We start from the raw sequence: 57,671 nt of genomic DNA, 5'->3' as shown, positions 1-57,671 counted from the left end.
CCCCAAGGCAAGGCCGATGGAAACGGTAGTCTTGCCGATTCCGGCTTTTGTGGCGGTGATAGCGGTGACGAGTATCAGATTGCTTTGTTTCACTTTCTCCTCATCAATCAGCTGTTCGGGGATTTTGGCGATGTAGCGGCCGTAGTTCTCCACCTCTTCACGAGGGATGCTGATGCTTTCTGCAACTTGTTTTATTTTCTTAAGCTCCGTACTGCGGGCTATTTCTATGTCTGATTTCATACGGGGTTGTTATTAGTTACTTTTAAAGGCTGCAAAATTAACAATTAACTTTGGATAAAAGTTGCATAGGTATAAAAAATGAAACAGGCTTTCATTTTTCTTCGGGTTTGCCGGGAAAGGAAATTTCTTCCATGAATGGATTATCGGCAAATATTTTCTATCTTTGCGTTTATAAAACCTACGGATATGAAAAAGCTGATATTGTCTCTTTCCCTGCTGCTGGCAACGGTTGCAGTGTCCGCACAATCGGAACTGCCGTCGGACAGCATACCGCGCTCTCCCAGTGAAAACTACAAGGAGTTCGGTGGCTTTTTGCTTGATATGGGCTTGATGAGTGTCATGCCCCCTCAATTGCCAAAAATGAATTTCGATATATCCGATGCCGGTAAAGACTACAACCGATTGTTCCGGCTTCATCCGGATGTAACTTATTCTCAAGGATTGTCGGACGTGTTTTCACCTTCTTATTCCGGATTCGGATGGTCGGGTTTCGGTTCGTCACAAAACCTGCAAATGGGCTCGTTCAAGTTGAAAAACGGTATGCGTATCAATACATACGGAGAATACAATGCAGACGGATACAAAGTGCCTGACCGCAGCGCGCTGCCGTGGGAGAAAAATACGTTTAAAGGCGCTTTCGAACTGAAATCGGCCAATGGTGCCTTTGGCATCCGCATTGAAGTGCAACAGGGAAGAAATCCCTATTATCCTTAAAAACAAGAAGTAATGAATATATTGATTATTGGCGCCAATGGCTTTACAGGACGCCGGATGCTGGATGACTTGGTATCGTGTGGAAAATACAACATGACCGCCAGTTCACTGCGCGATGACATAGCGCCGGGAGACGGTTATCGGTTTATTCGTGCGGATATACGCCGTGCGGCAGAAGTGCAGGCTCTTTTTAAGGAAATTTGCCCGGATGTGGTTATCAATACCTCCGCCTTGTCTGTGCCCGATTTCTGTGAAACGCATCACAGTGAGGCCCGTGCAACCAATGTCATAGCCGTAGAGCATCTGGCGCATGCCTGCGAGCAATACGGCAGCCGGTTCATCCATCTTTCTACCGATTTTGTTTTTGACGGTAGAAGCGAATGCCTGTATACCGAAGAGGACGCCCCTAATCCGGTCAATTATTATGGTGTCACCAAGCTGGAAGGTGAGCAACGCGTGAGTGAATATTGCAGTAACTATGCCATCGTCCGCGTAGTAGTGGTGTATGGAAAAGCGTTGCCCGGACAGCACGGTAACATCCTGCAATTGGTGGCCGATAAACTTCGCAACGGTGAAACGGTTCGTGTTGTTTCCGACCAGTGGCGTACTCCTACTTTTGTCGGTGACATATCCGAAGGAGTGGAACGTCTGATGCACCATCCCCGCAACGGCATATATCACATTTGCGGAAGCGATTGCGTTTCCATTGCCGAAATCGCTTATCGGGTGGCGGATGTATTAGGACTGGACAGGTCTCTTATTCAGCCTGTCACCACGGAGGAAATGCAAGAGGCCACTCCCCGGCCCCGTTTCAGCGGATTGGACATAGCGAAAGCCAAACGTGAAATAAACTACCTCCCGCATACTTTGGAAGAGGGAATCAAGGAGATGTTCTCATAAACGGCCATTGTAAGCTCAAGGGCAGAGCAGATGTTCCATTTGTCCGATGATATGTGATTTCCAGGTTTGAAGCATTTCATAGAAATCTTCATCGCCATTGAGAAAGACCGAAGTGCTTAGTTTTTTTGCCAGGAAAGGAAATACCAGAAGCCCGTAGAAGGTATAAAATACAAAATGTATGGGAACCTGTTTCAGTTTTCCGGAATCCATTTCTTTTTGCAGCTTGACGCCTATCTCATGAAAATAGCGTTCCAGTTCCAATGCACGAGCCGTACTGATCAAATGTGGCATATCCCGTTCTATTTCCCTTACTATGAATATCGGGAGGGAAGGATTATCGGTAAATATTTTGAAATAGGCATCGACTACCCTGCCTATCCGTTCGGATATGGGTTTGTCCTGCACCATAATCCCTTGAATTTCGGGAGCCAAAGAAAGTATGATGTTTCCAAAAACGGCTTGGAACATTTTATCTTTTGTCCGGAAATAATAATGCAATGTAGGGCGGTTTATACCTACGGCTGCTGCAATATCACTCATGTTGGTGTCTGTAAACCCGTTTTTCACAAATAATTGCTGGGCTGTTTCTATTATCTTGTTTTCTATGTTATTGTCATTTGTAGCCATATCCATTATTTTTTTAGATTATCCATAAACAGGAGCATTCGGTTCACTATATTGACTTCGCTGACTCCACTGTCAAAGTCCAAAGATAAGAAATTAATATCCGGATAAAAATTTCTAACACGTTTTTCTATTCCTTTTGCAACAATATGGTTTGCAATACAGCCAAATGGCTGAAGGCTGACCACATTATTTACTCCTTCACGGGCAAATGCAACAATTTCGGCAGGAAGAAGCCAGCCTTCTCCAAATTGTGCATGCAGTGAAACCAGCTTCTTTGTTTCTTCAGCTTCTTCGAATATATCACCGAACGGAACGAAATAACGGAATCGGGCTGCTATCGCATTGATCTTGTTTATCTGCTTTCTTGCTATCCTGTATCCCCCATTCAGAACCAGATCCGATAGCTGCCTGTTCTCCACATGTGCCTCTACATTGACCTTGCGATTGACAAAACTCTGCATGAAGAAGTTTGATAAAATCGGAGGAACCACTTCTACGCCTTTTTCTATCAGCCAATCGATCAGGTTCTTTTGGGCGAAAGGATTAAACTTCAAAAAGATTTCTCCTACCACTCCTATTTTAGGTGCGTCGCAGTCCATGCATGCGGCATTGAATTCATCGGCAGCAGACTGTAACAGCAGAAGCAGTTGCTTCGTGTCCCTTCTGCCGATAGCTTCGGCTGCAAGCTCCAGATATTGATCCCGCAATCTGGCTGAAATGCCTTTTTCTTTTTCACGGACTACCGATCCGTAATAGAATTTGGCGATGCAGTCGCTATACAAGATTGAATAGAAAGCCACCGGAAGTATTTTCAGCCAGTTAACACTAAATCCCGGTTGATTGTTCTCTATCCCACCGCCGAAAGAGATGGAGATAACCGGTACATCCGTATATCCGGCATCAATCAATGCTTTCTTTATCAGAGAAATATAATTGCTGGCACGACATTGCCCGCCTGTTTGAGTGATGGCGACAGCCGTCTTTGCCGGATCGTATTTCTTACTCTTGAATGCCTTTATAATATCACCGACTATTAATGTAGCCGGATAACAGACTTCATTATTGGCGTATTTCAATCCCCACTCGCATGATTCACTGTTACTCAAAGGCAGGTTTTCTACATCATATCCGGCCACTTTCAGAATGGAAGGAATCAAAGGCGACATAAAGGGTGTAAAGAATGGTACCAATATCTTACGGTTGCGATAAGTCTGATCGTATATCGGGACAGTCACAAAGTCTTTGATATCCGGTGTTTCGGCAGGGTGCTCGTCTATCAGCTTCAAGCTTTCGATCATAGACCTTACCCGCAATTTCATGGAACCGATGTTGCTTATATCGTCCAGCTTCAGTAAAGTCAGTGATTTATTGTGCCGCATCAACACTTCACGCACTTCGTCGACAAGGAAAGCATCCGGCCCGCAACCGAACGAAGTCATTTCAATGAATTGTATCTCTTTGCCTTGGGTAGCACACCATTTGGCGGCTTTCAAAATACGATTGGTATATGCCCATTGCGCAACGAAATGGATGTCGTCGATCCCGACCTCTTTGTCTCTTACCAGATCATCGGTTATGACATGGACTCCCATCTCCGAGATCATGTCGGATATTTTGTGCTGTATCAGTGGGTCGCTGTGATAAGGGCGACCGGCAAGCATCACGGTCAATGTTTTATTTTTCCCGATGTCTTGCAATACTTTTTCGTTATAGGAAACGACTTCCTTCTCAAAAGCGGCTTGTTCGTATTCTGCTTTCTTGAAAGCCGTCCGGATGGTATTTATATCTACGTTCAGGCCGATAAGGAAATCTCTGCATTGCTTGAAGAGCAACTTTCTGTCCTTGAAAGTGATAACCGGAGAGTCTATCGGCACACATCCGGAATCCACGCTTTTGATTACTTCGGAATATCCCGATACGATGGGACAATTATAGCTGTTCTGTTCTTTATCTTTCTTCTCGAACACGACAAAAGGCATGAATATCCTGTCCACTTTCTTCTGCAGCAAGTTATTGATGTGGCTATGTACCAACTTGGCAGGAAAGCAGATGTTATCCGACATGACCATGCGTGCACTGTTTTCATAACTTAAAAAGTTAGAAACATCAGACAAACAGACTTGGATATCACAGGCGGTAAAAAGGGTGTGCCAGAATGGATATTCTTCATACATATTCAGGCACCGGGGAATGCCGATGGTCATTCGGGGATGGATGATCTCCGTATTGCGGTTAAACAGAAGTTCATTTTTCTGATGGTACACGTTTTCACCTTTGCAGCCATTGTTTTCACCATTGGTAAATACCTTCTCACACCTGTTTCCGGAATAATACTTCTTTCCGTTGCCAAACTGATAACAGGTGACAAGACATTGATTATCACAACCTTTGCAACGCAGAAAACGCGACGTGTATTGCGCTTTCGCTATAATCTCATCCAGACGGATTGAAACACCCTGATGCTGCATGGCGTATAATGCACACCCGAAGGCGCCCATCAATTCCGGTTTGTCGCATCTCGACACTTCTGCACCGGCGAGTATTTCCAGGGCACGGACAATGGCATCGTTGCGCATGGTTCCTCCCTGTACCACGATATTTTTACCTAAAGTAGATATATCCTTTAGTTTTAATACCTTGTAAAGACAGTTCTTGACTACCGAATAGGCCAATCCGGCAGCTATATCATTGACGGTAGCTCCATCGCGCAACTCCTGTTTTACCTTCGAGTTCATGAACACTGTACATCTCGTCCCTAAATTGGAGGGAACGGATGAACGGCAGGCAGCCAAAGAGAAATCACTTACCGTATATCCTAATGACTTGGCAAAGGTCTCGATAAATGATCCGCAACCGGACGAGCATGCTTCATTGATTTCTATCCGGTCGATAACTCCCTTGTTCACGAAAATAGCTTTCATATCCTGTCCGCCGATGTCGAGAATAAAAGAGACTTGCTTATCCAGATACTGCGCCGCCATATAATGTGCAATGGTTTCAATAATACCCGAATGGAGTTGGAAGGCGGATTTTATTAAATCTTCACCATAACCGGTAGAGCAACTTCCCTTTATATGGAGTATTGCACCGCGTTTCCGGCATGTTTCATACAATTCGTTCAATCCCTCCTCGACTGTTTTAATCGCATTGCCGCCGTTATTATTATAATATGAATACAGAAGCCGTGAATCGGTATCTATCACAACGATCTTGGTAGTGGTAGATCCGGAGTCGATGCCTATAAACACGTCTTGTTCGCCGGCTTTCATTTCTGCCTTTTTTATCTTGTTGCCTGCCATTCTGTTTTTCCAGGCAGTATATTCCGTTTCATTCTCGAAAATTGCTTTCAGATCGGTGGATGCATGAGAGGAGGTGCCCAGGCTCTTATCGATTTTCTCCAGTAAATGAGACAATTTATAGCATTCGTCTTGATCCGTATTGGACAGCGCCGTGCCTAAGGCCGGTAACAAAGTTCCATGATCCGGCAGAATCACATCCTTCTCATCCAAAGACAGATAATTGATAAAGGCCTTGCGTAACGCAGGGATAAAAGTCAAGGGGCCGCCACAGAACAAAACCGGTACTTTTATGTCATAGCCATGAGCCAATGTTATTACCGTCTGCACCGCCACGGCATGGAATATAGAAGCTGCAATGTTCTCACGGCTCACGTTCTTGGCAATGAGATTCTGAATATCCGTTTTGCAGAAAACCCCGCAACGCGATGCGATCGGATATACCTGATCTGCATGCATCGCCAGAGCATTCAGCTCATTGACATCCACTCCTAAAATGATTGCCATCTGATCGATGAAAGCTCCCGTCCCTCCGGCGCAATTCCCGTTCATTCTTAAATCGGTGGGCTCACCGTCTTTAAAAAAGACGACCTTAGCATCTTCACCGCCAATATCTATCATGGAAGCCATGGCAGGATGATCCTTCTGTATTGCTTTTGCTGCTGCTACCACCTCTTGTACAAAAGAGATAGCACATTTTTCAGAAACTCCCATACCGATAGAACCGGTGATTCTTATGGATATTTCTTCGTCCCCAACCTGAGACAATAATTCCTTTAAGAAGGAAATGACTGTTTCTTTTACTTTTGCATTATGTCTTTCATATTTTGAGAAAACAATATTGCCGTTCTCATCGAGTACAACCATCTTTGCAGTTGTAGAGCCAATATCAAAGCCAATTCTAAACATTTTATTCAAATATAATGTAATCAGACATCTAAGTTTGACATAGTAGTCAGACGCAAATCTATGAATAAAAAATGGAATATTCCTCTCTATATACCCGTTTATTTAACCAACTTTCACGCTAAATAAAGGGCCTTAAGGAAGGAGAACTCACCGGAATATGAATTTCTGTAATTCAGGTTGATTTTTCTGTAATTCATCTACGGCAAATTAGCATATAACAAGCTATTTTTGTACCGTAAATAAATAAAAAGAGTTATGGCAAAAAGAATTCTGATAATATCGTCCAGTCCGCGTCGGAAAGGAAACTCCGATACACTGTGTGATGAGTTTATGCGTGGTGCTATTGAAGCAGGCCACGAAGTGGAAAAGATTTTTTTACGCGACAAAAGAATTGAGTATTGCACCGGTTGCGGCACATGCAGTGTTCATAACAAGCCTTGTCCGCAGAAAGATGATGCTACCGGAGTAATAGACAAAATGGTGGCTGCAGATGCCATTGTTATGGCCACTCCGGTTTATTTCTACACGATGAGTGCACAGATGAAGACACTGATAGACCGCTGTTGTAGTCTTTACACGAAGATGAGCAATAAAGATTTCTATTTTATAGCCACTGCTGCCGAAGAAGACAAAAAACTGATGGAACGTACGATCGATACATTCCAGGGATTTCTTGATTGTTTGGAAAATCCGACGATAAAAGGAGTAGTATTATGTGCGGGGGCATGGCATGTAGGTGAGGTAAAAGACAATCCGGCCATGGCAGAAGCCTATGAGATGGGAAAAGGTATACGGTAGTTGGGTATAAAGGTATGCGGCAGTTGGATATAAAGGTATAAGGTAATTGGATATAAATGAGTTATTAAGGGCAAAGCCATCGATGGATACTTTGATTTTAATAACTCATTATTTTTCTTTGAGGGTGTGTCGAAACTCCCATAAACTAAAAATCACCTTCGCTACAGTCTGAACTGTACCCCAAAAGTTGGACATAAAACTTTAGGAGTGCAGCTCAAGCAGTTGTAGCGAGGGTGATTTCGATAAAAGGGGAGTTTTGACACGTCCCCGTACAGTTTCTACGTTAATCTATTTTTCTCCATAAACGTAATAATGCCCAAAAGGGGTTGATGACGAACTCTTTACGTTCAATATGTCTTTCTTCATAAACCGGTTTCACTGTTTTGTCGCCGGTATTCGTTCGGTGTACACCCTACCCTTTTTTTAAACAACCGGCTGAGATGCTGCGGATACTGGAATCCCAACGCGTATGAAATTTCACTCACTGTATTATCGGTTCCGATTATACGTTCCTTAGCCAATTCTATGATTTTTTCCTGGATATGTTCTTGCGGTGTTTTGCCGGTATCCTTTTTAATCATATCGCCAAAGTAATTGGGAGAAAGATGAATCTTGTCTGCAAAATATTTCACAGACGGCAAACCGTCTTGCATAGGTAGCTGACTTTCAAAGTAATCGTCCAATAGCTGTTCGAATTTTGTGAGAGCATCTTTATTTACGTTGTTGCGGGTAATGAACTGGCGTTCATAAAAGCGCATGCAGTAGTTGAGCAATAGCTCGATATTCATTGCGATCAGTTCTTTGCTGTGTTTATCGATGGCATGTTCCAATTCTATCTGTATCTTTTTCAAACAGTCCATTACAATCTCTTTTTCCTGTTCGGACAGGTGCAACGCCTCACTAACGGCATAAGAAAAATACGTGTATTTTTTTATACTCTTTCCCAAGGAAGTGCCACGAATCAGATCGGGATGGAAAACAATACCGAATACTTGTGGTTGGATTTCGTCTTCGAGCATTTCTACGCTGGCGGATTGACCGGGAGCAAAGCAGACAATCGTTCCTTCCTGATAATCATAATACTGACGCCCATATTTGATATCACAACTTTTTGTTTCTTTCAAAAAGAGTGCGTAAAGGCCATAATTCATTTGAATGTGATTGATCGACTTTGTTGCTTTTGTCAAGTCTACAACACTTACCAACGGGTGCAGGGTTTCAAGTCCGTACAGACTGTTGTATTGATCGACACTTTCCAGTTTGATTATCTTATTCATAAGCAGTGTTTTTTATTAAAACCGTACCAAAGATACAAATTAAAAATATACTTTGTGCAGGGTGATGAAGTGAATCGGTAATCCGGGTTATCATATCCGTAATTTGTATACAAAAGACGTCTCCTTCCCTCTTGCAATTTTGTGGTATGGCAAAATGATAAAAGCAGGAGAAGTATGAATAAAGAACTACCCTGTTTTTATTCATGCGGTCAAAATCAGTAATTTGGGTAGTAATAATAGTAATTTGTCTACAAGTGGAAAGAAAAAAAGTCTCTATTTTTGCGAAGTGGAAGGTTTGGATTGAAAAACCGAATAGTAATCTTCCGGAATTTTATTCTCTTAGAGCCTGTTTAAATCGTGCTCAGTATTATTTTGAGAGTTATTTTGAGGATATTTCTTCATTTTTATGGGGAGGATAACGGTAAGCCTGACGAATGAAAATGGGAAAATAGACCGAAAACAAGCTCAAAATAAGCTGATGAAAACCTCAGAAAGGAAAATTTAGACAGATTCTTAATATTACCAGAAACACCAGAACTATTTACAATGGAAAGAAAGAAAAAGGAATCAGTCACCTTATTGGCTTGCATGTTTTTAGGTTCGTCCCTGTCTGTTTATTCACAAAATGACACCATCCATACAACTAAAAATTATAGAATAGACGAGGTGGTTGTGACGGGAACACGCAGCGAGACGGATATTCGTCATTTGCCGATGACAGTTTCTGTTGTTGGCCGTAAACAGATAGAAGACAGCTATCAACCCTCTTTATTGCCGACATTGGTTCAACAAGTACCGGGATTATTCATTACCGGCAGAGGTGTAATGGGATACGGTGTATCAGACGGTGCGGCCGGAAGCATGAACTTGCGTGGAATCGGAGGAGCGGCAGGTATGCTGATTCTTATCGACGGACATCCGCAATACATGGGATTAATGGGGCATCCGATCGCTGATGCTTATCAGTCGATGCTGGCCGAACGGGTGGAAGTATTACGTGGCCCGGCTTCTGTCCTTTATGGTTCAAATGCGATGGGTGGTGTTGTCAACATTGTTACCCGAAAGATACAACAGGACGGAGTGAAAACCGGTGCCCGGATAGGTTACGGCTCTTACAACACGCTTCAGAGTGAATTTTCGAATTTTGTGAAAAAAGGGCGTTTCAGCAGCGTGGTCACAGGATCGTATAACCGGACAGACGGGCATCGGGATAATATGGAATTCGAGCAATATGGCGGTTATGCCAAATTAGGTTATGAATTCAATGATTTCTGGAATATATATGGCGATGTAAACATCACCCATTTCAATGCCTCCAATCCGGGGAAAACAAACGAACCGATGTTTGATAATGATTCCCGCATTACACGAGGAATGACTTCGTTTGCTTTACAAAACAAATATGAAAATACATCCGGAGCATTGAGTTTCTTCTACAACTGGGGACGGCATAAAATAAACGATGGATATGGTACGGGAGAAGAGCCGATTGATGACCGTTTTAATTCTAAGGACCGGATGATGGGGCTGTCATGGTATCAAAGTGCTACCCTCTTCACAGGAAACCGATTGACTCTCGGTTTTGACTATCTTCATTTTGGCGGTCATGCATGGAGTCATTATTTGAGCGATGGCCACAATGAAGACATTGCCAATAAAAATATGGATGAACTGGCCGGCTATATTGACTTTCGCCAAGCTATTGGTAATTGGTTGACCCTGGATGCCGGTATACGTGTGGATCATCATACACAAGTAGGTACAGAATGGGTACCACAAGGCGGTTTGTCTTTTCATCTGCCCGAAAATGCAGTATTGAAAGCAATGGTCGGTAAAGGTTATCGTAATCCTACTATACGCGAAATGTTTATATTTCCTCCCCAAAATCCGGACTTAAAGCCGGAAAAGTTGGTAAACTACGAATTATCATATTCACAGCATTTATGGAACGGTGCATTGGCTTACGGTGCAAACTTTTATTATATTAATGGGGATAATGTGATTATTACCGACCGCTCCACCCGTCCACCCCGTAACATCAACTCTGGCGAAATAGAGAATTGGGGGATAGAAGCGAATATTGCTTACCGGATAAACTCTTTGTGGAGCGTTTCTGCCAATTATAGCTGGCTGCATATGGAGCATCCGGTACTTGCCGCTCCTGAGCATAAACTTTATGCCGGCATCAGTTTCTCAAAAGGCAGATGGGGAATTTCTACTGATTTACAGTACATAAAAGGACTCTATACCTCAGTCGATACCGGAAGTGAGAAACAGGAGAATTTTGTATTGTGGAATCTGACCGGCAGTTACAAACTTTGTAAATTTGCCAGTCTGTTCGCTAAGGGAGAAAACCTGCTGGCACAGCGATACCAGATAAATGACGGATTCCCTATGCCGAAAGCGACTTTTATGGGTGGTGTGAATATTAATTTCTAAAAATGTCACCATAAATGCGGAAAAGGGAAAAAAGAGACCGTTTGAATAGGGAAAATTATCAACAGTTAAGCCTGTTTGTAAATTATTGATTATCAAAATATTGTGTAAGCAGTTATTTTGCCGTAGAGAATCGAGCCGTTGCTCTACGAGGAACGACTCAAAACTCTACGACAAATGGGGCGAAACTCTACGAGAAACGAATTGAATATTCATAAGATATGACAATTGGCATAAATACAAACAGAAATATTTATTCATTGTAGCAATAAAGAAAAAGCTCTGTAATTCATGAATTACAGAGCTTTTTCTTTATTTCGCTTTCTTCGAAAGCGGTCCGGACGGGACTCGAACCCGCGACCCCATGCGTGACAGGCATGTATTCTAACCAACTGAACTACCGAACCAATATCTATTTTAATTAGTCATCTCTCTCGATTGCGGATGCAAAGGTAGATATTTTTTTTATATTTGCAATAGTTTGAAAGAAAAAAAGAGAATAATTTTGTTCGGGATAACTCTCGAAAGAAAAAGATTCTACAGATAAATTAATTCTTTATCTTTGTAGCACAGAAACATATTATATATAAAAGGAAAGGCATGAAAAATACACCTATCGAACGACATTTGATCGATGAAACGATTGAAGAATTTCAAATTGCGGATTTCTCTAAAGCTACCATTCGCGAAGTTAAGGCTATTGCCGCTAAAGCGGAAGCAGAATCCGGAGTCGAATTTATTAAAATGGAAATGGGAGTACCCGGTCTCCCCCCCTCGACTGTCGGTGTAAAGGCAGAAGTAGAAGCGCTACAAAAAGGAATAGCAAGTTTGTATCCGGATATCAATGGACTTCCGGAACTAAAACAGGAAGCTTCACGCTTTATCAAAGCATTTATTAATGTAGACCTGAAGCCGGAAGGATGTGTCCCCGTGACGGGTTCCATGCAGGGCACTTTTGCTTCATTCCTTACTTGCAGCCAGTGTAATGAAGAAAAAGATACGATACTCTTCATCGATCCGGGATTTCCGGTACAAAAACAGCAGCTTGTGGTGATGGGACAAAAATATGAAACATTCGATGTATATGATTTCCGTGGAGACAAACTAAAAGAGAAACTGGAAAGTTACTTGGAAAAAGGAAATATATCTGCCATCATTTATTCTAACCCTAACAATCCAAGCTGGATTTGCCTAAGCGATAAAGAACTCAGAATTATAGGCGAGCTGGCAACCCGGTATGACGTCATTGTTTTAGAAGATCTGGCATATTTCGCAATGGATTTCCGCAAAGATCTCAGCACTCCGTTTCAAGCACCTTATCAGCCGTCTGTAGCTCACTATACCGATAATTATATATTGTTGATTTCCGGTTCCAAGGCATTCAGTTATGCAGGACAGCGTATTGGCGTCAGTTGCATTTCTGATAAATTATATCACCGCAGTTATCCCGGATTGACGAAGCGTTACGGTGGCGGTACATTCGGTACGGTATTTATTCATCGTGTTCTTTATGCCTTGTCTTCCGGTACCAGCCATTCGGCACAGTTTGCTATGGCTGCAATGCTGAAAGCGGCTAATGAAGGAAAATATAATTTCCTTGATGAAGTAAAGATATATGGAGAACGGGCGCGAAAGCTGAAAGAGATTTTCCTGCGTCATGGTTTTCATCTTGTCTATGATAAAGATTTAGGTGAACCTATTGCCGACGGTTTCTATTTTACGATTGGCTATCCGGGCATGACAAGTGGCGAGTTGGCAAAAGAATTGATGTATTATGGGGTAAGCGCGATTTCGCTTGTCACTACGGGAAGCCATCAGCAAGGATTACGGGCATGCACTTCTTTCATAAAAGATCATCAATATGTACAATTGGATGAAAGAATGAAAATTTTTAAGGAAAACCATCCCATATCATAAAAAGTACACGGAAAAGTAAAAAAAAAGAGAAGATAGTTTGTTCCTGTGAAAAAAATATTTATATTTATCGCATGAACAATATCAATGCCGACATATTCAAGATACAATCGAATAATGTATTGCCGTCACGGGGAAAGATTCTGATCTCGGAACCCTTTCTCTGTGATGCTACATTCGGTCGTTCGGTAGTACTGCTTGTCGATCATACCAGCGAAGGCAGCATGGGTCTGATAATGAACAAACAACTCCCGTTGTTAGTTAATGATGTCGTTAAAGAGTTTAAGTATCTGGAAGACATCCCTTTATATAAAGGCGGGCCGATAGGGACCGATACCCTGTTCTATCTGCACACTTTATCCCAACTTCCCGGAGCGCTTCCGGTAAGTAACGGATTATATCTGAATGGAGATTTTGATGCACTGAAAAAGCACATTTTACAAGGTAATGAGATCAACGGGAAAGTAAGATTCTTTTTGGGATATTCCGGTTGGGAATGTGAACAGTTGATACAGGAGATCAAAGAAAACACTTGGATTATAGCTAAGGAAGATCCTTCTTATTTGCTTGATGGAGAAGTAAAAGATATGTGGAAAAACGCATTGGGCAAGTTAGGCAGTAAATATGAAACCTGGTCACGTTTTCCACAAGTACCTTCACTAAATTAATTCAACACTTATTTGGATAACAGCAGTTATTTGCCGCTTTCATTCAGCGTTATTTTTATGCGTTGCATCAGAGCGGCATCTTTATATCCTTCCGATGTCGAAAGCCAATCTTTCAGCAGTCCGCATTGCGCAAAACCACAGGATGCAAATAATTTCATACTGGCTTCATTCTCCGTGGCTACATGGGCATAAAGCTGATGGATTTGTAAAAAATCAAAAGCATAATCGCATAACAGGTTTAGTGCATCGGAAGCGTATCCGGCACCACGACAATCTGCATGTAAGGCTATTCCTACAGCGCCACGCGAATGTAAAGGAACAAAATCGGTTATATCGATCGTGCCGATCGTCCGGTTGTCCTCCCGGCGGATAATCATAAGGCGCAACTGCTTATCGGCGAACATATCGCTTTGAGAGCCCTCAATGTACTGGCGCAGCACATAACGGGAATACGGTACGGTGAAACTACTGATATCCCACATGGACGGATCGTTTTCCATTTCATACATTACGTCGATATCTTCCGGTTCGACTGCGCGAAGGTAAATACGGTCGTTTATTAAATAAGATTGTTTCATGTTGTCTACTTATACATAGTTTCTTTCAGGAGTTACCAATACGCGGCTTTTCGGATTATAAATACCTAACAAAAGCTTTTCCTCCTGACTTTGGGATAGTAAAGAGAGTATTGCAGAATAAGAAAAGACGCTGCTATCATACACCACATGTGTGAAACCGTCAAAATTCTCTTTCTGCAAAAGATTATGGCCTGCAACAGTCGATCTTTCATTTGAAATCACATAATGATGGGATTCGTTTAATTGATTCGATTGACAAATAGTGCGGATGCTGTACATGTTTTTTTCACTGGAAAATATAAGAAAGCGGGGTTCACATTTTCCTCTATCGGCGTATAAAGCCGGTACATGCTTTTTTATGAAAACGATGCTTAGCTTCAGCCAAGTTTGCAGTTTAATACCTGCCCGTACCATCCAACGGTATAATAATGGATAATGTGTACCATGTTTGCAGAAAAATATATCCATCGCTCCGTAGAATACGCGTACATACCGATAAGACTCTTTCGATGTACTCTCTCCCTTGTAATGTAAAATAGGATACGGCAGATAATAGTTTTTGTACCCAGCTTCGGTTATGCGACAGGATAAATCAATGTCTTCACCGTACATGAAGAAATCCTCATCGAGTAAACCGGAACTGTTTAGAGCTTTTCTGCGAAGCATCATATAGGCTCCGGCCAATACGGGGACCGAATGAACGGCGTTCTCGTCCAGACGGGAAAGATAATACCCGTCAAAACGAGGGTTATCAGGAAATATGCGATGCATGCCCGTAAGTTTCCAAAAAGAAGTTGCCGGAGACGGATATCCCCTTTTTGATTCCGGCAAGAAATGTCCATCCGGTGCAAGCATTTTCACGCCACAGGCACCTGCGTCGGGGTGGGTATCCATAAACTCAAGCACTTCAGCGATATTTGTTTCCGGAAGCAGCGTATCGGGATTTAATAACAGTACATATTCTCCCCGGGCTTTCTCCATAGCTTGATTATTGGCACAGGCAAAGCCTACATTCCTTTTATTGTAGATATAGGTCAGCTGGGGAAAACGTTCGGCGATGTATTCCGGAGAACCGTCGGTAGAAGCGTTGTCTACCACTATTACTTCTGTCGGGATGTTTTCTACGGCCCGGTAAAGAGATAGAAGACATTGCTCCAGATAATACTTTACGTTATAATTAACAATGACAACTGTGAGCTTCATTCTTCTTTATTTATATGGAGTTCATTACGGAGTCGTTTTTCACTGGGCAGACAAAAAAACGAAGCGGTCAGAGCGCATAAAGCGCAAAGGGCACCGGTACTGTTTAGTGTCATATAATAACACAGAAGATTATAGACAACTACGATAGCAAGCAGTCCCAAACGTATGTGACTCCACACTGCATAACGACTGAGAGCCACCGGAAAAGTAAGATTGTCAATCTTGCGTGTCAATACGAGAGAAAATAATTTCATGGAAAAGGGAATATTGATCGCAGTAAGCAAAATCCCTATCGTCTCAAGATAATAGGAGGTTCGCACATCATCGGCAAAAAGGCCGACAGGCAAGAGTTCTGTTTCACCGCCAACTACCAGTAATATGGCAACTGCCCAGAAAATGACATAAACGATTCTCTGGCTTTTCGCAATGTGTTTTATTTGTTCTTCCATCTAAATGATTTTCTTAGCTTAATTATACGGTTCCGGTAAATACCGTCCGGTTAACAATACTCCTGCCCAATGTCACCTCGTCGGTGTACTCCAATTCATCGCCTATGGAGACACCACGGGCCAAGACACTGAGTTTGACACCCATCTTCTCCAGCTTGCGATAAATGTAAAAGTTGGTCGTATCTCCTTCCATCGTGGTACTCAAAGCCAATATCACCTCTTTTATTCCACCTTCCGCTACCCGTTGCACCAGACTGTCTATCTGCAGGTCGCTCGGCCCTACCCCATCCATCGGAGAAATGACGCCGCCCAACACATGATACAGTCCGCGAAATTGCTGGGTGCCTTCTACTGCCATTACATCGCGGATGTTTTCTACTACGCAAACCGTGGAAGCGTCACGGGCGGGATTCGCACAGATCTGACAGGTGTCGGTATCGGATATATTATGACATACGCGGCAATATTTCACTTCGTGTTTCAGGGTGATAATGGAATTTCCAAAAGCTTCGACCGTGGCATTATCTTGCCGTAACAGATGCAGTACCAGCCGCATAGCGGTTTTTCGTCCGATTCCGGGAAGTTTGGAGAATTCTCCGACAGCCTTTTCAAGCAGGACGGATGGATATTGTTGGTTCATATATATTTCTAACTCGGTTCTATAATTCTGCGCAAATATACTCATTGATTTACAGATAGAAAATAAATTGCAAAATAAATCGTACCTTTGCGCCCGTTATGAGGATACTGGTCACTATTATCTGCTATTTTGCAGTACTGCTTTTGATTGCCCGGCTCACCGGAAAAGGAAAGAAAAGCAGTTCGGATGCTGCATTCTTCCGTGGAGAGAACCGGTCGCCATGGTACATCGTTTCCTTCGGAATGATTGGCGCCAGCATATCGGGAGTGACATTTGTTTCCGTGCCGGGGATGGTGCGAAGTATGGATATGACATATATGCAAACTGTCTTCGGATTCTTTTTCGGTTATCTGGTGGTGGCGCACGTGCTGCTTCCGATGTACTACCGGCTCAATCTGACAAGTATTTACAGTTATCTCGGCACTCGGATCGGTGTGCAGACTTACCGTACAGGCGCTTTCTTTTTTCTGCTTTCGCGAATGCTCGGTACGGCTGCCAAACTCTATTTGGTTTGCCTTATTCTCCACACGTATGTATTCGGGCATATGGGTATACCTTTCTGGGCTATTGCTGCCGGTTCGGTGGCGCTGGTATGGGTTTATACACACAAGAGTGGTATCAAAACCATTGTCTGGACAGACACGTTGCAGACATTCTGCCTGATAGCGGCATTGATTTCCATTATTTATTTTACGATACAGAAGCTGGATACGGGAGATGGAGGAATAATGACGATGATCGGTAATAGCCCGCACAGCCGCATATTCGTATTTGATGACTGGATGTCGCGGCAGAATTTCTTCAAGCAATTTCTAAGCGGTATTTTCATCGTGATCGTGATGGACGGGACTGGATCAGGATATGATGCAGAAGAATCTCTCTTGCAAGAATCTACGCGAGGCACAGAAGAACATGTATTGCTACGGATTCTCTTTCATCCCGCTAAATCTTCTGTTTCTATGCTTGGGCATACTGTTGCTGACGCTGGCCGGACAAATGAATTTAGCGCTTCCCGAGGTGAACGATGATATCCTTCCCTTGTTCGCCACTCAAGGCTATTTAGGGCAAACCGTACTTGTATTATTTACCATCGGCATCATTGCGGCGGCATTCAGTAATTCCGATTCTGCACTGACGGCTATGACCACCAGCGTATGTGTGGATTTACTCAGAACGGATAGGGATGTCGAAGAGGTCGCGCTCCGCCGTCGCGGAAAAGTACATATCACCTTATCCGTCATACTCGTTTTTTTCATCTGTCTGGTAGAAGCACTGAACAGTAAAAGTGTGATCGATGCTATCTATATAATTGCTTCCTACACTTACGGCCCGTTGTTGGGGATGTTTGCTTTCGGGCTGTTCACCCGGCGTAGGACGCGGGATCGCTGGGTGCCTTTTATTGCGGTGGCTTCTCCGATACTATGTTATGCGCTCGACCGCTTCGCAATGCAGAGTTATGGATATAAGTTCGGCTATGAGTTGCTTATGCTAAACGGAATGCTTACTTTTGCAGGGATGTACGCTTTATCTTCAAAAGAATTAAAAAACAAAGAACATGGAAATATCAAATGCTGAATTTATCATCAGTAACACGGACGTGAAGAAATGTCCGGCCGGACGCCTTCCCGAATATGCTTTTATCGGCCGTTCGAATGTGGGCAAATCCAGCCTTATCAATATGTTGACCGGCCGTAAGGGGCTTGCCATGACATCGGCTACTCCCGGGAAAACGATGCTTATCAATCATTTTCTTATCAACAACAGCTGGTACATCGTCGACCTTCCGGGTTATGGCTATGCCCGTCGCGGCATGAAAGGTCAGGATCAGATACGTACCATCATCGAAGATTATATTCTGGAACGGGAACAGATGACTAATCTTTTCCTTTTGATAGACTCCCGGCTGGAACCGCAAAAGATCGACTTGGAATTTATGGAATGGCTGGGTGAAAACGGGATACCTTTCTCTATCATATTCACAAAGGCCGACAAACTGAAAGGCGGACGATTGAAAATGAACATCAATGCCTATCTGCGGGAACTGCACAAGCAGTGGGAAGAACTCCCCCCCTATTTTGTTTCGTCGTCGGAAGACCGGACGGGGCGTGAGGAAATATTAGATTATATCGAAAGCATTAATAAGGATATTAATTCAAAATAAATTAATAAGAAACAATGAAGAAGTATGTTTTATCATTAGCAATCGTGTCGGCTTTATTGTTTGTAACAACAAACATCCAGGCGCAATCATGGGCCGATTTATTTAAAAAAGAAAACATCGAGAAAGTAGTGAATGCCGTAACCGGTAACAACGCGATAGATATGACCGGTACATGGACTTACTCGGGTTCGGCCATAGAGTTTGAATCGGACAATCTCCTGCAAAAAGCCGGTGGTGCGGCTGCCGCTTCTCTTGCCGAGAACAAATTGAACGAGCAACTTGCCAAAGTCGGCATTAAAGACGGACAGGTAAGCTTTACTTTCAATGCGGACAGCACTTTTACAAGCACCGTAGGAAAACGCACGATGAACGGAACGTATTCCTATGATACTTCCGACAAGACGGTACACCTGAAGTATTTCAGATTGTTGAACCTGAACGCTAAAGTAAACTGTACGAGTAGCAGCATGGAGTTATTGTTCAATTCGGATAAATTACTGAAATTGATATCTTTCATATCCAGTAAAAGTAGTAATACGACTCTGAATGCTATCAGCTCATTGGCTGATAGTTACGATGGAATGATGTTAGGCTTTGAATTGAAAAAATAGAAAAAAGGTCAGTAATGAAAAATGCCGGTTGCATCTGAATGAAATGCAACCGGCATTTTTTTAAGTCTTCCGGTATATCGGGATCGATTTCTTTTACATTAATATATACGGAACCGGTTTTCACAAGCACCGGGATCAGTGTCCGTAAGCACCGGTAACAACGCTCTTAAGCACCCTGCTTATATTATCTCCTTCCGGTGCTTACCCCCGGCAAGGACGCTTGTTATTTTTCGATGCCGAAACGATAGGTACAACGGCTCTTATAATTTTCGCCCGGCCGAAGTACGGTCGACGGGAACTGCGGCTTGTTAGGGCTATCCGCAAAATGCTGCGTTTCCATGCATATAGCACTTCTTTTTTGATAGGCAATGCCTTTTTTCCCCACCATTGCGCCGCGCAATCCATTAGCTGTATATATTTGTAATCCAGGCTCGTTTGTATATATTTCCATTGTACGCCCACTTTTAAAATCAATCAGGCGGGCTGCCAATTTCGTGTCATCCCCATCCGTATTCAGCACCCAATTGTGGTCATAACCTTTCACGATATTGAGTTGCATGACATCTTCATCGATCCGTTCGCCAATCACATGCGGTGTGGTAAAATCAAACGGGGTTCCGGCTACCGGTAAGATCTCTCCGGTCACGCATTTCAGCGAATCATAGGGCGTATACATATCCGCATTGATATAAAGCGACTGGTCCTCTACTGTCGTATTGAAGTCACCGGAAATATTAAAGAAGGAATGATGAGACAAATTGATGACAGTCGGCTTATCCGTTTCAGCTTCATAATGAATATCCAGTTCATTGTCTTTTGTCAATACAAAAATAACGTGTACTCTCAGGTTTCCGGGGAAGCCGTTTTCTCCATCGGGAGAGAAAAGGGACAATTTCAATGCATTTTCATCCAATTGTTCCGCCTGCCATATTTTGGAAGCAAACCCCGGATCCCCACCGTGGGCACAATGTGTATCCGTATTCGGCATCAGATGATAAGTAACCGAATCCAGCGTAAACGTTGAATTCACTATCCTGCCGATATATCGCCCGATAGTCGCCCCGAAATTCTGTTTTGTTGCCAGATAATCGGCAATCGTAGGATAACCACACACGATATCCTCCATTTTCCCATTTCTGTCCGGAACCATCAGTGAGACCACACGTCCACCGTAGTTCGTAATACAGGCTTCCATCCCGTTCTCATTTCTAAGTACATACAAGTCTGTCAATTGCCCGTCCACTTCTGTCTGAAAATCGCGTATGTTCAGTCCGGAAAGTGTCATTTCTTTTTCCTTTTTACAGGAAACGCATACCAATAATGCGAAAGCCGTTAAAATGATATCCCTTACGTTCATTGTTATTGTTTGTCTCTTTTTTAATACTATTTCGCAAAGATACAGTATTATTTCTAAAAAAAAGCTTTACCTTTGTCTTTCGTAAACAATAAAAAGGAAATAAGTATGAAAAAGATATTATTTTTCGCAGTAATGTTAGTGATGGGGATAAGCTATGCGTCTGCGCAGTCGGCCCAAATCAAGTTTGACAAAACGACCCATGACTTCGGGACATTCTCTGAAAACAGTCCGGTGGTAACTTGTGTATTTACTTTCACTAATATCGGTGACGCTCCTTTGGTGATTCATCAGGCAGTAGCATCCTGCGGATGTACGGTGCCCGATTATACAAAAGAACCGATTCTTCCCGGAAAGACAGGTACTATTAAGGTAACTTACAACGGGACAGGTAAATATCCGGGACACTTCAAAAAATCAATAACCCTTCGCACGAATGCCAAAACGGAAATGATGCGTTTGTATATCGAAGGCAATATGACAGCCAAAGATGCCAAATAATAAGAAATAGATAACAAGAGTTAAGGAGAATCTTTCGATTCTCCTTTTTTTTTGCTTTCTTTGATGCTTATTTACAAAGAACACAATAACACATTAAAATTTTATATGTAAGGTATGAAACAAGAAGAAGACAAATTCACCGGCTTGCCCGAAAACGCGTTCAGGGAATTGAAGCCGGGCGAAGTGTACAACCCACTGATGAGTCCCGGAAAGAATTATCCGGAAGTAAACGTATGGTCGGTAACCTGGGGTATCGCCATGGCCATCCTCTTTTCGGCGGCGGCCGCCTATTTGGGATTGAAAGTCGGCCAGGTATTCGAAGCCGCCATTCCTATTGCCATTATAGCGGTAGGTGTTTCGGGAGCGGCCAAACGCAAGAATGCATTGGGAGAAAATGTGATCATCCAGTCCATCGGAGCCTGTTCGGGAGTAATCGTGGCCGGAGCTATCTTTACCCTTCCTGCCCTGTACATCCTGCAGGCGAAATATCCGGAGATGACCGTTACCTTTATGCAAGTATTCATCAGTTCTCTTTTAGGAGGTGTCTTAGGTATTCTGTTTCTTATACCTTTCCGTAAATATTTCGTAAGCGATATGCACGGTAAATATCCCTTTCCGGAGGCTACGGCAACAACACAGGTGCTTATATCCGGAGAGAAAGGCGGCAGTCAGGCAAAGCCGTTGCTTATGGCCGGCATTATCGGTGGTTTGTATGACTTTGTTGTTGCCACTTTCGGTTGGTGGAACGAGAACTTTACCACCCGTGTATGCAGTGCCGGCGAGATGCTGGCAGAAAAAGCCAAATTGGTATTTAAAGTAAATACAGGGGCTGCCGTACTGGGTTTGGGGTATATTGTCGGATTGAAATATGCTTCCATCATTTGTGCCGGTTCGTTGGCGGTATGGTGGATTATCGTTCCGGGGATGTCTATGTTCTGGGGAGACAGTGTGCTGAATGCATGGAATCCCGAAATCACGAGTACTGTGGGGATGATGAGTCCTGAAGAGATCTTCAAATATTATGCGAAAAGTATCGGTATCGGTGGTATCGCGATGGCCGGTGTGATCGGGATTATCAAGTCATGGAGCATCATCAAGAGTGCCGTAGGATTGGCTGCCAAAGAGATGGGCGGCAAAGGAAACGTAGAGAAAAATATGCTCCGCACGCAGCGTGACTTATCCATGAAAATTATCGCTATCGGTTCCATCATCACGCTGGTTCTGATATTCTTATTCTTCTATTTTGATGTAATGCAGGGCAACCTGATACATACATTGGTAGCTATCGTTCTGGTGGCGGGCATTTCGTTCCTTTTTACTACAGTGGCTGCCAATGCCATTGCTATTGTCGGCACCAATCCGGTATCGGGCATGACGCTGATGACGTTGATTTTAGCTTCCGTCGTGATGGTAGCTGTCGGGCTGAAAGGCCCTTCGGGCATGGTAGCGGCTTTGGTTATGGGTGGCGTGGTCTGTACGGCATTATCCATGGCCGGCGGTTTTATCACCGACTTGAAAATTGGTTACTGGTTAGGTAGTACTCCTGCCAAACAGGAAACGTGGAAATTCCTCGGAACAATCGTTTCTGCCGCTACCGTAGGCGGAGTAATGATTATCCTCAACAAAACATATGGCTTCACCAGTGGAGCACTGGCTGCACCGCAGGCAAATGCAATGGCAGCCGTTATCGAACCGTTGATGAGCGGTGTAGGTGCGCCGTGGCTGCTTTATGGTATCGGCGCTATACTGGCCATTATACTTACTTGTTTCAAAGTTCCTGCACTCGCCTTTGCATTGGGTATGTTCATTCCGCTTGAATTGAATGTTCCTTTGGTAGTGGGTGGAGCTGTCAATTGGTATGTGACAAGCCGCAGCAAAGATGCTTCATTAAATACCGAACGCGGAGAAAAGGGTACTTTGCTTGCTTCCGGTTTCATTGCCGGCGGCGCTTTGATGGGTGTGATCAGTGCAGCCATGCGTTTCGGAGGAGTCAATCTCGTAAACGATGCCTGGCTAAACAACACTTGGTCGCAGGTATTGGCCCTCGGTGCCTATGCTTTGCTGATTCTTTACTTTATCAAGGCTTCGATGAAAGTAAAATGATAAATAATGCGGCAATGTGCCAATATGCCAATGTGCCGATTGGCTGTGCTATCCTGCCGGATGGCAATCATGTATTGGCATATTGACACGTTGGAATGTGGATGCATTTACGTATCGATATTGACATATCAACCATTGTTCTAACTTAATAAAACCCGTCTTCATGAAAAACCTATTAACGGTTGCATGTCTTGTAATACTCCCTCTGACTTCTATCGCTCAGGGGGAGCGTTATAAACAGATAACCGATCCCCAACTGACAAGTATACGCAAAGAAGCCCCCCGCAGTAGCTTTACATCGTATACGAACGAGAAAGATGCTGCCGTAAACAACCGGAAAGACGGAACTTTCCGCCTCTCGTTAAACGGCAAATGGAAATTCAACTATGTAGACAGTTTCTCAACCCGCCCGACGGACTTCATGCTTCCGGAAAAGAATGTAAGTGACTGGGCAGATATCCAGGTACCCGGAAACTGGGAGCGGCAAGGCTTCGGAATTCCTATCTATGTGAACACGTCTTATGAATTCTGCTCACCGGGATATGCCCCGTATTGGGATCGGCCCAATCCTCCGTATGTACCCGAGGAATGGAATCCGACAGGAACCTACCGGCGTGATTTTACGCTTCCTGCCGATTGGAATGGAAAAGAGATTTTTCTCAGTGCCGACGGAACTAAAGGAGCTGCATTTTTTTATCTGAACGGACAGTTCGCAGGAATGAGTAAAGATGCCAAGACTCCTGCCCGCTTCAATATCACCCAATTTGTGAAACCGGGTAAAAACGTGATTGCCGTGCAAGTTCATCGTTTCTCGGATGCCAATTATCTGGAATGCCAGGACTTCTGGCGTTTGAGCGGATTCGAAAGGGATGTTTATCTTTATGCACAACCCAAGCTCCGGATGGCAGATTTCAAAGTAGAGAGCCCACTGGATGCCGATTATAAAGACGGTATACTGAAACTCAAGGTGAAGGTGGCCGATAGCGGCAAGCCGGTATCGACTTCTTACGTCCTTTCTTATAAGCTTCTCGACAAAGACGGAAAGCAGGTAGCGACTTCAGATTATGCAGTGGAAGCAATGCCGGTTTCCGCTCCTTCTCAAAGTACAAATGAATTTATTTTTGATGACAATATCATCAGGAACCCGAAACAATGGACTGCCGAAACTCCTTATCTGTATACTCTCATTATCAGTTTAAGAGAACCGGAAAACGGAGAAGTACTCGAAGCCACCAGTGTAAAAGTAGGATTCCGTACTGTAGAAATGAAGAATCATCAGCTATGCGTCAACGGCAAGCCTATTTTGGTGAAAGGTGTCAACGTACATGAGCACAATGAGTACACCGGACATTATGTTACGGAAGAACTGATGCTGAAAGATTTCGAACTTTGGAAAAAATACAATGTAAATACTGTGCGTACTTGCCATTACCCTCAACAGGAACGCTTCTATGAGCTATGTGATGAATACGGTATGTATGTGATCGATGAAGCCAATATCGAATCTCACGGAATGGGATATAACCGTGAAGTAGGCGGTACACTTGCCAACAATCCGTTGTTCATGGATGCACACGTGGCGCGCACTGTCAACATGTACGAGCGCGATAAGAACCATCCCTCCGTCATCGTATGGTCATTAGGGAATGAGGCCGGAAACGGAGTGAACTTCTACAAGACTTACAGCTTGCTGAAAGAGCTGGACAGCCGTCCCGTACAGTACGAACAAGCCCACTTGGAATGGAATACGGATATTTGTTGCCCGATGTACTCCCGCCCTGCCGATATCGAAAAGTACGCAAAGAATCCCAAACATACCCGTCCGCTTATTCTGTGCGAATATGCACACGCAATGGGTAACAGTTTAGGCAATTTCCAGGAATACTGGGATATTATCGAGAAATACCCTCTTCTGCAAGGTGGTTGCATCTGGGATTGGGTGGATCAGGGATTTGCCGAGAAAACGGCAGATGGCCGCAAGTATTGGACGTATGGCGGCGATTACGGTGCAACCGGTACTCCATCCGACGGTGATTTCTGCATCAACGGTGTTGTCTATCCCGACCGTTCGGTAAAACCGCAAACTACGGAAATGGGCAAGGTATATCAGAATATCAAGTTCGTCAATTTCAAGAAAGAAGCCGGAACGGTAGATGTGCGCAATGATTTTAGTTTTACCAATCTGGATAAATACGATTACCACTACATCATCCGCGATCATGGAAAAGAAATCTATACCGACAAGTTCCGTGCAAGCGGTGCTCCGGGCGAAACCGTCACGGTGCAACTGAAAGGTATTCCGCAAGAACAGACGAATACCGGAGATGTACGCATCGAGTTCTACGCTACTGTGCGTACGCCCGAACCTTTCCTTCCGGCAGGCACTGTGATAGCCCGCGAACAGAACTACATCTACACTTTCCATAAGGATAATGCTGCTTTGCAAGCAGCTGCCCCCGTGAAGGAAACAGAGACGCAAGCCATCTATTCCGGCAAAAACTTCAAAGCGGTATTCGACAAGAAGAGCGGCATGCTGGTTTCTTACAAATATAACGGAATGGAGTATATACTCAACGGACAAGGATTGCATCCTAACTTCTGGCGTGCACCGATCGACAATGATTATGGTGCCGGATTACCACATAAATTAGGAGTGTGGAAAGAAGTCAGCTATGGAGAAGTGACGGCTGCTGTCTTCAATGCCCGAAACGGTGAAGTAACCTGTTCTTACAAATTCCCGAAAGCGGATGCAAGTTGGGACATCACCTACAAGATATATGCCGACGGAGTGATCAAAGTAAACAACCGGTTTGTGGCAGCGAATGAAAAGACTCCGATGATACCGCGTATCGGTTTACGTATGCAAATGCCGGAAACATTCACAACATTGACTTACTACGGACGCGGTCCGGAAGAAAACTATCGCGACCGTCGCACTTCTCAGTTCTTCGGAGAATATTCGCTACCGATCAAAGACATGTATGAACCTTACATCCGTCCGCAGGAAAACAATCACCGTACAGACATCTATTGGTGCGCTTTCACCAACAAATCCGGTGCCGGTCTGTTACTCGTTGCCGACCGTACGTTCGAATTGAACGCTTCGAACCATCCGCTCGAAACTCTTGACAGTGGAGATGACCTGCACAACGCAGCACCGCGCACAGCCGAAACAGACCATCGCCACCTCACCGATCCGAAACCGGAAAAGGTGGTAGATGTATTTGTGGACTACCGGATGATGGGTATTGGCGGAGACAATAGCTGGGGTGCCCTGCCACACGAACCTTATCTGATACGTACCGGTAGCGGGAATGCCATAGAATATGGTTTCACGCTGGTTCCATTTGGGCGCAAGGTTGATTTTAGAAACTTAATTTATCAATATTAATAATGAAAACGATCCCAACCTTTTTGCTGGCTGCCTGTTTTATAGGCAGCCAGGCAAAAGCACAACAGGAAGCAAATCCGATGTTGGCTAATGCCCAAACTTTTATAGATGTTCCTTATGTAGCTCATACTCTTGAAACGGATGGTGAAGAAGATTTAGTCATCAATTGTGATGAAGTGGATTGTACTACTTTCGTAGAATATGTCCTTGCTCTGTCTCTTCCTTCGGCATCGGGAAACAAGATGAGCGAAAGTGATTTTGCGGCTAATCTGCAACGTATCCGCTATCGTGAAGGAAAAATAGACGGGTATACTTCCCGTCTGCACTACACTTCCGATTGGATCAACAACGGGGTACGCGGCGGATTCATGGAAGATGTTACGGCAGCCAATAGTCCGTATACCCAGAAATTATCGCTTTCGTACATGTCTTCCCATCCGGAATTATACAAACATCTGAGCAATTCTCCGGAAAATGTGACGAAAATGGCAGAGTATGAGAAAGCATTGTCGGGACAGGAAATACATTGGCTGCCCAAAGATAAACTGCCCGTAAACGGACTCCCCTGGATAAAGAGTGGAGACATCATCGTTCTGACTACAAACATACCGGGATTGGATACAGCGCATATGGGGATTGCCATCTATGTGAAAGACACTTTGTGCCTGCTTCATGCCTCTTCTTCAAGAGGGAAAGTATTAGTAGATAAACTTGCATTAAGCCGCTTGCTCGACCGTAATAAAAAATGGACGGGAATACGGGTAATAAGAATGAAAAAATGAAAGAAAGAATGAATTAAAGAGTGAATGGAAAAATGAAAACGACAAAAAAAATGGAAGCAACAAAAACAATGGAAACGACAAAAGTGATGAGGACTATTTATCTTTTATTTATCAGCCTGTTCTTACTGGCCGGCAATCTGCCTGCGCAGGATTGGGCCAATTTAAAACAATTTCAAAATGACAACGCAGCATTGGGCGCTCCTGCCAAAGGAGAAAAGCGCGTAGTATTTATGGGTAATTCCATCACCATCGGGTGGTTGAACAATTGTCCGGAATTTTTCAAGGATCGTCCCTATATCAACCGGGGCATCAGCGGGCAGACAACTCCACAGATGTTGCTGCGTTTCCGTCAGGATGTGATCGATCTGCAACCCAAAGCAGTAGTGATTCTTGCCGGTACCAATGATATCGCCGGAAATACAGGCCCCTCTACGCTCGAAATGATAGAAGACAATCTGGCATCTATGGCCCAGTTGGCAAAGGCAAACGGTATCAAAGTAATCCTCTGTTCTGTGTTGCCTGCCTTCGATTATCCATGGCGGCCGGGTATGGAACCCAACGTCAAGATTCCGGAACTGAACAAATGGATCAAGGCCTATGCCGAAAAGAACAAGTTCATTTATGTGGATTATTTCTCCGCAATGGCTGACGACAGGAACGGACTTCCCTCCGATCTGTCAAAAGACGGGGTGCATCCCAATAAAAAAGGGTACGAAATCATGCAACCGATGGTTGAAAAAGCGATTGCAAAAGCACTGAAATAGTCAGCTTATTTTCGCGTAAGCAACCTGCTTAATTCAAGTTCAAGGCGTTGCTTCACTTCGGACATCGGGAGTTCTCCTCCCAGTTCCTGGCGCAGTGAAGTGACGCCTTTGTCTATAAATCCGCAGGGATGGATGTAACAGAAATAACGTAAGTCGGTATTCACATTCAAGGCAAGGCCATGCATCGTGACATAATGGCTGCTCCTTACTCCGATCGCACAAATCTTGCGTGCCCGGGCAGTATCTCCTTCCAACCACACACCGGTGGCTTTTGCCAGCCTTCCCGTCTTGATTCCATAAGAGGCACACACGCGGATAACCGCCTCTTCCAGCAGATGCACGTACTCTTTCAGGCCGAGACCGAACTCTTCAAGATTAAGAATGGGATAACAGACCAATTGTCCCGGACCGTGATAGGTAATATCTCCTCCCCGATCGATATGATAAAGCGTCGCCCCTATTTTTTCCAATTGCGCTTCGCTCAATAACATATTATTCTCCTTTCCGCTACGTCCTAACGTATACACATGCGGATGTTCACAAAAGACAATATGGTTTTCATATACGTCGTTATTCTGCTTGGCTTGAATCAGAGAATCAAACCATTCAGTCTGTCGTTGCCAGGCTTCGGCATACGGAATAAGTCCCCAATCGGAAAAGAACATTTGAATGATGATTTATGAATTATAATTTATGCCCTGCAATTTACAAATTATACTGCAAAAAAGCAGCATGCCGGGAAAATAATTCATAAATCATCATTCATAAGTCATTTCCTTCTTCCTAAGCTAAGTGAATTCAGAACGACACTCACACTTGAAAATGCCATAGCCGCACTTGCCAGCATTGGATTCAAGAGTAGCCCGTTCAGAGGAAAAAGTACGCCTGCTGCAATGGGAATTCCTATGAGATTATAGATAAACGCCCAAAACAGGTTCTGATGAATGAGCTTTACGGTCTGTTTGGACAGATCGAATGCTTTCGGTAACAATAGAAGATCGGAAGTCATCAGTGTAACCATAGCTACATCCATGGCAATATCGGTACCTTTCCCCATAGCGATGCTGACATCGGCCAGTGCCAATGCTTGCGAATCATTGATGCCATCCCCCACCATTGCCACAGTCTTTCCCTGCAACTGCAATTCGCGGATAAAGTCTTCTTTGTCATCCGGCAACGCATCGGCTACAAAACGGTCGATACCCAATTTCCCTGCCACAGCCAGGGCTGTACGTTGCCCGTCGCCGGTCAGCATGCAAATGTCGATTCCTTGCCGTCTCAGTTCTTTCACAGCTTCGGCAGAGGTGGACTTGACAGGATCGGTGACAGCGATGATGGCTAATAGTTGATTCCGGCGGCCAAAGTAAATGATGCCGTTTCCTTCGGATTCATATTGCACCAACATATCGGCCATAACATCCGTTACGACAGCATCGAAATCCTTCAACAGCTTATGACTGCCTACCCAGAACAGATCACCTTCATAGACAACCTTAATTCCTTTTCCGGTGATGCTTTCAAAGCTTTCGAGCGGTGCCGGCACTACCTTCTCTTCGTCTTTCAAAGATGCAACGATTGCTCCGGCAAGAGGATGTTCCGACTTCAGCTCGGCAGCGAGAAGTACATTCTTGAAACACTCTTCCTGAGTCTGCGCCCATAGCCAACCACTGACAGTAGGATGGCCTTCGGTCAATGTTCCGGTTTTATCGAGTACCACGACATTTACTTTCCGCATCTGTTCCAGAGCGACGGCATCTTTTATCAAGATATGCTGGCTGGCCGCTTTGCCGATACCTACCATCAGGGCAGTAGGCGTGGCCAGTCCCAAAGCGCACGGACAAGCAATCACCAATACGGAAACGGCAGATAGCATGGCATATGAGAAATATTCCGTTCCGCCTATTACCATCCAAAGTACGAAAGTCAGTACGGCGATGCCAAGCACCACCGGAACGAAGATACCCGTCACACGGTCGACAATACGCTGTACGGGGGCTTTACTTCCCTGTGCTTCCTGCACCATGCGGATGATGCGGGCAAGAACCGTTTCACTGCCTACCTGTGATGCCTTGATGATGAACGAGCCACGTTGATTGATGGTACCGGCAAGCACTTTATCTCCCTTCTTCTTATCTACCGGAATCGGTTCACCGCTAATCATGCTTTCATCCACAAAAGAATCTCCTTCGGCAAGAACCCCATCTACCGGAATCTGTTCGCCGGGGCGGACAACTACCAGATCGTCAACCTGTAACTGGTCGATTAAGATTTCTTCCTCAATTCCATTGCGTAATACGCGTGCAACTTTCGGCTGCAACCCCATGAGCTTTTTAATCGCAGCAGTTGTGTTGCCTTTTGCACGCTCTTCCATTAATTTGCCGGTCAGCACGAAAGCAATAATAACTACGGAAGCCTCGTAATAGACATGCGGCTCCAAGCCGCGACTATACCAGAACTCCGGAAAGAAAGTATTGAATGCACTGAACAGAAATGCGATGGACGTGCTAAGGGCTACTAACGTATCCATGTTACTACGTCCTAACTTCGCCTGCTTCCATGCGCCCGTGTAAAACGAACCGCCGAAAAGAATCATCACCGCAAGGGTCAGTAATAGCTGTATTTCGCTTGAATATGGCACATGCATGAAGACCATAGACAAAAGCAACATCGGAACAGCGAATACCCAAGCACCGACGACCTGCATTTTCAGCTTGCGATAGTGCTGGTGTTGTGCTTCCTCGCGCCGTTCCTCTTTCAGGTTTTCTTCTTCTATGATAAGGTCGTACCCTCCGGAAAGCACAGCCGCCCGGATCTCTCCGGGAGCCAGTTTGTCGGCTTCATACGAAACGGAGAGTGTATTGGTGGCAAGATTTACTGAAGCATCTACAATGCCCGGCAGCTTGCGAACTGTTTTTTCAACATTATTGGCACATCCCGCACAGTGCATGTTCAGTACGGGAAATGCCTTCTTTGTAATAGTACCCATAATTTATTTAGTGATTAGTGGTTAGTGATGAGTGATAAGCATTGGCTGCTATTCACTCATTACTAAATAAACAACATTTACGGGCCGTTTGTTCAAATTACTTCTTTTCCGCCTGCTTTGTTTCTTCTACAAATTCCGCTTCGTAATTGAATTTCTTGAAACCGGCCTTGAGTTTCTCTACATTTGTTTTGTCAGCATCGTAGGTAATGGACACCGTCCTTGTTTTCAAGTCCGTAGAGAACTCCTTTACTCCTTTCTCAAACTTGATATTATTCTTCACTTTCCGTTCACAATTTTCACAATGCATCTGTGATACTTTGAATACTGCTGTACGGATGTCTTTGGCCATAACGGCTGTTACGCTCAATAATGTTATCACCAAGGCTGTCAACATTCTTTTTGTTTTCATATTTTTTCCTCCAATTTATAATTAATAATATTACTTTTTAATTTCATTCACTGTTTCTTGCCAGATTAAATCTGATGCCGATATAGGCTTTTGCACCATGCATCGGCCCCCATATCATAGTAGAATCAAAATTATCTCCCCAAGGATTTGCCGCATCTATGATCGGATTCTTCTGCTTAAAATTAGTAAGGTTCTCTCCTCCTACGTAGATGGACCAACGGCGGAAATAACGGGTCACCTGCGCACTCAATTGTTCAAAGCTGCCATACCGTTTTTCCCATGACAGTCCGCCATCTGTCAGGGTATACGGATTCGGCATTCTTCCGCCGCCGTTCAGTTGGAGTGTTGCATCAAACTGCCATAATCCCAACGGCGTCTGATAAGAAGCTGTCAGAAGCCCTTTATATTTTCCGGTCAAAGGTTTCTCCAGCAATTCTCCGTTATAAGTGGTCTTCGCATCCGTCAGGCGGTAAGCCGCAGTCAGAGTAAAACCTTTGAAGAGCGGATAATTCGCCTCTACCTGCAATACTTGTGAATAAGAACGCCCATTCAGGTTGTAAAACGACACTTCATGAGGATTCGTATCCATATCCACTACCACTTGTTTCTGAAAATCAGTATAATAATATTCTGCGTTGATATTCAGCGTCTTGCCAAAAAGGGGAATGTAAGTTGAAACACTTGCTCCATAATTCCAGGCTTCTTCCTGATCGAGATGACCGGCTATTTTCACTTTACGGCTACTGGCAAGCAGATAATTATTTTCTGCAAGTACATGATTGGTCCGGTAGCCTTTTCCGGCCGAGAGACGCATGTGCAGATACTCATTCGGATTGTACTTGATATGTGCACGGGGAGTGATAAAGAACCCGTGCTCGCTGCTGTGGTCGCCGCGTATTCCTCCCATCAGCATCAGTTTATCGTTCAAATTGAAAGTATACTGAATGTATGCCCCCGGAACAGATTCTTTTACGAATGCGTTTGTTAATCCCGACTCCGTATTGTTGGTCAGGCGATAATGCTGGTCGTATCCATCGTAATTGAAACTCAATCCGGTAGAAAGGCTGTGCTGCTTACTGAATTCGGTCTCAAACAATAAAGATGCGTACACATTGCTCTGATCCACATCGTAAAGTTTATGCCCGTATACGGCATCCTGATTATGAATCGTCCCTTGCAGGATAAGGGCGAGATTGGTATTCTTCTCCTTATCAAAGATGTAAGCGTTCTTAGTGAAGGCTTCGTAACGGTTGGTTTTGATACCTATCTCATAGAGATCGTGTGCCGGTTGGTCATTATGTCCGGCCTGTCCGCTGTTACGCTGTTCCGACATACCCTTGATACCTGCCTGAAACACATAACGGTCGCCCATATATGCCCAACGATTCCACAAATTATACTGCTCCACACGGGGAATATCGACAAAGCCATCGTCATTGCTGTCATGTGTTTTGGTTTCATTCTCATAATGTGCAAGCAATAAGGTGCTCCATCGTCTGGAAAGTTTTACCGTAGCGTCGGCATTCGCTTCATAACGGGCGGTACTGCTGGCAAAAAGATTGGCTGATACCCAGTCGGCATCCGGAAGTTGAGGTTTTTTGAACTCTACGTTTATCTGCCCTGTGATCGATTCGTACCCGTTCTTAACCGATGAGCTGCCTTTGCTAACCTGAATACTTTGCATCCAGGGTCCTGGTACATATCCGAGACCATACGGTGCCGCAGCTCCTCTGTAATTAGGGATGTTTTCCGTCATCATCTGTACATACGTACCCGAAAGCCCCAATAACTTAATCTGCTTGGCTCCCGTTGCCGCATCGGAATAACTGACGTCTACCGAGGGGTTGGTAACGAAGCTCTCGCCAAGATTACAGCAAGCCGCACGGGTGAGTTCGGCGCTACTGATGATATCTTCGTTCATAACACTGTTCCGCAATTTCATCGTTCCGAGTTTTCTGCTTACGATATTGACTTCATTCAACTCCACCCCCTCGCGGAGCACAATATCAAGTTCCTGATTTTTATCACTGACGTGGATCGTATCATTTTCGAAACCGATAAAGCTGACCACAAGTATATGGCTCTTTGCCGGTTTGGATATCGAGAACCGGCCGTCTTCAGCAGTTGTTACGCCATTCGTGGTATTCATCCAAAACACATTGGCACCGGGGATAGGTTCTCCGGTATTGTCTTTTACAATTCCTTTTACTTGTGCCTGCGCAGTATAGAAAGTAAAGAAAGCAAGAAATAAGAATATATATTTTATATACATAAATTGTTTCATGATGCAAAATTACACGATAACCAGTGCAACAGGGTTGCACAATGGTATATTACTTATCTATGGATTAATATTACTCTTCATATCTCAGATATAAATATCCCGACTCTTCAAAGTATAAGATATAATCAGAAAACATGGGGATGTTCTCATGTACAACATCCGGATGTTCTTGTACACAACATGGGGATGTTCTTAATGAAAACATGGGGATGTTTTGAATCTTAAGATATAAAGAAATAGGTATTAGAAATAATGAAAACAGTATCATTGAATACTATTCTCATGCATTCCTTTCTTAGCACACTTGGAGTCTAAATAAGCAGGACAGAATATAAAGCCAGATAATGTCGCGAACTGACAGGATGTGGAGGAACGTTGTAGGATGTCTCCTGCCACTCTCCCATAAACAATATACTGCGAAATTGAGGTAATAACTCACAGAATAATTGCATGACAGGAACGCTGACGGAAGCTTCACATGAATGCTTCATCAGATCTACCTTATAGATCGTGGCTGTGCATCCCTCTTCTTTACATGATTTATCTGACTGTTGATGAGACTTACGGCATTTGGGACAACCATTACTGCAACAGTTTTGTGCGGTTTCGCATGCAGCGCAGCAATAATCAATAACAGAAACTCCTGCCCCGACATATATGATTGTCAGGGAAAGTATTACAGCAAATATGTAACGGAATCTCTTCATATCGGTTGCAAAGATAGAAATAAAAGATGAAATTCGAATCAAAATGAAGATAAAAGGTTATGCAGCTCTCATGAGGTTAATAAAAATTATATGATTATTATGAAATGTTTTGGCATATCCTATCTGTTTATTTGCAAAAAGAAATGGAAATATATAAAATTCAAAACAGAGGCTAATGGATAGCAATGCTTTTTCTTCTCCGATAAATTCTTCGGTTCAGGAGAACTTAATCAAAGTCATAGGTATCGGAAGCGGCGGTTGTGGCATCGTGCGTTTCATACGGCAGGTAAGACTGGAAAATATTTCGTTTGCCACATACGATGCAAATGTTATTGCTTTGGACAAGTATGAGGATATTTCTATAGAGATACAATTTTCAAAAATCTTATTCATCATAGCATATATGGATGAAGTAATTGGAATGGAGACGATTCCGGTTATAGCACGTGTTGCAAAGGAACTTAATGTTACAACAGTCGGAATTTTAATTATTCCTCCTTCGTATGATACCACAGACGGGAAAATCTTAGAACAGAATAAATCCATAAAAAACGTAATGCAGTATACCGATTCTCTACAAATAATTCATGGCAAATCTATCGTATCTTCTTTAGGAGCCGATTTTAAGATTCAGAACATAATTAACCAACACGTATTGACAATCATAGGTGATATAGTGAATATCATCACAAGAAACAACATGGTTGCTATGGATTTTGTAGATATAAACTGGGCTTTGAAAGGAGGAGGATTAGGCTTTGTAAGTTCAGGGATAGGTAAAGGGAGAAAACGGATAGAAAATGCTATTCAAGATGCATTAAAATTACCCCTGTGCGATGGCCTTGATATATCGGAAGCAAAGCGTTTATTACTCAACTTCACTTATGGCAAGGAGGAAAATGTTTCTTTGTTAAAAGATATGGATACGATAAAACATTTCATAGAAACGATGTCTTTAGTGGAGACAACTTTCGGATTTGAACGTGGTTCGAACAACATATCAGAGAATGCGGTTAAAGTAACCGTTGTGGCTTCCGGATTTGAAAAAAATGAGAAATAAAATAATAATTTTATAGCTTATGTGATATTTTAGCACATTAAATTATTTCCTTTGCTTTTAAAGGAAAGGAGGAAAAGGAAAATGCTGCATCTTTTTCTTTTATATTAGCAGCCGGAAAGCCTAACCCCGTAAGAATAGGCAGGTTCTAAATATAAACAAACATGAATGTATCTTTATTAATGAAAGACTCTTCTTACGGAGATTGCCAGAAAGAAACAATGCTGGATTTTATTCTTTCATGGACTTTGCGACGCGCGTCTTCTGCGTATGCTAATGAGAAAACAATCTTATACAATTATTGCCGGGAAATTTTATTTCGCCTGTTAGACATAAAAGAGTATGATAACATTGAAGTTTGCAGCGTTGAAACTTGGAAACAATGGGAGCATATTGATTTGCATACTAACATTAAACTGAGTATTAATGGAAAACCAGAATGGCATGCTATTTTGATAGAAAACAAAATATACACCCCAACTCACGATGATCAATTGAAACGTTATCGCCAAATATTTGATGAAGCCTATAAAGACGGAAATTTTTGTCTACATTATGTATTAATAACCTGTCATGAATCTCCTTCCGAACAGTTACGGCACGATTGTAGCGAAAATGGATTTATTTGCTTTCCTATACTGGACTTGTTTCCTAATGATCGGGGGAAAGATTCCGAAAGCGACATATTCAATGAATTTTGGTTAAGGGAATGGTAAACAGATATAGTCTCTATTTGTGATATTATAACAAAGCACTATGCCGTAACGTGGTAGCCATTATGTAGTTATGTTACGGATATTATGCAGTAATATTATAGTAATACAACGTTGAAAAACAATATTAATCCGATTCGTATAAAATAAGAGGAGAAGCATTGCATTTATAAGTATTGTCTTCTCCTTTGATTTATTTTTTCTTTGACTGTTTGCCGATTATTTTTCCGGCAGTAACATTGCTTCTATTTATTAATTTCTATTTTAATTTCAGTATTAAATTTCCTGACATAAATAAAATCGGTAAGGGCAAAGTTTGTATGATCAAAGAGATTATGAAATGCATTGATTAGCTGCAAGTCCTTTGTTAGTTCACGATCAAGTCCTTCATTCCAGTTGGGTGGTGTACAATTCATACCGATGAAAGATTCAAAAGACTCCTCCAAATCAAATGGTAAAACCAAAGCTTGAGTCACTCCGGATTTATATAATGAATTCCATCCGGAATCACAAATAGCTTCCCACAACCTTTGGCGGTCTTCACCCTGCACGGGATGTGATTGGGGATAGTCATCACTCAAATAGCATTCTGCAGTCAATCTAACAAATTCATCGTAATCATTTCTGTCTTTTATGTCATTCCAAATGTAGTGAGCACGTTCATACATCTCTTGCAAAGCACTTCTTAGGGTATCATTGAATTCAACGATTGTTGGTAACAATTCTGCTTGGCATCGCAAGGCATAGTGGTTGAGGATATCCTTGCGCAACTCAAGTAGACATGCTTCATCTGTATAGTTATGATGCTTTTTAAATGGGCCGTTATAACTAAGAAGAATAGTATCTTCGAGCTTCTTTATGGGATATTCGTTGTACTTCATCATATTTTCAATTCTGTTATACCATTAATACTACTACTCTTTTCTTATTTTACAAAACTACCATAACAGTATGAAAAATTGTAGCATAGTCCTGACCTTTTTTACAGTATTCTCTAAATTACTTGATCGGTGAAATACGATAAAGGCAGGTTGGTCATATTCTCTATAATCATATAACACCAACTATGTTTACAGAAACACGGTACATACCCATATAAATTGCATTATTCTCTTTTGGTAATAATATGTTTCATTATTATTTTCTAATATTAATAGTTTTTGTAGCTTTGCAAATAAACGTAGTAAATTTATATTCTCACATTGTCAATCAAGAACTATTAAAATAATACTTATGAAAAAATTACATCTTCTATTTCTTTTTATTGGAATTTTATTTTCATGTCAAAACGAGGACGATCCGGATATTATAATCAATATACCTAAGAAGGAATATACAGTAGAAAGTACAGGCGGGATTGTCGATATCATTCTGCAATCCAGTATGGAACCAAGCATTGATATTGAAAAAAAAGAATGGTTGCATTCTGTAAATACAAGATCGGAACAGTTTAATATAAAAAGTTTTATATGCGACCCAAATCCTCTATCCCAAGAAAGAACTTCCAAAATAATCTTTACCATACCGGGGTCAGAAATTATACAGACTATTTTAATCACCCAAAAGGCATCTGTAAGTAATGAGCCCTGTATCACGTCATTTGTTTTCGAAGCGGATAAAAATCCTCAGTTATTAATTTCCGATATTGTTGCAACAATTAATAAAGACGGAACTATCTCCGCACATGTTCCATATGTGTTACCTCACAAACAATTAATTCCTACCATAAAATTGGACAATGAAAAGACATGGGTAAAAGTACCGGAAAACATGGAAGGACTTAACTTTTCTTCGCCTTTGAACATCACAATAGAAAACACTGAAGGAAAAACGAAAGAATACAAAGTTTTAGTATACGCTTTCACGGGATTGCCTGTGATGTATATCAATACGGAAAATGATACAGAAATTACTTCCAAAGAAGAATATGTCAACGCACATCTACGAATTGTAGAGGATATCTATACCCGCTCGGGAGAAATATTCGAGAGCGATGTAACAATTAAAGGAAGAGGAAATTCTACTTGGTCGCTGCCTAAGAAACCATATGCGTTGAAATTTGATAAAAAGACTTCGCTGTTGGGTGAACCAAAAGATAAATCATGGGTGTTATTGGCCAATTACACGGATAAAACCAATCTGCGAAATGAAGCAAGTTTCTTTATGGGAAGAATCAGTAATTTGGAATGGACACCAAGGACTCACTTTGTAGAATTATTCATGAATGAAGTATATTGTGGTACTTACCAATTGTGTGAGAAAATAAAAATAGCAGATTCGAGAGTCAACATTACAGACGATGGATACTTAATGGAAATAGATCAACCTGACAGGATCGGCCCGGAAGACATATCATTCAAAACGAAGAATTTGACGTTTTGTGTCAAAGATCCCGATATAGAAAAAAATGGAGAGCGTCATAAATGGATATCTGATTATGTAAATAAAGCGGAAGAAGCATTATTGGGAAGTAATTTTTTAGATGAAACTGAAGGGTATGCCAATTACTTTGATAAAGTGAGCTTTGTCGATTGGTATTTGATTAATGAAATAACGAAGAATAATGATGCATGTTTCTTCAGTAGTTGTTATTTAAACATTACTCCGGGAGGAAAGCTAAAAATGGGACCATTATGGGATTATGATATTGCATTAGGCAATGTTAACTATAATGACAATCAAAGCTACGAAGGGTTTTGGATAAAGAAGAAAGTAACTTGGTTTTCCCGAATGTTCGAAGATCCTTCTTTTGTGGCATTGGTAAAAGAACGGTTTGCATACTTCAAATCCAAAGAAAATGATATGCTGACTAATATTAACGAAAATGCAACTTATTTGAAGTTTTCTGTTATTGAAAACAATGCGAAATGGAATACGCTATACGAACAGACGTGGCCTAACTATGCGGTTTGGGGATCTTATAATAATGAAGTGCAGTATCTGAAGCAATGGTTGAGTAAACGTTTGGCATGGCTCGAAAGTGCTTTCTCGGAATTGTGATAATCGAATCTATATATTCTTTATTCAAACCATTGTTATGAACTTTCCAACGCCCTCCGCAAGTTCCATCATCTCTCTGCTGTGAATGAGAGATTTTACTTTCAGAGGGCGTTATTTTTTTCTTTTTTATTCGTTGTATTCGTTAATATGTTCTATATTTGTCGATAGGGAATAACGATACAAATGTTGAATTTAAAGAAGAAACCCTTATGAAAAAACAATATGTCAGCCTACTTGCAATAATGGTAGCTGTAAGTGGCTTTTTATTTTCTTGTGGTGACAAGATGAACAAGAATACCGGTTCGTTAGAGTTCGATAGCATACAAGTGAATGAAACTGCGCATCTCTTTAGTGATACAGCCAAGCCGGCCTGTAACCTCGTGATCGATTTTACCTATCCGGTCAAAGCATCGGATGAATTGCTGAAAGATACCCTGAATAAATATTTTATATCTGCCTGCTTCGGTGAAAAATACATAGGAGAAAACCCGAAAGAAGTAGTGAAACAGTATACGGAAGCCTATATTCGGGAATATCGTCGTGACTTGGAACCGATGTATCTGGAAGATGAAAAGGATAAAGAAGATGAATCGTCTATAGGTGCATGGTACTCTTATTATAAAGGTATAGAAAGCCATGTACAGTTGTATGAAAAAAATCTGCTTGTATACCGCATAGATTATAATGAATATACCGGAGGGGCACACGGGATCTATATGACCACATTTCTCAACATGGATCTCGGGCTGATGCGTCCCTTACGTTTGGACGATGTTTTTGTGGGAGAATACCAAGAGGCCCTTACCGACCTTATCTGGAACCAGCTTATGGCGGACAATGAAGCCAAGACACGTGCTGAACTGGAGGATATGGGATATGGTTCGACAGGAGAAATCGCGCCGACAGAGAATTTCTATCTCGACAAAGACGGTGTTACATTCTATTATAATGTATATGATATTACTCCGTATGCAATGGGACCGGTTACAGTATCCATACCGTTTCAGATGTTGGAACATATGTTAGGCAGTAACCCGGTTGTCGGAGAATTGAAAAATTAAAATCATAACCTATAACTCATATATTTTTAAGAAGTGGAAATCATACTCAAATATTTTCCCGATCTCACGGAAGAACAGCGCAGGCAATTCGCTGCCCTATACGACTTATACATCGATTGGAATGCCAAGATAAACGTCATTTCCCGCAAAGACATCGAGAATCTGTACGAACATCATGTGTTACATTCACTCGGTATTGCCAAAATAATCAATTTCCGTCCCGGAACCAGTATCATGGATTTGGGTACGGGAGGAGGTTTTCCGGGTATCCCGTTAGCCATACTTTTTCCGGAAGTAAAATTCCATCTTGTAGACAGTATCGGCAAGAAGGTGCGTGTAGCCACTGAAGTAGCCAACGCTATCGGACTAAAAAATGTCACTTTCCGCCATGCGCGCGCCGAAGAAGAAAAGCAGTTGTTCGATTTCGTAGTAAGCCGTGCTGTCATGCCATTGGGCGATCTGATTAAAATCATCAAGAAAAACATCTCTCCCCGGCAACAAAATGCATTGCCCAATGGTTTAATCTGTCTCAAAGGCGGAGAGCTCGAGCATGAAGCAATGCCTTTCAAGAATAAGACGACTCTACACAACTTGAGTGAGGATTTTGAAGAGGAATTCTTCCAAACTAAAAAAGTGGTATATGTAACCGTATAAAAAGATGCGTAATATCAAAAAGCCATGAAAATAAAAAGATTTGAATTTAATATGTTTCCCGTAAACTGCTACGTGCTGTGGGATGAAACAAAAGAAGCGGTAGTGATTGATCCGGGATGTTTTTATGATGAAGAAAAACAGGCATTGAAAAACTTTATCATTGCCAACGGACTGACTGTAAAACATTTACTAAACACACACCTGCATCTGGATCATATTTTTGGAAATCCGTTTATGCTAAAGGAATTCGGCCTTTCTGCCGAAGCCAATCAGGCAGATGAGTATTGGATAGAAGAAGCGCCCAAGCAGAGCCGCATGTTCGGATTCCAGTTACAGGAACCTCCTGTCCCGTTGGGAAAATACCTCTACGACGGAGACACCATTACGTTTGGCAACACCTCGCTGGAAGCGATTCATGTGCCCGGACATTCACCGGGTAGCCTGGTATATTATTGCAAGGCGGATCATTGCATGTTTTCGGGCGATGTCCTGTTTCAAGGAAGTATCGGCCGGGCCGATTTGACCGGAGGGAATTTCGATGAGCTGATAGAGCATATTTGCAGCCGCCTGTTCACGCTTCCCAATGAAACAGTGGTCTATCCGGGACATGGTGCCCCTACCACTATTGGAATGGAGAAAGCGGAAAATCCTTTCTTCCGCTAAGTGCTTTCTCTGCCTGTCAAGGGAGCGCACCGGATGATTATAAATGCATTTGGACTACTTAAAAACTAATTAATATGAAAACCGATTCATTTGCCAGCCGTCATATAGGCATCAGTGAGGAAGACATACAAGTGATGCTTCGCAAGATTGGTGTAGCCACTCTTGATGAACTGATAGATAAAACAATACCCGCCAATATCCGCCTGAAGGAACCGTTGGCATTACCGCCTGCCATGACGGAATATGAGTTCAGCAACCACATAGCCCAACTGGCAAGCAAAAACAAACTGTTTACATCATACATCGGAATGGGATGGTACAATACCATTACCCCTGCCGTTATTCAAAGAAACGTGTTTGAAAACCCGGTGTGGTATACTTCTTACACTCCTTATCAAACCGAAGTTTCACAAGGGCGTCTTGAAGCCCTTATGAACTTTCAGACAGCCGTTTGTGACCTTACCGCCATGCCATTGGCCAACTGTTCCCTGTTGGACGAAGCTACGGCAGCAGCAGAAGCCGTGACGATGATGTATGCTCTCCGTCCGCGCGATAAACAGAAAGCAGGAGCTAACGTTGTGTTTGTTGATGAAAACATTTTCCCACAGACATTGGCTGTAATGACCACACGTGCCATCCCTCAAGGTATCGAATTGCGTATGGGAAAATACGCTGAATTTACACCTGCTCCGGAAGTATTTGCCTGTATCGTTCAATATCCCAATGCCGACGGAAGTATTGAGGATTATCGGATATTCACGGAGAAAGCACATGAAGCCGGTTGCAAAGTAGCTGTAGCCGCCGATTTGTTAAGCCTTGCAATGATAGTTCCTCCCGGTGAATGGGGAGCGGATATCGTATTCGGCACTACCCAGCGATTTGGAACGCCTTTATTCTATGGCGGGCCTTCGGCTGCTTATTTTGCTACCCGTGACGAGTATAAGCGCAATATGCCGGGACGTATCATAGGATGGTCAAAAGATAAATATGGAAAGTTATGTTATCGCATGGCTCTTCAAACCCGTGAGCAGCATATTAAACGCGAAAAAGCGACTTCAAACATATGTACCGCCCAAGCATTACTGGCTACCATGGCAGGATTCTATGCAGTCTATCACGGACAAGAGGGCATTACCGGAATCGCTTCACGCATCCATAATATTAGTGCTTTTCTGGAAAAAGAGATAAATAAGTTAGGATATAAGCAGGTGAACAAGTATTATTTCGATACTCTTCGTTTTATCCTGCCTGATAATGTTTCTGCTCAGCAGATACGTACCATTGCTCTCAGCAAAGAGGTGAATCTGCGTTATTTCGATAATGGTGACGTTGGCTTCAGCATTGATGAAACCACTGATACGGCTGCTGCCGGCATATTGTTGTCTATTTTTGCCATTGCAGCGGAAAAAGATTATCAGAAGATGACTGTGATACCGGAATCTGCCGCCTTTCCGAAAGAGCTGAAACGGCAAAGCGCATTTCTGACTCATGAGGTATTCAACAAATATCACACTGAAACAGAGATGATGCGTTATATAAAGCGGCTGGATCGCAAGGATATTTCATTGGCACATTCAATGATCCCATTAGGGTCGTGTACAATGAAGCTTAACGCGGCTGCCGAGATGCTACCGCTAAGCCGTCCGGAGTTTATGTGCATGCATCCGTTGGTGCCTGAGGATCAGGCTGAGGGATATCGCATGTTAATAGAAAACCTTAGTGAAGAATTGAAAACCATAACCGGATTTGCCGGTGTCAGCCTCCAGCCGAATTCCGGTGCGGCAGGAGAATATACAGGGCTCCGGGTTATCCGCAGCTATCTCGAAAGTATCGGGCAGGGACACCGCAACAAGATACTGATCCCCGCATCAGCTCACGGCACAAATCCGGCATCGGCTATTCAGGCAGGATTCGTGACCGTCACCTGTGCCTGCGACGGGCAAGGGAATGTAGACATGGAGGATCTTCGCGCCAAAGCTGAAGAAAACAAGGAGGATCTGGCTGCACTGATGATCACCTACCCTTCCACGCACGGTATCTTTGAAACAGAGATTGTAGAAATCTGTAACATCATTCATGCATGTGGCGCACAGGTATATATGGATGGTGCTAATATGAATGCTCAGGTAGGATTGACCAATCCGGGATTTATCGGTGCCGATGTTTGTCATTTGAATCTGCATAAGACGTTTGCTTCTCCTCATGGCGGCGGAGGTCCGGGTGTAGGCCCGATATGCGTAGCCGAACATCTGGTCCCTTTTTTGCCGGGACATGGATTGTTTGGTAATCCGATGAACGAAGTATCCTCTGCTCCTTATGGAAGTGCGGGAATATTGCCGATTACTTACGGATACATTTGTATGATGAGTACGGAAGGTTTGACAATGGCTACAAAAGCAGCTATTCTTAATGCAAACTATTTAGCAGCTTGTCTGAAAGACACTTATGGTATTGTATACAGAGGAGCTAACGGATTTGTAGGCCATGAAATGATATTGGAATGCCGCAAAATACACGAAGAAACGGGCATCAGTGAGAATGATATAGCCAAGCGTCTCATGGATTACGGTTATCATGCTCCTACCCTCTCTTTCCCTGTTCACGGTACGCTGATGATTGAACCTACCGAAAGTGAAAGCCTGTGGGAACTGGATAATTTCATTACAGTAATGCAAACTATCTGGAAGGAAATACAGGAAGTGAAAAACGGTGAAGCAGACAAAGACGACAATGTATTAGTGAATGCCCCACATCCCGAATACGAAGTGGTAGGCGATAATTGGGAACACTGCTATACCCGTGAAAAAGCGGCTTACCCGATAGAAAGCGTACGGGAAAACAAATTCTGGATAAATGTGGCACGTGTAGACAATACTTTGGGAGACCGGAAGTTATTGCCTACCCGGTATGGTACTTTCGAATAAACTAAAAGTAATAGGTGCAAAATAAAATCTCCCGGATATGAAAATAGTTCTTTCTATCCGGGAGATTTTGTTTTATGACTTCACAAGGATCAGCATAAAAAACAATCGGAGAATAGCACTCCTTTGATCATTCGAGCAGGTAATAGCGGGTATTATTCTACAATTGTCACAGTTCCCTCCTTTACTACCTTTTCTTTCAGCGGTGCTTTAGGATCAGCATAACCCAATGCCACACAGCCATAAACCTGATGATCGGCCGGTACACCGAGAGAAGTTATAAATTCACGAACTTCAGGATCATTGCAGGTTGTTCCCAACTGATTGATCCAACATGACCCGATACCTAACGAATGAGCCGCCAAAAACATATTTTCAATGGCACATGCACAGTCCATGCCCGCCCACCATTGGGTAGATTTGTTGGAAACGATCACCAATACCGGCGCATGATAATAGCAACAATACGCTTTATTGTGTCCACGTTCCTGTAAGTGCTTGTCATCACTCTTTGCAAACGCACCTTTAATGCGTGAATTCAGTTCTTCCAACTTTTCAGCGTTTTGGATAGCTGTAAAATGCCAACTTTCCAGATGCATACCGTTAGGAGCATACTTGGCAGCTTCAAGTATAGTCACCAGGTCATCTGTCTCCGGTGCTTGTGCAGTATAAGCACGCACGCTACGCCGCGTTTTGATAGTCTCTAAAACTTCATTTGTTTTCATGATGAATCTTATTTAAATGCATTGCCAATATGCCTTGTTCCAATCAAGGATACCGCATGGTAATTGGCACATTGGCACATTGTGTTATATTGGCACATTATTTATCTTTTCACTAATCCGATTTTCACATTCAACTTAAAGTAATAAACCCCGTTCTCACGTTCCAGGAAGCCATACTTATCTTTGTCCAAAGAACCCTTCTCCAAACGGGTATTCAAATACAGAAAATCTTCAAATACTTTTTTCTCCGATTTGTGATAACAAAGCACCTGCCCGCTTCCATCCACCAGTAAGATGCCTTCTACGGCCGAATCTGTCCCATTGTATATTTTTGCCGGACGCATACCCAACGCCAGTGCAAGCAGGAATTGCTTCATTTTAAATTCATAAAACCCATGCTTATTGATCAGTTCATCCTTTATCTTTAGAGGATTGATTGCTTTTATTTCCTCTGTCAGCTCACTGATACGAGTAATACCATCAAGATGCATTATACGTACCATTTCAGCCAACACACGAGGAAAATGCAGATCAATCATCGAAAGGTTACAGCGAAATACACGATCGGCTACATCCGAATATTTCAATATCCCGCCCAGACGCTCTATCATCATCATGCGTTCCGCCACTTCCGTAGGCGACTCGGGCAAAGCATTAATTTTATTCACTGTAGGTACAGCAAATTTCACACCGGTCTGCTCCAATTTAAGATTGGCGCTTCGCCCACCGTCCAATAACGGATTCATTGCACTAAGACGTGAACGGACATTCAACCCTGTGAGCGGTGCTTCCGGATGCCAGAATGCGACCGAGAAGTCTGTACGATCGTCCGTTTTTGCCTCCAGATCGAGAATTGCAACTTCGTCCAGAAACTCTTCCACTCCGTCCGGAGAGGTTACATCATCTTCGGACGAGGATTTCATGGCGGTGAGAATTAATCCGGATACTATATCAAAATCTTCACGAGCGATCCGTTTATCTATGTTTTCGCCTACAATATGAATATCTTCTTTTTCTATATAATAACGGCGCGTTCCGTCATGCTCTTCCCTTTGTATCATAGCGATGGGCCAACACCTCTCTTCATCTGCTTTCACTTGCGGCGTGCCCAATGCGACTTGCCCGTCCGCCAGCAAGTGGAAAAAAGCATAAAGTTCGCTCCATTCTCTTTTTGTTGCTTCAAATGCCATATATTTTTATTTGTTTATTTTACAGATTTACAGATCAATTACTTCCGGAAGTTCTTTCCAAGGAATAAACGGAGGTTTTATCGCTATTGCTTCCTCCACAGGAGGTAATTTACCGATCCGGGCCATGGCCAATGGGATACGGGGAGTTATCACGATATATCTTCCCGTCCAGCATCCATCAAACCAGGCAGGATTACCTCGTTCTTTTTTTATTGGAAAACACTGATTTTCTCCTTTATTACGCATTGTGGCCGAACGTCCGGGATCATTGATCCACACATGAGTATCGTTTATACCACGAAGCACCATCCAATGGCGGTGACTACCTGGTTGCAACAACCCACGGGTAGAGCCACGATGACGAACATTTATCAGAACGGGAATTCCCCGATCGATATAAGACTTCAATATCCGATAATCCTTATTCATAAAATGTTCTGCGCTCACCATATGCTCATAATAACGCGTCAGGGAATCTATTTCAAAAGAGTAATATCCTCCCTGTCCCACTGATGTCCGTCGCTTGAAAGGAGCACGTTTCTTCAAAAAATAGTTTTTCTGATATTCCACCAATTTTGCTTCGGCTTCACTTGCCGAACGGCAACTGTCTGAAGTCATCCCTTTAAAATAGTCATACACCATCAAAGAAGAGGCCAGCGAACAATGCACATAGGGACATCCGCTAATTTTCTGTGAATACCAAGGTAGAGGTATGTCATTAAGAGCCACTTTCTGTGCTTTAACAGACTGTGCCTTAACAGAAGAGAAAGTGCTTCCCAACAAAAACAAACCGATATATATAAAGAAAACTCTCATTTTCACATTGTACGTCATTCGGTGCAAAGATAAGGAAAACTGATAAAAACAAATGAAGAATAGGAAAAACTATTTCCAATCCGGAATGTTATATATACATACTTAATTACTTAAATGACAAAGTTATGGATAAAATTGAAAATCTGATTAGCATTACAGAAGTACCCGCAGGGCCGTATATTATTAAAGGTGAATTTAAAATAATCACCAAAGACGGAAAAGAAAATATTCTAACAGGAACAAATGCCTTATGCCGCTGCGGCCATTCAAAAAACAAACCGTTCTGTGACGGTACACACCGTAAAATAAACTTCGAAAAGGGAGATGAATAAAAGAGTCTCACATTTTTTATACAGAAATTCAATGTGCGTTCATTCCGGATATCTATTTTGAAGAAACGCACATTGAGTAAGTAAACCAATAGTATAAAAAACTTGCTTATTTCTCCTTGTCGTCAATAATACGCGCTGTTTCTACCTTTTCCAACCGTGCCATCAAACGGGGCATCATCGATCGACGGATGCGGAGTGTCATGCTACAATCCATGTCATAGGATTGTTGTATTATTTCCGGTTCTTCTTCTTTCACAATACGCATAATGTCATTCATGAACGGATACTCGAATAATACAGTAACCTCGTCATCTACCGTTTTTTCAACAATCGTGGCGGAGGCGATGGCTTCGGCAGCAGCAGCCTTATAGGCAACGATAAGACCACTTGTCCCTAATTTAATTCCACCAAAATAGCGTACTACTACAATTAGTATATCTGTCAATTCATTAGAATTAATTTGCCCTAAAATCGGTTTGCCGGCTGTACCGGAAGGTTCTCCATTATCATTTGCACGAAAATCTTTGCGTTCATGACCCAACATATAGGCATAACAAACGTGACGTGCATCGTAATACTTTTTCTGATAAACTTCAAGATGCGCTTTTATTTCTTCATGAGTGCGCACAGGCAGGGCGATAGCAATGAACTTGCTACGTTTCTCGGTATAGATACCTTCGGATGGTTCGGTAATAGTCTTATATGTATCTTCCATGTGTGCAAAGATACTTATAAAATTAAAAACCGAGAATTAAAAACTAAAAATAGGCAGTACAATCCATGTATCAACATGCTGTACCGCCTAATCTTTTATCATTTACAACGTACGGAATCAGTCTAATTTATGAATCACCAGTCCCGATCGAAGTTTCGGTTCAAACCAAGTAGTCTTTGGCGGCATGATGTTGCCTGTATCAGCAATATCCATAAGCTGTTTCATTGAAACAGGATAAAGAGCAAGGGCTGCTTTCATTTCACCGCTATCTACACGTTTGCTTAATTCGCCCAAGCCACGGATACCTCCGACAAAATCAATACGTTTGTCGGAACGTAAATCTTTGATACCTAAGATTTCATCCAATATCAAGTTGGATGAGATAGTGACATCCAATACACCTATCGGGTCATTGTCGTCATATGTTCCGGCTTTTGCTGTAAGGCTATACCATTTGCCCTCCAGATAAAGAGCAAAATTATGCAATGCATTCGGTTTATAAATATCCGCTCCTTTTTCTTCGACGATAAAATTCTTTTCGAGAGCTTCAAGGAACTGTGTGGGAGTCAGTCCGTTAAGGTCTTTCACTACACGGTTATAATCAATGATAGTCAATTGATTGGCAGGGAAACACACAGCCATGAAATAATTATACTCTTCGTCACCATGATGGTTCGGATTCTGTTTTGCCTTCTCAGCACCTACCAGTGCAGCAGCGGCAGAACGATGATGACCATCGGCGATATAAAGTGCCGGCATTTTGGCAAATTCTGCTGTGATAGAAGCAATATCTCCTGCTTGGTCCACAATCCAGAAAGTATGTCCGAAACCATCACCGGGAGCTATAAAGTCATATACAGGCTTTTGAGAAGTATATTTCTTGATTATTGCATCCAGAACAGCATTATCAGGATAGGCAAAGAACACCGGTTCTATGTTGGCATTATTTACGCGAACATGCTTCATACGGTCTTCCTCTTTATCACGACGGGTCAACTCATGCTTTTTAATGATGCCATTCATATAGTCAGGAACGTAGGCACCTACCACCAAACCATACTGTGTTTTACCATTCATCGTTTGGGCATAGATGTAGTAATTCTCTTTGTCATCTTGTACCAGCCAACCCTTATCCTGAAATAATTTAAAATTCTCGGCAGCCTTTTCGTAAACGCACGCATCGTGTTCGTCAGTACCTACCGGAAAATCGATTTCCGGTTTTATGATATGGTAAAGTGATTTCTCGTTTCCTTTTGCCTCTTCCCGTGCTTCTTCCGAATTTAATACATCATAAGGGCGCGAGGCAACTTGTTCGACCAACTCCTGTGGGGGACGAATCCCTTTAAACGGTTTAATAACAGCCATAATTATTAGATTTATGATTGATGAATTATGATTTATGATTGATGGGGAAACATCTTTGCTTTGAAGTCAATATGCTGGAAACCAATATTTTCTTATCTCTGTGCAATCAGATGACATGGATCCATGTTGTATACCAGATAAATATCCGGTCTTTTCCAATAGAGCTAACCAGTAACTCGTCTCGTTAGCTTCCTTTTGGGCAATTGACAATTTATGGACAAAGTCTGCCGAAGATTCTGCCGAGATCGCTTCACTGATATTAGCTCCAATAGACGTTCCGCTACGCAAGAGTTGTTTACTCATAACATACTCTTTTTTCTCATCCACCAGATACTTATATAAGTTAACTATACGGACAGCATACGATAATGCCTTGTCATACGTTTGGTTTTCCCTCATAATTCATAAATCATAATTCATAAATCTCTTATTATTTATTGACACGGAATTTCTCACAACCGTCTTTTAAGAAACCGACAATTTGCTTGGCAGCAGCAATACCGGCATTAATATTAGCTTCGGCGGTCTGTGCACCCATTTTTTTCGGAGTAGAGAAATAACGTCCGGCAAAAAGTTCTGCAAACTTAGCGTTAGCGGCAGGCATGATATCGGTGATATATTTAAAATCAGGACGGTCCTGCATTAATTGGATGAGTTCGTCTTCGTTGATGACTTCCTTACGGGCTGTATTCACGAGAATGGCACCCTTCGGCATATCTTTCAACAAAGCATAGTTGATGGAGTTCTTTGTTTCAGCAGTAGCAGGAATATGCAAAGATACCACATTACACGTTTTATAAAGTTCTTCGGCAGAATCAACAGCTTTCACACCGTCTTTCTCAATAACTTCTTTCGGGCAGAATGCATCGTAAGCATAAATATCCATTCCGAAGCCTTTAGCTACACGGGCTACATTACGGCCTACATTTCCATAAGCGTGAATACCTAATTTTTTCCCCATCAATTCGGTTCCGGATGTTCCATTATAGAAATTGCGGACAGCATATACCAACAGACCGAAAACAAGTTCGGCTACCGCATTGGAGTTCTGTCCCGGAGTATTCATTACACATACACCGTGTGCAGTGGCAGCAGCCAAATCTACATTGTCATAACCGGCACCGGCGCGTACTACAATCTTCAGTTCTTTAGCAGCATCCAGCACTTCGGCATCGATAATATCACTACGAATGATGATGGCATTAGCATCTTTCACTGCATCCAGCAATTGTGCTTTTTCTGTATATTTCTCAAGTAGGGCAAGCTCGTATCCGGCTGCCTCGATCTCTTTACGAATACCGTCTACAGCTACTTTGGCAAACGGTTTATCAGTAGCAATAAGTACTTTCATAATTCTTTGTATATTTGTATATATAATATAAAACGTTTTACTTTAAAATGACACAGAGTCTCACGGAGTTCTTTCTGTTTTAACAGTCGCTCTGTGAAACTCTGTGAATATTGGTAATGAGAATATTAATGAAGTTTCTCAAATTCCTGCATACAGTCAATCAATGCCTGCACACTTTCTTTCGGCATGGCATTATAGCATGATGCACGGAAGCCACCTACTGAACGGTGTCCTTTGATTCCTACCATTCCTCTTTCTGTTGCAAACTTCATAAAGTCAGCTTCCAGATCTTTATATTCGGGAGCCATTACGAAGCAGATGTTCATACGTGAACGATCTTCTTTTGCAGCAGTACCTACGAACATTTTGTTACGATCGATTTCTGCATACAGCATGTCGGCTTTCTCAGTGGCACGGCGCTCCATCTCTTTTACGCCACCTTGAGCTTTCACCCAACGTAATGTCTGTAACGCTGCATAAATAGGAACAACAGGAGGAGTATTGAACATGGAACCGTTATCTACATGTGTCTGATAATTCAGCATCGTAGGAATATAACGGGATACTTTACCTAATGCATCATTCTTAACAATGACAAATGTTACACCTGCCGGAGCCAGATTCTTTTGAGCACCACCATAAATACAGATATATTTGGATACATCGATAGGACGTGAGAAAATATCGGAAGACATATCGGCAACCATCGGAACCGGAGAATCCAAGTCTGCTTTCAATTCTGTACCGTAAATCGTATTGTTAGTAGTAATGTGGAAATAATCAGCATCAGCCGGAACAGTATAATCTTTCGGAATATAAGTATATGTGGCTTCAGCAGAAGAGGCAACCTCTACAACCTCACCAAAGGCTTTCGCTTCTTTCATTGCTTTCTTGGCCCATACGCCAGTGTTCAGATAAGCAGCCTTTTTCTCGAGGAAGTTGAAAGGCACCATGCAGAACTCCATACTGGCACCACCACCCAGGAACAGTACCGAATATCCCTCGGGGATGTTTAGTAATTCCTTAAATAGTGCTACCGCTTCGTCAACCACAGGTTGGAAGTCTTTAGCACGGTGACTGATTTCCATCAATGAGAGTCCGGAGCCATTGAAATCTAAAATAGCTTTCGCTGTAGCTTCGATCACCTCACGCGGAAGAATAGAAGGTCCTGCATTGAAATTATGCTTTTTCATTTGAAGTTTGTTTTTGATTTAACAATTTCGTTACTTTGTGTCTTTAGACATTGCGAAATTACGGAATTATTTCCGTAAAACAAATCTTTCCTTATAAAAATACAGCCAGTTCACCGATTTATCTATCTTTTTATTGGTTTATGCAGGATATATACACCATTTTGTTATGTATAGATATCAAGAACAGACATTATCAACAAAGTAATAGTATTGGATTATTTTTACTTAAAGATTAAAAGAAAATAGAAGGGAAATCAGATGTTTGTTAGTTTTAAGGGGGGGGCGGCCTCTCCCCAACCCTCTCCGGGGGAGAGGGGGTATAAGATACTTTTGCTTATTAATTAGTTAAAACTAACTTAGCTCCCTCTCCTCCGGAGAGGGCTGGGGAGAGGCCTGTCAATCTGCTTCTTCTATCACAGTTTTCATTCCTTTTATCTTTTCTCCACGGATTAGAGTCAACAGCTGTTTCACTTTTCCACGACGGACGGCGACAAAGGCATAATGGTCTTTTACATCGATTTGTCCGACATCCTCACGGGATAAGTTTCCTTTTTTATAGAGAAATCCGGCGATATCCATCCGGCTGAGTTTGTCTTTTTTCCCTTTACCTATATATAATGTTACCCAAAGCGGCTTTGGTGGCTTCGGCGCGTTTTCGGGCAATGCCAGCACTTCAAGCTCTTCGGGTATATACTCCGGCAGGTTTTCTTCGGTACTTACTATGAGATAGGAGCTGCCGGTAGCATCCCAACGTGCGGTACGTCCGTTACGGTGTGTGAAAGCTTCTTCATTTACGGGAAAATGGTAATGGATGATATGCTCTATTTCCGGAATATCCAGACCACGGGCGGCGAGGTCGGTCGAAATCAGTACATGACAACTGCCATTACGGAATTTGTACAAAGCCCGCTCCCGGTCCGGCTGTTCCATACCTCCATGAAAGCGTTCGGAATACAGTTTCTTATCCGCCAGTAATTTGTGTACACGGTCTACTGCATCGCGGTGGTTACAGAAAACAATGCAAGAGCTGCTTCCCAATGTGCATAACAATTTATACAAAGTATCAATCTTGTCTTTCGAGGGGGAAATGACCTTCATCAGTGTTAACCGGGATTCTTTTCCGGCAGAAGTGTCTTGCAGGAAATCCAATCTCACGGTATGTTCCATTCCGGTGAACCGGGGGATCTCCTCGGCATCCGTGGCCGAAAGCAGAAAGCGCCGTTGCAGATTGGGAAGCTGGCCTATAATGGCAGCCATTTCCTCTTGAAAACCAAGTTCAAGAGATTTATCAAATTCATCGATTACCAGCATACGAACGGTAGCAGCATCGAAATTCTGCTTTGAGAGATGATCGTTCATACGTCCGGGAGTAGCAATGATGACAGCCGGTTGTACTCCTTTTATCGTGCGGTGTTCCTCCATGGCAGGGCGTCCGCCATAACAGCTCACAGATTTGAATCCGGTATTCATGGCTTTGAAAACCTGATCGGTCTGTAAAGCCAGTTCACGGGATGGAACCAGCACTACGGCCTGTACTCCTTTCTGTTCCGGTTTTAAAGAGCCGATAAGCGGTAACAGGTAGGCCAATGTCTTTCCGGAACCGGTGGGTGAAAGTAATATCTGGTCTTTTCCCTCTTTCCACGCATCAATGGATGCTTCCTGCATGGGATTCAACTGTTCGATAGCTAAAGCAGCCAGTACATCTTTTATATAAGTAGGTGTTATTTCCATTGTTATATGATTTTGTGTAAAGATAAGAATAAATAAACTTACGTGAGATACGGACAATAAAAAAGCAGCCTTTTTTGTGATGAAAAGACTGCTTTCTATGATTTATTAAGATTTATCTGATCTTAGAACCTGTTTGAATCCCTTATCCTCCGAAATTATCGAACATCAGGTTCTTAGCAGGAACACCCAGGCTGTCGAGCATATTTTCGACTGCTTTAGACATCGGACCAGGACCACACATGTAGTATTCGATATCTTCCGGTGCTTCATGGTTCTTCAAATAAGTCTCATAGATTACTTGATGAACGAAACCTGCCGTATAGCTAACGCCTGCTGCATCCGCTGCAGGATCCGGACGGTCGAGTGCCAGATGGAACTTGAAGTTCGGGAAATCTTTTTCTATTTGCAGGAAGTCTTCCAGATAGAACACTTCGTTCAGCGCACGTGCACCGTAGAAGTAGTTCATGGTACGATCTGTGATGTGCAGTGTCTTTGTCAAGTGCATGATTTGTGCACGTAACGGAGCCATACCGGCACCACCACCGATCCACATCATCTCGTTCTTAGAATCGAGAATAGGATGGAAATCTCCATAAGGGCCACTCATCGTTACCTTATCACCCGGTTTCAGCGTAAAGATATAAGAAGAAGCGATACCCGGCATTACATCCATAAATCCAGGACCCTGATCTTTCGGTTTGAAAGGAGGCGTAGCAATACGTACAGTCAACATGATACGATCTCCCTCAGCCGGATAGTTGGCCATAGAATAAGCACGGATAGTCGGTTCATCGTTACGGCATTTCAAGCCCATCAAGCCGAATTTCTCCCATGCAGGCAGATATTCGTCACCGATAAGGCTCTTGTCGATATCCTTATCGTAATCCATTGAGAATGCAGGAATCTTGATCTGAGCATACGAACCCGGTATAAAGTCCATGTGTTCGCCTTTCGGAAGGGCCACGATGAACTCTTTGATAAACGTTGCAACGTTCTTGTTGGAGATAACCTCGCACTCCCACTCTTTCACACCTAAGATCGATTCGTCGATCTTGATCGACATATCCTGTTTCACTTTCACCTGGCAACCCAGACGCCAGTGATCGGCCTGTTGTTTACGGGAGAAGAAGCCGGTTTCCGTAGGAAGTATTTCACCACCTCCTTCAAGAACCTGGCAACGGCACTGTCCGCAAGAACCTTTACCACCACATGCTGATGAGAGGAAAACACCGTTGGCAGACAGCGTGCCCAGCAATGTGCCGCCGGGGTTAGTCTTCAATTCCTGTTCTCCATTCATCGTAATCGTAACCTCGCCCGAAGGGGTCAGATACCCTTTCGCAACGAGCAGTATAATGACAAGCAGGAGGATCACTCCAAGGAATACTCCGATACTCGCTAATATTAAAGACGTCATTGTTTTATTCTTTTTACTTTAATTATATTTTCAATCCAGAGAAACACATAAAGGCCATTGCCATCAGTCCTACCGTAATAAACGTAATACCCAAACCTTTCAACGGAGCGGGAACATCAGAGTAAGCCATCTTTTCACGGATAGCAGCCAGACCGACAATGGCAAGCAGCCAGCCGATACCGGAACCTAAAGCGTAGACCACTGCACCACCTACTCCGGTGATAGCCTGCGGATTGGACGGGTCCATCGTAATTCTCTGTTGCATGAACAGGGAAGCACCCATGATAGCACAGTTAACGGCAATCAACGGCAGGAAGATACCCAGCGATGCATACAGTGACGGCGCAAAGCGTTCTACCACCATTTCTACCAACTGCACGATACCGGCAATAACGGCAATGAAGAGAATAAAACTAAGGAAGCTGAGGTCGACACCCGGAATTATGGCATCGGCAGCCAGCACCTTTGTCTGGAGCAAATAGTTCACGGGAAGCGTAACTACCAAAACGAAAGTTACCGCAACTCCCAGACCTACAGCAGTCTTCACATTCTTCGATACGGCAAGGTAGGAACACATACCCAGGAAGAATGCAAATATCATGTTGTCCACAAAAATGGAGCGGACGAATAAACTTAATAATTGATCCATGTTATATTGATTTATGAGTTCTGATTTATGATTTATTATTTTAAAATAAGGCTACGATCTATGCCTGTGGAACATTGTGATGAAACATTGTTATGGAACATTGTGATGTGACATTAGGATGTAACAGGGCATAAACCATAAATCTTAAAATCACGACTCTTGTAGTTCTTTATGTTTAGCACGCTGATACCAGATAATGCAGGCACAGATAATCAGTGCCATAGGAGGCATCAACATCAAGCCGTTATTCAGATACCCCATTTTATAGAATGCTTCCGGAAGAATCTTAAAGTTCAGCAACGTACCCGAACCCAACAATTCACGGAAGAAAGCTACGATAATCAATATCTTGGCATATCCCAATCCGTTGCCAATACCATCAAGGAAAGATTCCCACGGAGCATTTTGCATGGCAAAGGCTTCCAGACGTCCCATCAGGATACAGTTGGTAATGATCAGACCTACATAAACAGAAAGCTGTACGCTTACATCGTAAGCAAATGCTTTCAGAATCTCACTCACAATCGTAACCAAGGCAGCTACCACCACCAACTGTACGATAATACGGATACGGTTCGGAATGGTCTTGCGCAACAAGGAGATAACGACGTTAGAGAAAGCCGTAATCACTGTTACCGAGAGGCCCATCACGATAGCCGGTTCCAGTTTGGCTGTTACCGCCAGTGCCGAACAGATACCGAGCACCTGTACGGTTACCGGGTTGTTCATTCCCAGCGGAGCAGAGAATACCTCTTTATTCTGTTTAGAAAATAATTGGCTCATATTCTATCGTTCCTCCTTAATTATTAGTTAAAAATTTATCATACTGGCTCAGGCAAGCCTTTAGCATATCGTCCACACCCTTTGAAGTAATAGTACCTCCGGAGATACCGTCTACCTGATAAGCCGGATCGGTTACCTTACCGTTTTTCTCAACAGCCAAGGCGATTTGTCCGTCTTTCAGCACTTTCTTTCCCGAAAACTCGTTTTGGAAAGCTACCGTAGCGATTTCTGCACCCAAGCCCGGAGTTTCACTGGCATGTGAAAAGTATACACCATATACCGTATCTTTATCAGCATTAAGGGCAACATATCCCCAAACAGCTCCCCAAAGTCCGACACCGTAAACCGGAATCACATACTTGGTCTCGCCGTTTATTTCTGCAACAAATACATGCAGACGGTTGTTCTCTTTAGCCTCTTTTTCATAACTGAGAGAAAACTCACCCGTATTTTCTGCGAGACTTCCGTCAGCATTCATCAGCATATCACCTTTTACATATTTATTATATTCGGCTTCCGCATCTTTCACATCCCGGATGTTCAATGCTGCCAGAATCTGCTTCTTCGTATCCAGTTCCTGGTTCTTATTCTGAATATCTTTCAGAGACGAACTGACGAAAGCCAGCAGGAATGCCA

49 protein-coding genes, 1 tRNA gene and 1 pseudogene (1 of these 51 cut by a window edge) are annotated in these 57,671 nt (G+C 42.9%); 22 read left to right on the top strand and 29 right to left on the bottom strand.

Annotation, left to right across the window (positions count from 1 at the left end; genetic code table 11):
- Positions 1-240 carry the beginning of a formate--tetrahydrofolate ligase gene (locus tag QVP90_RS08970; protein ID WP_021936220.1) on the bottom strand. 1,428 nt of this gene lie to the left of the window's left edge, so 240 of the gene's 1,668 nt are visible here — the first part of the coding sequence; it begins with the start codon at positions 238-240; the stop codon falls past the left edge of the window.
- A 186-nt stretch (positions 241-426) separates the two neighbouring features.
- On the opposite strand from QVP90_RS08970, the gene QVP90_RS08965 reads away from it, so the two are divergent.
- Positions 427-954, top strand: coding sequence for a hypothetical protein (locus QVP90_RS08965; protein ID WP_021936219.1), 528 nt, complete (start codon positions 427-429; stop codon positions 952-954).
- Between the two features lie 12 nt (positions 955-966).
- Entirely contained in the window at positions 967-1,854 is an 888-nt protein-coding gene (gene rfbD, locus QVP90_RS08960) for a dTDP-4-dehydrorhamnose reductase (RefSeq protein WP_021936218.1), read from the top strand.
- A gap of 15 nt (positions 1,855-1,869) precedes the next feature.
- Here rfbD and QVP90_RS08955 read toward each other — a convergent pair whose 3' ends face one another.
- Together QVP90_RS08955 and QVP90_RS08950 are read right to left on the bottom strand one after the other, a co-directional pair.
- Complete coding sequence (locus QVP90_RS08955) at positions 1,870-2,481, bottom strand: TetR/AcrR family transcriptional regulator (protein WP_021936217.1); 612 nt, start codon at positions 2,479-2,481, stop codon at positions 1,870-1,872.
- Positions 2,482-2,486: 5 nt separating this feature from the next.
- Positions 2,487-6,686 (bottom strand): acyl-CoA dehydratase activase, encoded by a 4,200-nt coding sequence (locus tag QVP90_RS08950; protein WP_021936216.1) that lies wholly within the window; start codon positions 6,684-6,686, stop codon positions 2,487-2,489.
- 255 nt (positions 6,687-6,941) lie between these two features.
- Here QVP90_RS08950 and QVP90_RS08945 point away from each other — a divergent pair, with 255 nt between their 5' ends.
- On the top strand, positions 6,942-7,484 hold the full coding sequence (locus tag QVP90_RS08945) for a flavodoxin family protein (RefSeq protein ID WP_021936215.1): 543 nt from the start codon (positions 6,942-6,944) through the stop codon (positions 7,482-7,484).
- A gap of 362 nt (positions 7,485-7,846) precedes the next feature.
- Here the strand turns inward: QVP90_RS08945 and QVP90_RS08940 are convergent, their stop codons facing one another.
- Positions 7,847-8,761 (bottom strand): helix-turn-helix domain-containing protein, encoded by a 915-nt coding sequence (locus tag QVP90_RS08940; RefSeq protein WP_007480885.1) that lies wholly within the window; start codon positions 8,759-8,761, stop codon positions 7,847-7,849.
- A 546-nt stretch (positions 8,762-9,307) separates the two neighbouring features.
- On the opposite strand from QVP90_RS08940, the gene QVP90_RS08935 reads away from it, so the two are divergent.
- Positions 9,308-11,200 (top strand): TonB-dependent receptor plug domain-containing protein, encoded by a 1,893-nt coding sequence (locus QVP90_RS08935; protein ID WP_021936214.1) that lies wholly within the window; start codon positions 9,308-9,310, stop codon positions 11,198-11,200.
- Positions 11,201-11,530: 330 nt separating this feature from the next.
- On the opposite strand, the gene QVP90_RS08930 is transcribed toward QVP90_RS08935, so the two are convergent.
- Positions 11,531-11,604: transfer RNA gene (locus tag QVP90_RS08930), tRNA-Asp, on the bottom strand.
- A 193-nt stretch (positions 11,605-11,797) separates the two neighbouring features.
- On the opposite strand from QVP90_RS08930, the gene QVP90_RS08925 reads away from it, so the two are divergent.
- Both QVP90_RS08925 and QVP90_RS08920 read left to right on the top strand, forming a co-directional pair.
- The gene (locus tag QVP90_RS08925) at positions 11,798-13,114 is read left to right on the top strand and encodes an aminotransferase class I/II-fold pyridoxal phosphate-dependent enzyme (protein WP_021936213.1); all 1,317 of its coding nucleotides are present in this window, start codon (positions 11,798-11,800) and stop codon (positions 13,112-13,114) included.
- Between the two features lie 71 nt (positions 13,115-13,185).
- Entirely contained in the window at positions 13,186-13,779 is a 594-nt protein-coding gene (locus QVP90_RS08920) for a YqgE/AlgH family protein (RefSeq protein ID WP_005932082.1), read from the top strand.
- 26 nt (positions 13,780-13,805) lie between these two features.
- Here QVP90_RS08920 and QVP90_RS08915 read toward each other — a convergent pair whose 3' ends face one another.
- Genes QVP90_RS08915 through recR form a run of 4 tightly spaced genes read right to left on the bottom strand, consistent with a single transcriptional unit; the run spans position 13,806 to position 16,649 of the window.
- Positions 13,806-14,357, bottom strand: coding sequence for a GNAT family N-acetyltransferase (locus QVP90_RS08915; RefSeq protein WP_005932084.1), 552 nt, complete (start codon positions 14,355-14,357; stop codon positions 13,806-13,808).
- Between the two features lie 9 nt (positions 14,358-14,366).
- A complete protein-coding gene (locus QVP90_RS08910) occupies positions 14,367-15,560 on the bottom strand; it encodes a glycosyltransferase family 2 protein (RefSeq protein WP_021936212.1) in 1,194 nt (397 codons plus the stop codon).
- Positions 15,557-16,009, bottom strand: a complete 453-nt coding sequence (locus tag QVP90_RS08905; protein WP_021936211.1) for a hypothetical protein — start codon at positions 16,007-16,009, stop codon at positions 15,557-15,559. Before QVP90_RS08905 ends, QVP90_RS08910 begins: the two co-directional genes overlap by 4 nt.
- 22 nt (positions 16,010-16,031) lie before the next feature.
- Positions 16,032-16,649 (bottom strand): recombination mediator RecR, encoded by a 618-nt coding sequence (gene recR, locus QVP90_RS08900; protein WP_025819037.1) that lies wholly within the window; start codon positions 16,647-16,649, stop codon positions 16,032-16,034.
- Between the two features lie 98 nt (positions 16,650-16,747).
- Between recR and QVP90_RS08895 the strand changes: the two are divergent.
- The 3 genes and pseudogenes from QVP90_RS08895 (at position 16,748) to QVP90_RS08885 (ending at position 19,421) form a co-directional block, all read left to right on the top strand.
- Positions 16,748-18,224, top strand: a pseudogene (locus QVP90_RS08895) (sodium:solute symporter).
- Positions 18,205-18,810 carry a ribosome biogenesis GTP-binding protein YihA/YsxC gene (yihA, locus tag QVP90_RS08890; protein WP_021936208.1) on the top strand — a complete coding sequence of 202 codons (606 nt, stop codon included), beginning with the start codon at positions 18,205-18,207 and terminating at the stop codon, positions 18,808-18,810. The pseudogene QVP90_RS08895 and the gene yihA overlap by 20 nt, the downstream one beginning before the upstream one ends.
- 14 nt (positions 18,811-18,824) lie before the next feature.
- Positions 18,825-19,421 carry a DUF4923 family protein gene (locus tag QVP90_RS08885; RefSeq protein WP_005932096.1) on the top strand — a complete coding sequence of 199 codons (597 nt, stop codon included), beginning with the start codon at positions 18,825-18,827 and terminating at the stop codon, positions 19,419-19,421.
- A 223-nt stretch (positions 19,422-19,644) separates the two neighbouring features.
- Here the strand turns inward: QVP90_RS08885 and QVP90_RS08880 are convergent, their stop codons facing one another.
- The gene (locus QVP90_RS08880; protein ID WP_055294699.1) at positions 19,645-20,778 is read right to left on the bottom strand and encodes an aldose epimerase family protein; all 1,134 of its coding nucleotides are present in this window, start codon (positions 20,776-20,778) and stop codon (positions 19,645-19,647) included.
- Positions 20,779-20,883: 105 nt separating this feature from the next.
- Here QVP90_RS08880 and QVP90_RS08875 point away from each other — a divergent pair, with 105 nt between their 5' ends.
- The 5 genes from QVP90_RS08875 (at position 20,884) to QVP90_RS08855 (ending at position 28,316) form a co-directional block, all read left to right on the top strand.
- A complete protein-coding gene (locus QVP90_RS08875) occupies positions 20,884-21,276 on the top strand; it encodes a DUF1573 domain-containing protein (protein ID WP_025819035.1) in 393 nt (130 codons plus the stop codon).
- Between the two features lie 114 nt (positions 21,277-21,390).
- The gene (locus tag QVP90_RS08870; protein WP_007480872.1) at positions 21,391-23,379 is read left to right on the top strand and encodes an OPT family oligopeptide transporter; all 1,989 of its coding nucleotides are present in this window, start codon (positions 21,391-21,393) and stop codon (positions 23,377-23,379) included.
- A 163-nt stretch (positions 23,380-23,542) separates the two neighbouring features.
- Positions 23,543-26,770 carry a glycoside hydrolase family 2 TIM barrel-domain containing protein gene (locus tag QVP90_RS08865; RefSeq protein WP_021936206.1) on the top strand — a complete coding sequence of 1,076 codons (3,228 nt, stop codon included), beginning with the start codon at positions 23,543-23,545 and terminating at the stop codon, positions 26,768-26,770.
- Between the two features lie 2 nt (positions 26,771-26,772).
- Positions 26,773-27,552, top strand: a complete 780-nt coding sequence (locus QVP90_RS08860) for an N-acetylmuramoyl-L-alanine amidase-like domain-containing protein (protein WP_130059038.1) — start codon at positions 26,773-26,775, stop codon at positions 27,550-27,552.
- 68 nt (positions 27,553-27,620) lie between these two features.
- Positions 27,621-28,316: an SGNH/GDSL hydrolase family protein gene (locus tag QVP90_RS08855; protein WP_025819033.1), complete on the top strand. Its 696-nt coding sequence runs from the start codon at positions 27,621-27,623 to the stop codon at positions 28,314-28,316.
- Positions 28,317-28,321: 5 nt separating this feature from the next.
- Here the strand turns inward: QVP90_RS08855 and lipB are convergent, their stop codons facing one another.
- The 5 genes from lipB to QVP90_RS08830 all read right to left on the bottom strand — a co-directional run bounded on the left by lipB (position 28,322) and on the right by QVP90_RS08830 (position 34,702).
- Positions 28,322-28,981 (bottom strand): lipoyl(octanoyl) transferase LipB, encoded by a 660-nt coding sequence (lipB, locus tag QVP90_RS08850; protein ID WP_021936204.1) that lies wholly within the window; start codon positions 28,979-28,981, stop codon positions 28,322-28,324.
- 104 nt (positions 28,982-29,085) lie between these two features.
- Positions 29,086-31,302 (bottom strand): heavy metal translocating P-type ATPase, encoded by a 2,217-nt coding sequence (locus QVP90_RS08845; RefSeq protein ID WP_021936203.1) that lies wholly within the window; start codon positions 31,300-31,302, stop codon positions 29,086-29,088.
- A 97-nt stretch (positions 31,303-31,399) separates the two neighbouring features.
- On the bottom strand, positions 31,400-31,711 hold the full coding sequence (locus tag QVP90_RS08840; protein WP_005932120.1) for a heavy-metal-associated domain-containing protein: 312 nt from the start codon (positions 31,709-31,711) through the stop codon (positions 31,400-31,402).
- 43 nt (positions 31,712-31,754) lie between these two features.
- Positions 31,755-33,983 (bottom strand): TonB-dependent receptor, encoded by a 2,229-nt coding sequence (locus QVP90_RS08835; protein WP_264381150.1) that lies wholly within the window; start codon positions 33,981-33,983, stop codon positions 31,755-31,757.
- 323 nt (positions 33,984-34,306) lie between these two features.
- Positions 34,307-34,702 carry a hypothetical protein gene (locus QVP90_RS08830; protein ID WP_081504163.1) on the bottom strand — a complete coding sequence of 132 codons (396 nt, stop codon included), beginning with the start codon at positions 34,700-34,702 and terminating at the stop codon, positions 34,307-34,309.
- Positions 34,703-34,877: 175 nt separating this feature from the next.
- Here QVP90_RS08830 and QVP90_RS08825 point away from each other — a divergent pair, with 175 nt between their 5' ends.
- Both QVP90_RS08825 and QVP90_RS08820 read left to right on the top strand, forming a co-directional pair.
- Positions 34,878-35,762 (top strand): hypothetical protein, encoded by an 885-nt coding sequence (locus QVP90_RS08825; protein WP_007480859.1) that lies wholly within the window; start codon positions 34,878-34,880, stop codon positions 35,760-35,762.
- A gap of 161 nt (positions 35,763-35,923) precedes the next feature.
- Positions 35,924-36,475: a PD-(D/E)XK nuclease family protein gene (locus QVP90_RS08820; RefSeq protein ID WP_007480858.1), complete on the top strand. Its 552-nt coding sequence runs from the start codon at positions 35,924-35,926 to the stop codon at positions 36,473-36,475.
- 242 nt (positions 36,476-36,717) lie between these two features.
- Here the strand turns inward: QVP90_RS08820 and QVP90_RS08815 are convergent, their stop codons facing one another.
- Positions 36,718-37,356, bottom strand: coding sequence for a hypothetical protein (locus tag QVP90_RS08815; protein ID WP_007480856.1), 639 nt, complete (start codon positions 37,354-37,356; stop codon positions 36,718-36,720).
- 349 nt (positions 37,357-37,705) lie between these two features.
- On the opposite strand from QVP90_RS08815, the gene QVP90_RS08810 reads away from it, so the two are divergent.
- From QVP90_RS08810 to gcvP, 5 genes are all read left to right on the top strand, one after another.
- Positions 37,706-39,472: a CotH kinase family protein gene (locus tag QVP90_RS08810; RefSeq protein WP_021936201.1), complete on the top strand. Its 1,767-nt coding sequence runs from the start codon at positions 37,706-37,708 to the stop codon at positions 39,470-39,472.
- Between the two features lie 209 nt (positions 39,473-39,681).
- Positions 39,682-40,533: a DUF3298 and DUF4163 domain-containing protein gene (locus QVP90_RS08805; RefSeq protein ID WP_005932130.1), complete on the top strand. Its 852-nt coding sequence runs from the start codon at positions 39,682-39,684 to the stop codon at positions 40,531-40,533.
- A gap of 33 nt (positions 40,534-40,566) precedes the next feature.
- Complete coding sequence (gene rsmG / locus QVP90_RS08800; protein WP_021936200.1) at positions 40,567-41,187, top strand: 16S rRNA (guanine(527)-N(7))-methyltransferase RsmG; 621 nt, start codon at positions 40,567-40,569, stop codon at positions 41,185-41,187.
- 24 nt (positions 41,188-41,211) lie between these two features.
- The gene (locus QVP90_RS08795; RefSeq protein ID WP_025819030.1) at positions 41,212-41,850 is read left to right on the top strand and encodes an MBL fold metallo-hydrolase; all 639 of its coding nucleotides are present in this window, start codon (positions 41,212-41,214) and stop codon (positions 41,848-41,850) included.
- Between the two features lie 74 nt (positions 41,851-41,924).
- On the top strand, positions 41,925-44,774 hold the full coding sequence (gene gcvP, locus QVP90_RS08790) for an aminomethyl-transferring glycine dehydrogenase (RefSeq protein WP_007480849.1): 2,850 nt from the start codon (positions 41,925-41,927) through the stop codon (positions 44,772-44,774).
- A gap of 152 nt (positions 44,775-44,926) precedes the next feature.
- Here gcvP and QVP90_RS08785 read toward each other — a convergent pair whose 3' ends face one another.
- The 3 genes from QVP90_RS08785 to QVP90_RS08775 all read right to left on the bottom strand — a co-directional run bounded on the left by QVP90_RS08785 (position 44,927) and on the right by QVP90_RS08775 (position 47,502).
- The gene (locus tag QVP90_RS08785) at positions 44,927-45,496 is read right to left on the bottom strand and encodes a nitroreductase family protein (protein ID WP_021936199.1); all 570 of its coding nucleotides are present in this window, start codon (positions 45,494-45,496) and stop codon (positions 44,927-44,929) included.
- A 101-nt stretch (positions 45,497-45,597) separates the two neighbouring features.
- Positions 45,598-46,686 carry an HpaII family restriction endonuclease gene (locus QVP90_RS08780; protein WP_021936198.1) on the bottom strand — a complete coding sequence of 363 codons (1,089 nt, stop codon included), beginning with the start codon at positions 46,684-46,686 and terminating at the stop codon, positions 45,598-45,600.
- A gap of 27 nt (positions 46,687-46,713) precedes the next feature.
- Positions 46,714-47,502 carry a C39 family peptidase gene (locus QVP90_RS08775; RefSeq protein ID WP_264380863.1) on the bottom strand — a complete coding sequence of 263 codons (789 nt, stop codon included), beginning with the start codon at positions 47,500-47,502 and terminating at the stop codon, positions 46,714-46,716.
- A 125-nt stretch (positions 47,503-47,627) separates the two neighbouring features.
- On the opposite strand from QVP90_RS08775, the gene QVP90_RS08770 reads away from it, so the two are divergent.
- The gene (locus tag QVP90_RS08770) at positions 47,628-47,834 is read left to right on the top strand and encodes a CDGSH iron-sulfur domain-containing protein (protein ID WP_005932150.1); all 207 of its coding nucleotides are present in this window, start codon (positions 47,628-47,630) and stop codon (positions 47,832-47,834) included.
- A gap of 106 nt (positions 47,835-47,940) precedes the next feature.
- Here QVP90_RS08770 and QVP90_RS08765 read toward each other — a convergent pair whose 3' ends face one another.
- From QVP90_RS08765 to QVP90_RS08720, 10 genes are all read right to left on the bottom strand, one after another.
- The gene (locus QVP90_RS08765; protein ID WP_007480845.1) at positions 47,941-48,549 is read right to left on the bottom strand and encodes an IMPACT family protein; all 609 of its coding nucleotides are present in this window, start codon (positions 48,547-48,549) and stop codon (positions 47,941-47,943) included.
- Positions 48,550-48,666: 117 nt separating this feature from the next.
- A complete protein-coding gene (locus tag QVP90_RS08760; RefSeq protein WP_007480844.1) occupies positions 48,667-49,914 on the bottom strand; it encodes a DUF1015 domain-containing protein in 1,248 nt (415 codons plus the stop codon).
- A 66-nt stretch (positions 49,915-49,980) separates the two neighbouring features.
- Positions 49,981-50,313, bottom strand: coding sequence for a four helix bundle protein (locus tag QVP90_RS08755; protein WP_021936196.1), 333 nt, complete (start codon positions 50,311-50,313; stop codon positions 49,981-49,983).
- A gap of 31 nt (positions 50,314-50,344) precedes the next feature.
- Positions 50,345-51,265, bottom strand: coding sequence for an NAD(P)-dependent oxidoreductase (locus tag QVP90_RS08750; RefSeq protein WP_005932161.1), 921 nt, complete (start codon positions 51,263-51,265; stop codon positions 50,345-50,347).
- A gap of 125 nt (positions 51,266-51,390) precedes the next feature.
- Positions 51,391-52,458, bottom strand: coding sequence for a 3-phosphoserine/phosphohydroxythreonine transaminase (gene serC / locus QVP90_RS08745; RefSeq protein WP_005932163.1), 1,068 nt, complete (start codon positions 52,456-52,458; stop codon positions 51,391-51,393).
- Positions 52,459-52,854: 396 nt separating this feature from the next.
- Positions 52,855-54,189: a DEAD/DEAH box helicase gene (locus tag QVP90_RS08740; RefSeq protein WP_025819029.1), complete on the bottom strand. Its 1,335-nt coding sequence runs from the start codon at positions 54,187-54,189 to the stop codon at positions 52,855-52,857.
- A gap of 142 nt (positions 54,190-54,331) precedes the next feature.
- Positions 54,332-55,603 carry an NADH:ubiquinone reductase (Na(+)-transporting) subunit F gene (gene nqrF / locus QVP90_RS08735; RefSeq protein WP_021936195.1) on the bottom strand — a complete coding sequence of 424 codons (1,272 nt, stop codon included), beginning with the start codon at positions 55,601-55,603 and terminating at the stop codon, positions 54,332-54,334.
- Positions 55,604-55,625: 22 nt separating this feature from the next.
- Positions 55,626-56,252 (bottom strand): NADH:ubiquinone reductase (Na(+)-transporting) subunit E, encoded by a 627-nt coding sequence (nqrE, locus tag QVP90_RS08730; RefSeq protein WP_005932172.1) that lies wholly within the window; start codon positions 56,250-56,252, stop codon positions 55,626-55,628.
- A gap of 150 nt (positions 56,253-56,402) precedes the next feature.
- Positions 56,403-57,035, bottom strand: coding sequence for an NADH:ubiquinone reductase (Na(+)-transporting) subunit D (locus QVP90_RS08725; RefSeq protein WP_005932175.1), 633 nt, complete (start codon positions 57,033-57,035; stop codon positions 56,403-56,405).
- 16 nt (positions 57,036-57,051) lie between these two features.
- Positions 57,052-57,671, bottom strand: a 620-nt coding sequence (locus tag QVP90_RS08720) for a Na(+)-translocating NADH-quinone reductase subunit C (RefSeq protein ID WP_288204142.1), incomplete at its 5' end; no start/stop codon positions are given.

Origin of the sequence: Bacteroides sp. CAG:189, assembly GCF_000432295.1 — a bacterium.
In the GTDB taxonomy this organism is placed as follows: Bacteria; Bacteroidota; Bacteroidia; order Bacteroidales; family Bacteroidaceae; genus Bacteroides; species Bacteroides salyersiae.
Note: the sequence above shows the minus strand (reverse complement) of the source record. Positions and strands in the feature narration are given on the sequence as shown.

Coding starts and splice junctions, on each gene's coding strand:
- QVP90_RS08785 (WP_021936199.1), bottom strand. CDS start 45,496: ATGAAAACAAATGAAGTTTTAGAGACTATCAAAACGCGGCGTAGCGTG.
- QVP90_RS08910 (WP_021936212.1), bottom strand. CDS start 15,560: ATGAAGCTCACAGTTGTCATTGTTAATTATAACGTAAAGTATTATCTG.
- rfbD (WP_021936218.1), top strand. CDS start 967: ATGAATATATTGATTATTGGCGCCAATGGCTTTACAGGACGCCGGATG.
- QVP90_RS08805 (WP_005932130.1), top strand. CDS start 39,682: ATGAAAAAACAATATGTCAGCCTACTTGCAATAATGGTAGCTGTAAGT.
- QVP90_RS08955 (WP_021936217.1), bottom strand. CDS start 2,481: ATGGCTACAAATGACAATAACATAGAAAACAAGATAATAGAAACAGCC.
- QVP90_RS08915 (WP_005932084.1), bottom strand. CDS start 14,357: ATGAAACAATCTTATTTAATAAACGACCGTATTTACCTTCGCGCAGTC.
- QVP90_RS08965 (WP_021936219.1), top strand. CDS start 427: ATGAAAAAGCTGATATTGTCTCTTTCCCTGCTGCTGGCAACGGTTGCA.
- QVP90_RS08855 (WP_025819033.1), top strand. CDS start 27,621: ATGGAAACGACAAAAGTGATGAGGACTATTTATCTTTTATTTATCAGC.
- QVP90_RS08835 (WP_264381150.1), bottom strand. CDS start 33,983: ATGTATATAAAATATATATTCTTATTTCTTGCTTTCTTTACTTTCTAT.
- QVP90_RS08870 (WP_007480872.1), top strand. CDS start 21,391: ATGAAACAAGAAGAAGACAAATTCACCGGCTTGCCCGAAAACGCGTTC.
- QVP90_RS08945 (WP_021936215.1), top strand. CDS start 6,942: ATGGCAAAAAGAATTCTGATAATATCGTCCAGTCCGCGTCGGAAAGGA.
- QVP90_RS08845 (WP_021936203.1), bottom strand. CDS start 31,302: ATGGGTACTATTACAAAGAAGGCATTTCCCGTACTGAACATGCACTGT.
- QVP90_RS08795 (WP_025819030.1), top strand. CDS start 41,212: ATGAAAATAAAAAGATTTGAATTTAATATGTTTCCCGTAAACTGCTAC.
- QVP90_RS08755 (WP_021936196.1), bottom strand. CDS start 50,313: ATGAGGGAAAACCAAACGTATGACAAGGCATTATCGTATGCTGTCCGT.
- QVP90_RS08950 (WP_021936216.1), bottom strand. CDS start 6,686: ATGTTTAGAATTGGCTTTGATATTGGCTCTACAACTGCAAAGATGGTT.
- QVP90_RS08830 (WP_081504163.1), bottom strand. CDS start 34,702: ATGAAGAGATTCCGTTACATATTTGCTGTAATACTTTCCCTGACAATC.
- QVP90_RS08750 (WP_005932161.1), bottom strand. CDS start 51,265: ATGAAAGTACTTATTGCTACTGATAAACCGTTTGCCAAAGTAGCTGTA.
- QVP90_RS08775 (WP_264380863.1), bottom strand. CDS start 47,502: ATGAGAGTTTTCTTTATATATATCGGTTTGTTTTTGTTGGGAAGCACT.
- QVP90_RS08885 (WP_005932096.1), top strand. CDS start 18,825: ATGAAGAAGTATGTTTTATCATTAGCAATCGTGTCGGCTTTATTGTTT.
- QVP90_RS08920 (WP_005932082.1), top strand. CDS start 13,186: ATGAACAATATCAATGCCGACATATTCAAGATACAATCGAATAATGTA.
- QVP90_RS08820 (WP_007480858.1), top strand. CDS start 35,924: ATGAATGTATCTTTATTAATGAAAGACTCTTCTTACGGAGATTGCCAG.
- QVP90_RS08765 (WP_007480845.1), bottom strand. CDS start 48,549: ATGGAAGATACATATAAGACTATTACCGAACCATCCGAAGGTATCTAT.
- gcvP (WP_007480849.1), top strand. CDS start 41,925: ATGAAAACCGATTCATTTGCCAGCCGTCATATAGGCATCAGTGAGGAA.
- QVP90_RS08840 (WP_005932120.1), bottom strand. CDS start 31,711: ATGAAAACAAAAAGAATGTTGACAGCCTTGGTGATAACATTATTGAGC.
- QVP90_RS08935 (WP_021936214.1), top strand. CDS start 9,308: ATGGAAAGAAAGAAAAAGGAATCAGTCACCTTATTGGCTTGCATGTTT.
- QVP90_RS08865 (WP_021936206.1), top strand. CDS start 23,543: ATGAAAAACCTATTAACGGTTGCATGTCTTGTAATACTCCCTCTGACT.
- QVP90_RS08875 (WP_025819035.1), top strand. CDS start 20,884: ATGAAAAAGATATTATTTTTCGCAGTAATGTTAGTGATGGGGATAAGC.
- QVP90_RS08905 (WP_021936211.1), bottom strand. CDS start 16,009: ATGGAAGAACAAATAAAACACATTGCGAAAAGCCAGAGAATCGTTTAT.
- recR (WP_025819037.1), bottom strand. CDS start 16,649: ATGAACCAACAATATCCATCCGTCCTGCTTGAAAAGGCTGTCGGAGAA.
- QVP90_RS08770 (WP_005932150.1), top strand. CDS start 47,628: ATGGATAAAATTGAAAATCTGATTAGCATTACAGAAGTACCCGCAGGG.
- QVP90_RS08740 (WP_025819029.1), bottom strand. CDS start 54,189: ATGGAAATAACACCTACTTATATAAAAGATGTACTGGCTGCTTTAGCT.
- nqrE (WP_005932172.1), bottom strand. CDS start 56,252: ATGGATCAATTATTAAGTTTATTCGTCCGCTCCATTTTTGTGGACAAC.
- QVP90_RS08760 (WP_007480844.1), bottom strand. CDS start 49,914: ATGGCTGTTATTAAACCGTTTAAAGGGATTCGTCCCCCACAGGAGTTG.
- QVP90_RS08880 (WP_055294699.1), bottom strand. CDS start 20,778: ATGAACGTAAGGGATATCATTTTAACGGCTTTCGCATTATTGGTATGC.
- QVP90_RS08860 (WP_130059038.1), top strand. CDS start 26,773: ATGAAAACGATCCCAACCTTTTTGCTGGCTGCCTGTTTTATAGGCAGC.
- QVP90_RS08815 (WP_007480856.1), bottom strand. CDS start 37,356: ATGATGAAGTACAACGAATATCCCATAAAGAAGCTCGAAGATACTATT.
- serC (WP_005932163.1), bottom strand. CDS start 52,458: ATGAAAAAGCATAATTTCAATGCAGGACCTTCTATTCTTCCGCGTGAG.
- QVP90_RS08810 (WP_021936201.1), top strand. CDS start 37,706: ATGAAAAAATTACATCTTCTATTTCTTTTTATTGGAATTTTATTTTCA.
- lipB (WP_021936204.1), bottom strand. CDS start 28,981: ATGTTCTTTTCCGATTGGGGACTTATTCCGTATGCCGAAGCCTGGCAA.
- yihA (WP_021936208.1), top strand. CDS start 18,205: ATGGAAATATCAAATGCTGAATTTATCATCAGTAACACGGACGTGAAG.
- nqrF (WP_021936195.1), bottom strand. CDS start 55,603: ATGACGTCTTTAATATTAGCGAGTATCGGAGTATTCCTTGGAGTGATC.
- QVP90_RS08725 (WP_005932175.1), bottom strand. CDS start 57,035: ATGAGCCAATTATTTTCTAAACAGAATAAAGAGGTATTCTCTGCTCCG.
- QVP90_RS08825 (WP_007480859.1), top strand. CDS start 34,878: ATGGATAGCAATGCTTTTTCTTCTCCGATAAATTCTTCGGTTCAGGAG.
- QVP90_RS08780 (WP_021936198.1), bottom strand. CDS start 46,686: ATGGCATTTGAAGCAACAAAAAGAGAATGGAGCGAACTTTATGCTTTT.
- QVP90_RS08940 (WP_007480885.1), bottom strand. CDS start 8,761: ATGAATAAGATAATCAAACTGGAAAGTGTCGATCAATACAACAGTCTG.
- QVP90_RS08925 (WP_021936213.1), top strand. CDS start 11,798: ATGAAAAATACACCTATCGAACGACATTTGATCGATGAAACGATTGAA.